Source organism: Candidatus Paracaedibacter symbiosus, from assembly GCF_000757605.1.
GTDB classification, from domain to species: domain Bacteria; phylum Pseudomonadota; class Alphaproteobacteria; order Paracaedibacterales; family Paracaedibacteraceae; genus Paracaedibacter_A; species Paracaedibacter_A symbiosus.
Genome location: NZ_JQAK01000002.1, coordinates 58,702 through 112,136, shown reverse-complemented (window position 1 = coordinate 112,136; position 53,435 = coordinate 58,702). Strand labels below are relative to the sequence as shown.

46 protein-coding genes and 5 pseudogenes are annotated in these 53,435 nt (G+C 40.0%); 22 read left to right on the top strand and 29 right to left on the bottom strand.

What is annotated here, in order from left to right; translation table 11 throughout:
* Positions 1 to 45: 45 nt before the first annotated feature.
* From IG80_RS0108090 to IG80_RS0108065, 6 genes and pseudogenes are all read right to left on the bottom strand, one after another.
* On the bottom strand, positions 46 to 291 hold the full coding sequence (locus IG80_RS0108090) for a hypothetical protein (protein WP_032113558.1): 246 nt from the start codon (positions 289 to 291) through the stop codon (positions 46 to 48).
* Positions 272 to 1,477: a group II intron reverse transcriptase/maturase gene (ltrA, locus tag IG80_RS0108085; RefSeq protein WP_156962095.1), complete on the bottom strand. Its 1,206-nt coding sequence runs from the start codon at positions 1,475 to 1,477 to the stop codon at positions 272 to 274. The genes IG80_RS0108090 and ltrA overlap by 20 nt, the downstream gene beginning before the upstream one ends.
* A gap of 283 nt (positions 1,478 to 1,760) precedes the next feature.
* Positions 1,761 to 2,009 (bottom strand): hypothetical protein, encoded by a 249-nt coding sequence (locus IG80_RS0108080; protein ID WP_032113179.1) that lies wholly within the window; start codon positions 2,007 to 2,009, stop codon positions 1,761 to 1,763.
* Positions 2,010 to 2,071: 62 nt separating this feature from the next.
* Positions 2,072 to 2,761, bottom strand: a pseudogene (locus tag IG80_RS0108075) (group II intron reverse transcriptase/maturase); the annotation flags it as partial.
* Positions 2,762 to 3,559: 798 nt separating this feature from the next.
* Positions 3,560 to 4,018, bottom strand: a pseudogene (locus tag IG80_RS0108070) (tyrosine-type recombinase/integrase); the annotation flags it as partial.
* Between the two features lie 6 nt (positions 4,019 to 4,024).
* Positions 4,025 to 4,621 carry a recombinase family protein gene (locus tag IG80_RS0108065; RefSeq protein ID WP_052046266.1) on the bottom strand — a complete coding sequence of 199 codons (597 nt, stop codon included), beginning with the start codon at positions 4,619 to 4,621 and terminating at the stop codon, positions 4,025 to 4,027.
* 652 nt (positions 4,622 to 5,273) lie between these two features.
* Here IG80_RS0108065 and IG80_RS0108055 point away from each other — a divergent pair.
* Positions 5,274 to 6,152, top strand: coding sequence for a nucleotidyl transferase AbiEii/AbiGii toxin family protein (locus IG80_RS0108055; RefSeq protein WP_032113556.1), 879 nt, complete (start codon positions 5,274 to 5,276; stop codon positions 6,150 to 6,152).
* 44 nt (positions 6,153 to 6,196) lie between these two features.
* Here IG80_RS0108055 and IG80_RS0108050 read toward each other — a convergent pair whose 3' ends face one another.
* The gene (locus IG80_RS0108050; protein ID WP_032113555.1) at positions 6,197 to 7,303 is read right to left on the bottom strand and encodes a hypothetical protein; all 1,107 of its coding nucleotides are present in this window, start codon (positions 7,301 to 7,303) and stop codon (positions 6,197 to 6,199) included.
* A gap of 104 nt (positions 7,304 to 7,407) precedes the next feature.
* Here IG80_RS0108050 and IG80_RS0108045 point away from each other — a divergent pair, with 104 nt between their 5' ends.
* The 6 genes from IG80_RS0108045 to IG80_RS0108020 all read left to right on the top strand — a co-directional run bounded on the left by IG80_RS0108045 (position 7,408) and on the right by IG80_RS0108020 (position 12,521).
* On the top strand, positions 7,408 to 8,832 hold the full coding sequence (locus IG80_RS0108045) for a peptide MFS transporter (RefSeq protein ID WP_032113554.1): 1,425 nt from the start codon (positions 7,408 to 7,410) through the stop codon (positions 8,830 to 8,832).
* Positions 8,833 to 8,845: 13 nt separating this feature from the next.
* The gene (locus IG80_RS0108040; protein WP_032113553.1) at positions 8,846 to 9,745 is read left to right on the top strand and encodes a LysR family transcriptional regulator; all 900 of its coding nucleotides are present in this window, start codon (positions 8,846 to 8,848) and stop codon (positions 9,743 to 9,745) included.
* A 568-nt stretch (positions 9,746 to 10,313) separates the two neighbouring features.
* Positions 10,314 to 10,859 (top strand): hypothetical protein, encoded by a 546-nt coding sequence (locus tag IG80_RS0108035; RefSeq protein WP_032113552.1) that lies wholly within the window; start codon positions 10,314 to 10,316, stop codon positions 10,857 to 10,859.
* A gap of 10 nt (positions 10,860 to 10,869) precedes the next feature.
* A complete protein-coding gene (locus IG80_RS0108030; RefSeq protein WP_032113551.1) occupies positions 10,870 to 11,535 on the top strand; it encodes a hypothetical protein in 666 nt (221 codons plus the stop codon).
* A gap of 2 nt (positions 11,536 to 11,537) precedes the next feature.
* A complete protein-coding gene (locus IG80_RS0108025; protein ID WP_052046265.1) occupies positions 11,538 to 11,933 on the top strand; it encodes a helix-turn-helix domain-containing protein in 396 nt (131 codons plus the stop codon).
* 318 nt (positions 11,934 to 12,251) lie between these two features.
* The gene (locus tag IG80_RS0108020; protein WP_032113550.1) at positions 12,252 to 12,521 is read left to right on the top strand and encodes a hypothetical protein; all 270 of its coding nucleotides are present in this window, start codon (positions 12,252 to 12,254) and stop codon (positions 12,519 to 12,521) included.
* A 320-nt stretch (positions 12,522 to 12,841) separates the two neighbouring features.
* On the opposite strand, the gene IG80_RS15125 is transcribed toward IG80_RS0108020, so the two are convergent.
* The 3 genes from IG80_RS15125 to IG80_RS0108010 form a co-directional block, all read right to left on the bottom strand.
* Positions 12,842 to 12,988, bottom strand: a complete 147-nt coding sequence (locus IG80_RS15125; RefSeq protein WP_156962129.1) for a hypothetical protein — start codon at positions 12,986 to 12,988, stop codon at positions 12,842 to 12,844.
* Between the two features lie 62 nt (positions 12,989 to 13,050).
* A complete protein-coding gene (locus IG80_RS0108015) occupies positions 13,051 to 13,323 on the bottom strand; it encodes a hypothetical protein (RefSeq protein WP_032113549.1) in 273 nt (90 codons plus the stop codon).
* Between the two features lie 2 nt (positions 13,324 to 13,325).
* Positions 13,326 to 21,818, bottom strand: coding sequence for a DUF637 domain-containing protein (locus IG80_RS0108010; RefSeq protein WP_032113548.1), 8,493 nt, complete (start codon positions 21,816 to 21,818; stop codon positions 13,326 to 13,328).
* A gap of 742 nt (positions 21,819 to 22,560) precedes the next feature.
* Here IG80_RS0108010 and IG80_RS12565 point away from each other — a divergent pair.
* The 5 genes from IG80_RS12565 to IG80_RS13375 all read left to right on the top strand — a co-directional run bounded on the left by IG80_RS12565 (position 22,561) and on the right by IG80_RS13375 (position 25,507).
* Positions 22,561 to 23,175, top strand: coding sequence for an IS6 family transposase (locus IG80_RS12565; RefSeq protein ID WP_156962128.1), 615 nt, complete (start codon positions 22,561 to 22,563; stop codon positions 23,173 to 23,175).
* Positions 23,172 to 23,654 carry a hypothetical protein gene (locus IG80_RS0108000; protein WP_232224374.1) on the top strand — a complete coding sequence of 161 codons (483 nt, stop codon included), beginning with the start codon at positions 23,172 to 23,174 and terminating at the stop codon, positions 23,652 to 23,654. The genes IG80_RS12565 and IG80_RS0108000 overlap by 4 nt, the downstream gene beginning before the upstream one ends.
* Before the next feature lie 167 nt (positions 23,655 to 23,821).
* On the top strand, positions 23,822 to 24,403 hold the full coding sequence (locus IG80_RS0107995; RefSeq protein ID WP_156962127.1) for a hypothetical protein: 582 nt from the start codon (positions 23,822 to 23,824) through the stop codon (positions 24,401 to 24,403).
* A gap of 50 nt (positions 24,404 to 24,453) precedes the next feature.
* Positions 24,454 to 25,224 carry a ComEC/Rec2 family competence protein gene (locus tag IG80_RS0107990; protein WP_156962126.1) on the top strand — a complete coding sequence of 257 codons (771 nt, stop codon included), beginning with the start codon at positions 24,454 to 24,456 and terminating at the stop codon, positions 25,222 to 25,224.
* Positions 25,169 to 25,507, top strand: coding sequence for a helix-turn-helix domain-containing protein (locus tag IG80_RS13375; protein WP_156962125.1), 339 nt, complete (start codon positions 25,169 to 25,171; stop codon positions 25,505 to 25,507). The genes IG80_RS0107990 and IG80_RS13375 overlap by 56 nt, the downstream gene beginning before the upstream one ends.
* 699 nt (positions 25,508 to 26,206) lie before the next feature.
* On the opposite strand, the gene IG80_RS0107980 is transcribed toward IG80_RS13375, so the two are convergent.
* From IG80_RS0107980 to IG80_RS0107970, 4 genes are all read right to left on the bottom strand, one after another.
* Positions 26,207 to 26,461, bottom strand: a complete 255-nt coding sequence (locus IG80_RS0107980; RefSeq protein ID WP_032113545.1) for a Txe/YoeB family addiction module toxin — start codon at positions 26,459 to 26,461, stop codon at positions 26,207 to 26,209.
* Complete coding sequence (locus IG80_RS0107975) at positions 26,462 to 26,716, bottom strand: type II toxin-antitoxin system Phd/YefM family antitoxin (RefSeq protein WP_032113544.1); 255 nt, start codon at positions 26,714 to 26,716, stop codon at positions 26,462 to 26,464.
* A 173-nt stretch (positions 26,717 to 26,889) separates the two neighbouring features.
* Complete coding sequence (locus IG80_RS15120; RefSeq protein WP_156962124.1) at positions 26,890 to 27,027, bottom strand: hypothetical protein; 138 nt, start codon at positions 27,025 to 27,027, stop codon at positions 26,890 to 26,892.
* A gap of 21 nt (positions 27,028 to 27,048) precedes the next feature.
* Complete coding sequence (locus tag IG80_RS0107970) at positions 27,049 to 27,618, bottom strand: recombinase family protein (RefSeq protein WP_032113608.1); 570 nt, start codon at positions 27,616 to 27,618, stop codon at positions 27,049 to 27,051.
* A gap of 245 nt (positions 27,619 to 27,863) precedes the next feature.
* Here IG80_RS0107970 and IG80_RS0107960 point away from each other — a divergent pair, with 245 nt between their 5' ends.
* The 3 genes from IG80_RS0107960 to IG80_RS0107950 all read left to right on the top strand — a co-directional run bounded on the left by IG80_RS0107960 (position 27,864) and on the right by IG80_RS0107950 (position 29,104).
* Positions 27,864 to 28,115 (top strand): hypothetical protein, encoded by a 252-nt coding sequence (locus tag IG80_RS0107960; RefSeq protein ID WP_052046263.1) that lies wholly within the window; start codon positions 27,864 to 27,866, stop codon positions 28,113 to 28,115.
* Between the two features lie 315 nt (positions 28,116 to 28,430).
* Complete coding sequence (locus IG80_RS0107955; protein WP_198027309.1) at positions 28,431 to 28,682, top strand: type II toxin-antitoxin system Phd/YefM family antitoxin; 252 nt, start codon at positions 28,431 to 28,433, stop codon at positions 28,680 to 28,682.
* A complete protein-coding gene (locus tag IG80_RS0107950; RefSeq protein WP_032113542.1) occupies positions 28,682 to 29,104 on the top strand; it encodes a type II toxin-antitoxin system VapC family toxin in 423 nt (140 codons plus the stop codon). The genes IG80_RS0107955 and IG80_RS0107950 overlap by 1 nt, the downstream gene beginning before the upstream one ends.
* 243 nt (positions 29,105 to 29,347) lie before the next feature.
* On the opposite strand, the gene IG80_RS15755 is transcribed toward IG80_RS0107950, so the two are convergent.
* From IG80_RS15755 to IG80_RS13360, 3 genes are all read right to left on the bottom strand, one after another.
* A complete protein-coding gene (locus tag IG80_RS15755) occupies positions 29,348 to 29,575 on the bottom strand; it encodes a hypothetical protein (protein WP_232224373.1) in 228 nt (75 codons plus the stop codon).
* Between the two features lie 206 nt (positions 29,576 to 29,781).
* Positions 29,782 to 29,988: an IS5 family transposase gene (locus tag IG80_RS16830; RefSeq protein WP_052046271.1), complete on the bottom strand. Its 207-nt coding sequence runs from the start codon at positions 29,986 to 29,988 to the stop codon at positions 29,782 to 29,784.
* Between the two features lie 379 nt (positions 29,989 to 30,367).
* Positions 30,368 to 31,483, bottom strand: coding sequence for a leucine-rich repeat domain-containing protein (locus tag IG80_RS13360; RefSeq protein ID WP_232224372.1), 1,116 nt, complete (start codon positions 31,481 to 31,483; stop codon positions 30,368 to 30,370).
* Between the two features lie 617 nt (positions 31,484 to 32,100).
* On the opposite strand from IG80_RS13360, the gene IG80_RS16250 reads away from it, so the two are divergent.
* Entirely contained in the window at positions 32,101 to 32,241 is a 141-nt protein-coding gene (locus IG80_RS16250) for a hypothetical protein (protein ID WP_232224371.1), read from the top strand.
* 63 nt (positions 32,242 to 32,304) lie between these two features.
* On the opposite strand, the gene IG80_RS16575 is transcribed toward IG80_RS16250, so the two are convergent.
* The 5 genes from IG80_RS16575 to IG80_RS0107920 all read right to left on the bottom strand — a co-directional run bounded on the left by IG80_RS16575 (position 32,305) and on the right by IG80_RS0107920 (position 38,204).
* Entirely contained in the window at positions 32,305 to 32,484 is a 180-nt protein-coding gene (locus IG80_RS16575; RefSeq protein WP_052046260.1) for an SEL1-like repeat protein, read from the bottom strand.
* A 13-nt stretch (positions 32,485 to 32,497) separates the two neighbouring features.
* Entirely contained in the window at positions 32,498 to 36,562 is a 4,065-nt protein-coding gene (locus IG80_RS15110; RefSeq protein ID WP_052046259.1) for an SEL1-like repeat protein, read from the bottom strand.
* Between the two features lie 21 nt (positions 36,563 to 36,583).
* Complete coding sequence (locus IG80_RS16570) at positions 36,584 to 36,706, bottom strand: hypothetical protein (protein ID WP_269517182.1); 123 nt, start codon at positions 36,704 to 36,706, stop codon at positions 36,584 to 36,586.
* 417 nt (positions 36,707 to 37,123) lie between these two features.
* Positions 37,124 to 37,519 carry a hypothetical protein gene (locus tag IG80_RS0107925; protein WP_052046258.1) on the bottom strand — a complete coding sequence of 132 codons (396 nt, stop codon included), beginning with the start codon at positions 37,517 to 37,519 and terminating at the stop codon, positions 37,124 to 37,126.
* A gap of 445 nt (positions 37,520 to 37,964) precedes the next feature.
* Positions 37,965 to 38,204, bottom strand: a complete 240-nt coding sequence (locus IG80_RS0107920) for an ISAs1 family transposase (protein ID WP_032113541.1) — start codon at positions 38,202 to 38,204, stop codon at positions 37,965 to 37,967.
* Positions 38,205 to 38,392: 188 nt separating this feature from the next.
* On the opposite strand from IG80_RS0107920, the gene IG80_RS0107910 reads away from it, so the two are divergent.
* The 3 genes from IG80_RS0107910 (at position 38,393) to IG80_RS0107900 (ending at position 40,157) form a co-directional block, all read left to right on the top strand.
* Entirely contained in the window at positions 38,393 to 38,845 is a 453-nt protein-coding gene (locus IG80_RS0107910; protein ID WP_032113539.1) for a MarR family winged helix-turn-helix transcriptional regulator, read from the top strand.
* A gap of 334 nt (positions 38,846 to 39,179) precedes the next feature.
* On the top strand, positions 39,180 to 39,698 hold the full coding sequence (locus tag IG80_RS0107905) for an SRPBCC family protein (protein WP_052046257.1): 519 nt from the start codon (positions 39,180 to 39,182) through the stop codon (positions 39,696 to 39,698).
* A 267-nt stretch (positions 39,699 to 39,965) separates the two neighbouring features.
* Entirely contained in the window at positions 39,966 to 40,157 is a 192-nt protein-coding gene (locus IG80_RS0107900) for a transposase (protein WP_032113538.1), read from the top strand.
* Positions 40,158 to 40,268: 111 nt separating this feature from the next.
* On the opposite strand, the gene IG80_RS14035 is transcribed toward IG80_RS0107900, so the two are convergent.
* From IG80_RS14035 to IG80_RS15100, 3 genes and pseudogenes are all read right to left on the bottom strand, one after another.
* A complete protein-coding gene (locus IG80_RS14035) occupies positions 40,269 to 40,865 on the bottom strand; it encodes an IS6 family transposase (protein WP_232224370.1) in 597 nt (198 codons plus the stop codon).
* A gap of 249 nt (positions 40,866 to 41,114) precedes the next feature.
* A complete protein-coding gene (locus IG80_RS0107885; RefSeq protein ID WP_032113537.1) occupies positions 41,115 to 41,666 on the bottom strand; it encodes an F-box/LRR-repeat protein in 552 nt (183 codons plus the stop codon).
* A gap of 251 nt (positions 41,667 to 41,917) precedes the next feature.
* A pseudogene (locus IG80_RS15100) lies at positions 41,918 to 43,054 on the bottom strand (IS3 family transposase).
* A gap of 93 nt (positions 43,055 to 43,147) precedes the next feature.
* Between IG80_RS15100 and IG80_RS0107870 the strand changes: the two are divergent.
* Positions 43,148 to 43,497, top strand: a pseudogene (locus tag IG80_RS0107870) (transposase); the annotation flags it as partial.
* A 6-nt stretch (positions 43,498 to 43,503) separates the two neighbouring features.
* On the top strand, positions 43,504 to 43,659 hold the full coding sequence (locus tag IG80_RS0107865) for a hypothetical protein (protein ID WP_232224369.1): 156 nt from the start codon (positions 43,504 to 43,506) through the stop codon (positions 43,657 to 43,659).
* 135 nt (positions 43,660 to 43,794) lie between these two features.
* On the opposite strand, the gene IG80_RS13345 is transcribed toward IG80_RS0107865, so the two are convergent.
* Positions 43,795 to 46,167 carry an SEL1-like repeat protein gene (locus IG80_RS13345; protein WP_052046256.1) on the bottom strand — a complete coding sequence of 791 codons (2,373 nt, stop codon included), beginning with the start codon at positions 46,165 to 46,167 and terminating at the stop codon, positions 43,795 to 43,797.
* Positions 46,168 to 46,506: 339 nt separating this feature from the next.
* On the opposite strand from IG80_RS13345, the pseudogene IG80_RS16235 reads away from it, so the two are divergent.
* Positions 46,507 to 47,121, top strand: a pseudogene (locus IG80_RS16235) (IS256 family transposase); the annotation flags it as partial.
* Positions 47,122 to 47,152: 31 nt separating this feature from the next.
* Here IG80_RS16235 and IG80_RS13330 read toward each other — a convergent pair.
* The 3 genes from IG80_RS13330 to IG80_RS0107840 all read right to left on the bottom strand — a co-directional run bounded on the left by IG80_RS13330 (position 47,153) and on the right by IG80_RS0107840 (position 53,316).
* A complete protein-coding gene (locus tag IG80_RS13330) occupies positions 47,153 to 51,181 on the bottom strand; it encodes an NB-ARC domain-containing protein (protein ID WP_052046253.1) in 4,029 nt (1,342 codons plus the stop codon).
* Between the two features lie 2 nt (positions 51,182 to 51,183).
* Complete coding sequence (locus IG80_RS0107845; protein ID WP_198027307.1) at positions 51,184 to 52,401, bottom strand: patatin-like phospholipase family protein; 1,218 nt, start codon at positions 52,399 to 52,401, stop codon at positions 51,184 to 51,186.
* 384 nt (positions 52,402 to 52,785) lie between these two features.
* Positions 52,786 to 53,316, bottom strand: coding sequence for a hypothetical protein (locus IG80_RS0107840; protein ID WP_032113533.1), 531 nt, complete (start codon positions 53,314 to 53,316; stop codon positions 52,786 to 52,788).
* Positions 53,317 to 53,435 lie beyond the last annotated feature (119 nt).

Sequence of the window (53,435 nt, the reverse complement as noted above, 5' to 3'; positions counted from 1 at the left end):
TAGTAAGTTATTAGCAAATGCCGTAATAACTTCGTATAGCATACATTATACGAAGTTATACGAAAACCCCTTTTCAATCGGTGTAATCTTTGTCTTCTCTGTCGATAACTCAAGTCCAACTGTTTTAAGGAATTCAACCAGCTTTGGCATCACTTCGTTTTGGAGAAGCTCTGCTGAAGCCGCTGTGACTATAAGGTGAGTCAGCATCGGGAACTTCCCCCAATGCTGCTCGCAGAACGGTGCATGAACCTCTCGACTCACACCGCTCCCATTATCTAACCGGTGATCCAAGACCTAATCTCCAGTGAACAAATAATCCAGACTCGCGTTTTCTTACACGACCCAGCCAATTCCTTGCTCTGTGTCTATGCCTTTGGAATCTTTTGTATTTCCTCATAACCCATCGGATCAGATAACGCTCTATGTTACGCAAAAATGGATACATGGCCGATTTGTAGTATCGTCCATAGTAATTTACCCATCCTTGTACATAGGCATTGAACATCCTTGCTAGGTCATCAATGTTCTTGTCACTTCGCAGATGAATCTTCCAACTTCGGATTTCTTTTCTAATCCGATTTGCAGCTTCTTTGCTAATCGCGGGCGTAAAGTTTACAAAGCCCTTCCCCATCTTGTTCTTTGACAGACGAGGACGAAATGTGTACCCAAGAAAATCAAAACTTTCGTGCTCGTAAGAGCCCTTGCGATCCGAATCCTTACAATACACAATCTTTGTCTTCTCTGGATGTAACTCAAGACCACATTCTTTCAATCTGTTCCTGATTCCCTCCAGCACCTTTTCCGCTTGCTTTAGCGAACTACAGTGCGCCAAAATATCATCTGCAAAACGCTCATACTTTACATTAGGAAAGTATCTCCTCATCCACTCATCAAACGCATGATGCATGAATATATTGGCTAGCAAAGGGCTAGCAACTCCCCCTTGGGGAGTGCCTTTCTCCCTTTTGATCAGTTCTCCATCTTCTGTTTGTAAAGGGGCTTTTAGCCATCTCTCAATGTAAAGATGAATCCACTTCTCCTTTGTATGGAATTTTATTGCTTTCATCATCAATGAATGATCTAAGTTATCAAAGAAGCCTTTGATATCCAGATCAATACACCAATCCTGCCGCCAACAACGCTTCCTGGCTACTCCTACCGCATCCAATGCTGATCTCCCAGGACGATATCCATAAGAATCTTCATGGAACTTCGGTTCGACTATATTTTCCAAGTAGCTCTTAACAACTGCTTGTGCAATTCGATCCGAAACGGTCGGAATTCCTAATAAACGCTTACTGCCGTCAGATTTCGGTATTTCCACTGCCCTCACTGGTGGAGGAAAGTAGGTACCCGATGACATTCGATTCCATAACTTATAAAGGTTATCCTTTAAGTTTAATTCGAAATCTTCAATAGATTCTTCATCAACCCCAAAGGCCCCTTTGTTCGCCTTAACTCTTTCCCAAGCGGCCATTACGCTTTGCTTGGAAATACAAAATGGTTTCGTCTTACTCACTTCGTTCCTTCCATCTTCATGGTTGACTCAATAGTAAAACCAGATAACTCGACCCCTTCGCTCCATTAGCTTTCACTAACTTCCTCACTAATACGAGTCAATCCGCCCCTGTGCTCTGCTTTGGTACTCTAATCCTTGTGGGGCTTCCACTTGGATGTCTCCCTTTGCATCAGAGCACAAGTTCCCACGTTCCATATAAGAGCCTGAGTCAAGTTCATGCCACCTCTATGCCGGAGACCACTTAGCCAGTAAACAGGTTTCCGCTAAGCTTATCCCGAGTTAACGACTCCCCCTCGGTTTTGATCTCATCGATACGCTTTCGACACTTCAGCAGTGGTTTAATCGCTTCATCTCCTTGATTCTTACCTGATATCTTGCAAGATACCTTTTCTCTAACGCTCACCACCCTGGCTTTTGACCAGCGCAGCTTAGAGTGGTTTGAAGCCTCTTCCTGCAAAGCGGCTTCGGAGGGCCTACCTCCATCTCTCATACAGTTGCACACAAATTCAAATCATACTTCTGGCTTCATACAATCCTTCTTTGTGCTCGTGGCACACCGTCATCAGCATAACGGCAAAAGGCAAGATTCGGTAGCTCTCTTCTTATCCATGCATCAAAGGCATAGTGTAAAAATAGATTAGCAAGTAGGGGACTTATCACCCCTCCTTGAGGAGTCCCTTTTTCACGCACCATAATGGTTCCATCTTCATGCTGCAGGGGAGCTTTAAGCCACCGTCCTACATACAGAAGAATCCAGGGGCAATCACAATGAAAACGTAAAGCTCTCATCAGTCGGTCGTGATCCAGATTATCAAACAGACCTTTAATGTCAAACTCGACAACCCAATCATATTTCCAACATCGTTGCCTGGTGAGGGCAATAGCATCATGAGCTGATTTTCCGGGACGATATCCAAATGAATTCTCATCAAATATGGGTTCCACTATAGGTTCTAGTGCCATCTTCACAACCATCTGAGCAATACGATCTGAGACCGTAGGCACTCCTAAAAGGCGGATTCCTCCATCCTTCTTAGGAATTAGGACGCCCTTAACTGCTGGTGGAAAGTATGACCCTGAAGATAGACGGTTCCATATTTGGTAAAGATTTCTTTTTAGGTTTCTATCAAAGTCATTTATTGATTCTCCATCAATTCCTGAAACACCTCCTTTAGCTTTAACATGCTTATAGGCTTGCCATATAAGCTTCTTAGAAATTTCAAACGGTTTTGCTGGTTTCAACGGTTCATCCTTACGTTTTAAGTTGGCCTATTGTTACAGCTCAGTGGCCAAACCCCTTCACTCCATTGCCATTACAGCAACTTCATCACTACTACAAGCTTGTCCGCCCCTGCGCTTTGCATCAGTACTCTCATTCTTGTTAGGTTAACAACTTGAATTTCTCCCTTATCATCAAAGCAACAGGTTCCTGCAGTTCAACATAAGAGCCTAGATCAAGCTCACGCCACCTCTATGCCGGGTGCCGCCTGGCCAATAAACAGGTAGTCGCCAGGCTTATCCTGGAGCAACGAGAACTCTCCAGTTTCGATACCATTTCTAATCTTTCGACACTTGAACGGTGATTCACGTTTGTTCGTCTTCTTGATCTATACCTGATACATTGCTGTACCTTTTCCATAACGCTCACGACCTTGCCTCTTAAACAAAGCCGCTTATGGTGGTTTGTAGCCTGCTCCTGTAAACCGACTACGGGAGGTCTACTCCCATCTCTCATGCTGCTTGCTGCAGCACACTCTCATCAACTTTCCATCTAAATCCGAGCGGCTTGGCATACCAGCGTAATCTTTTCTCGAACTCTGGAGCATATCTTGGGGTTCCAGTCACAACAATGTCATTCGGTTAGTTAGGCAGTACTGGTTTTAGTCCCTTTTTTTCCCATCTTCTTTCCGGTTTTAATGATCGTCTTGGAAAAGACCTGCCCGGTCGAATTTTTTGCCGTACACGAAGAATCATGTGAATCACTTTAAAGGCCCGGTGTGAGGAATCGAGCGATTTGGGGCCACTTGCAAAAATACGCTCTTAAATTGGAAACTTTTTAATAACGCTTTCGTACTCAGATTGGGCGTCGGTGATGGAAAGTTTTGAATATATTTCAAGGGATTGGCGGCTTTCATGGCCAGAATAAGGTTGAATGAGAGCATCATCGATGCCTTGTTTTTTGAGCCAGGTAAATAAGAAATGCCGTAATTTATGTGGGGATATGGGTTGGGAAAGTCCTGCCTCTTTCGTGTAATTTTCCAGTATTTTTCTAATACCTCGATCAGTATAAGGTTTCTTTCGTATCGACTCAAAAAGATAAATTGCCCCTTTTTTGGCCATAGAATCGGCGTGAATTGCCAAGACTTCCTTAAAAATAGATGGATACGGAACTACTCGGTCTTTTCCCCCTTTGCCCTGATGGATACGGATTTGGCAAGATTCGAAATCTACATCGCTGAGTTTGATCTTAACAAACTCACTAACCCGAACACCTGTGAATCGGGGTTAGGGGAGCAATGGAACAGCCAACCGACTTAAGGAATCGCATATCCTCCTTTCCTCAAGTAATCGATATATTGTTGCATTATGGACATTGAAAGTTTTGGCTATTTCTTTAATTGATTTACCTTCCTGTAAAAGCCGCTGAGCCAACGCCTTTTGTTCATCGTTCATTTTTTTTGGTCTTCCAAAACGTACCCCACGCTTTAAAGCTTCCTTTCGACCACATGACGTGCGTTCACGAATTAGGTCACGCTCAAATTCTGCAATACCAGCAAACACAGTCATAATCATTTTACCAGAATGAGAAGTTGTATCTGCCCAAGGCTCTGAGAGGGAACAAAAAGACGCCTCCGCTGCTTTAATCAATTCTACTAACTCAAGTAAATTCTGGGTTGAACGGGCGAGTCTGTCCAATTTCCAAACGACTACAATATCGTTAGGGCGAAGCTGATCGATCAATCTTTGTAATTCAGGACGTTCTCTTTTTGATCCAGAAATCTTTTCTTGATAGATACGTCCACAGCCCGCTTGATTCAGAGCGGTTAATTGCAATTCCAAATTTTGATCAGTCGTTGAAACGCGTGCATAGCCAATTTTCATGATCTATCTCTATAATTTATTTGCAAAACATACAGCAAAAAGATAAAGTTTTGCAGCTAACTTTTGAGATAACTTTAAACTAGTAAATACTTAACCTGACCTATGATTGCAAAAATCCTGACTTTTGCAACGAAGATCAAAAGCTTGGAAAGCATTATCCTTTGTTCGTCGCAAAAATCATGCGCAAAAGTAAAATATTTTGCCATAGGTTTTGCAAAGAAAATTTCTCGTAAGAGGGCTTTATGAAAATTGGATATACAAAAGTTTTTTCTTAGACCAAACACCTTTGATATTGAGTTGGTTATTTTGAATAAATTGCCATATCACTCCTCTTCAAAAAAAGCCAAGGATCAGCTAGACGAGATGTGGATTAATGAGACGAATGAAGAAGCTGAAAAATTCTTTGATCTGCTTATCAATACCTATGAGGTAAATTTTCAAACGTCACTGATTAGGCATTTGGGTGTTGCTCAAATAATAATTTTATGTAACAAAATTTCCATCCTCTTGAGTTACGTTTACTCCTGTTTTTTAGCTGAAAAGATTCATATATGACAGCACATTTAATCAATACTCTCTAAAATTAAAAAAAATTGATAATTGCTCTGGTATAGTAATAAATAAGAAATATATTTAGTAAGATTATTAATCGATGTTAATTAGTAAATTAATTGAAGAGCAACAAGAAAAAACATCTATTGACAGATCTTTAATAGAACAAGATTATGCCATCTCTTGGCTATTGTATGGCTTTTCAAAAACCCAAGAACTTCGCCCTCATTTGGTACTTAAAGGAGGCACTTGCCTTCGAAAATGCTATTTTGATGACTATAACAGATTCTCACAAGACATAGATTTCTCTGTCATAGGTGATTACCCTAATGACGACGAATTAAATGATTTAATTCGTACTGCTTGCCAATTTACGGAAGAATCCCTACAAAGAAGAGGGCATGATGTTAGTGTTGTAGCTATCCCAATTATTATTAACAATCTGAAAAATTTTTTAGTGTCATTTAGGTATCCTTGGGAAAAAGAATACATTCCAAAAATTACAATTGAGCTTAGTTTTCCTAAAGGTACTTATTTTTCCATTTGCGAGAGAGAAATCACCCCGCCTTATAATGAGCCGCTCCATGCTTTAATAAAAACCTATTCTCTTGAAGAAATAGTGTGTGATAAAATATCAGAACTTTTAGATTTTAGTAGAAAAATAGATGAGGGAAAATGGGTTCGACACCGCGGTAGAGACTATTATGATTTGGCGATGAATTACTATGATCTGTGGCATATTCTGCACAAGGAGCCTTTTAAGCTTGATAAAAAGGCAATTCCTGACGCTACTAAAGTAAAATGCTTGGAAAAATCTATTCTTTTTGAGTCCATAGATGATTTGTTTAATGAAACTCTTATGAAAGATGTGGATACTTTTTGGAAAATATGGATAAAACAGTTTGTCCCCGACTCTCCCCCTCCTAAAAAGCAAATTTTACAAGAGGTGAGGGAAAGTCTAAAAGAAGTATTCCGTTAATGTTCTCAAGGATTCAATTAAACCGATCAGGAAATATAAATTTCTTAACCAAGTTCTATTAAAGCTTCTGCTCTCATCGCTAATACTCGGTCAGAAGAGCTAGCAAGGTAGCAAACTAGCTCTAATGCCCGTACTGTAAAAAGAACACTTTCATAAGTTTGCAAAGGAAGTTTTTGTGCCAGAGTATAAACCATATTATTGTGATTTTCTTGTCTGTTGATCTCAAAGTGACGTTGATAGCCTAATGCAGCTTCCGGCAAAGAGGATTTTTTTAAAATGTCGGCTATAGGATCTGACTCACCGTACTCCCCTCCTTCAAAAAATCCAACCATAGCGACAAAAGCCATAGGGCAAATTTCTATAGCTTTTTTAAAGATATCCATGGTGAGAGTCGTTTCTAAAGAAGGATCAATTTCTGTTGGGTTTTCGCACCCTAAAACCTTAAGAGAATGTTCCATGAGCTTGTCGTGGCCTTTTTCCTCTTTTAAAAATTGAGTGATCTCATCAGCTGCTTCAGGAAAATTACCCAGGCTTGTAGGTGCATATTCCTGGAATTTTTGCGTAATATAATGGGTTTGCCTGAGCATTCCTTTCATAAACTCAAAAAATTTCTTCTCATCATGCTGTCTTAGGAGGTCTAGACTATTGGGAAGGTTTACTCTGAATTGATCTGTTGTTGCATCAGCTTCCAACATCAACCCTCTTAAAAAGGTTATAACCGTTACAGGATCATAAAAGTCTGTTCCCTCAATTTGAGAGACTTGACAAATTTCTTCCAAACGCCATTGCCACTGAAGACTAAGCTGTAGATTGTGAAGGGAAGAATCGCTCCCTCTTAATACCCATCCGGCAAGCTCCCATGGAGTCTGTAGGGGAATGGCCTGTAAAACCTCATTAGGCATTATTCTTGCATTTTTAAGTTCCGTGCGAGGATTAATGTAGGCAACAGAATGATCACTTAGGATCCCCAGAAACTTTTGTACTTCCTCGTTATTGTTGTCTATATGTAAGAAGTCTATTGCTTTTTCTATCCAAGGAAAATCTTCTCTTGTGACGTCAATTTCTAAAGTTACCCAAGGAAGGGAAAGCGTAAAACCAGACTTGTCATTATACCAGCAGGTTTTCAAAGAAGGAAAAGGGATGTATGTCATTTTATTTTTATTAAGTTTATTTTGGTAAAAATAAAGTAAAGGTTACTTTATTTTGCTTAACTATATATCTTGTTACTTATGGAGACAAGTCAGGAGTTCTCAACATGCGCCCTCCCTTAAATATAACCAATAATCCTGCTTCCCTTTACCAATTAAGTTTTATCCAACTGCTCCAAAGCTTTACTTTTTACGGTATACGTTCTCTTCTTGTTCTTTATTTTACGCAAGGCATGTTTTTCTCAGATTCCCAGGCTCTCACCCTTTATGGCAACACAATGGCCTTCTTATATTTAGCTCCCCTTATTGGAGGGTTGCTTATAGATAAGTATTGGTCTAGTACCTTTAATTTAAGAATTGGTGTTACTATAACATGCCTTGGCACCCTTTTAATATCTCTGCCCTATGGGCAAACTTTTCTTTATGGCTTAGTGGTTTTAATCGTTGGTCAAGGTCTCTTTAAGCCTACCATCCCTTATTTAATAGATCAGCTGTATGTTGGGAAAGACCAAAATCGTAGTTCTGGTTATACATTCTATTATGTCATGATTAATGTTGGATCAGCGCTCGCCCCTTTTCTATGCGGAATTCTCAAGCAAATCTATGGCTGGCAAATTAGCTTTACTGCCTGTCTCTTTAGTGCTTTGATAGGGTTATTCTTTGCGTTTAGATATACCTCAGATACCTTTTCTCTCAGCCTTAACTGGCTGAAAATTATATTATTTAGTGCGGGAGGATTGGCAAGTAGCGTTTTTATATATTACTTCCTCAATTTTCCTCAGTGGATGGATTATCTTATTCTTTACCTCACCCCTCTGGTTGGCATTTACTTAGGTTATTTATATATCTCCTCTGAGAACAAGAAGAACACTCTCCTCATGTTTCTTGTCATCTTCTTGTTTTGCCTTTTTGCGGCTCTGTTTGAGCAAGCGGGCGGCTCTGTAACTCTTTTTATCGAAAAGCATATTAACCGAAGCATCGGCGGGTTCGAAAATCTACCCTCGTCTCTGTTTCTAGGTCTCAATCCTTTATTTACCATCACCATTGGATTTCTCCTTAGTCGACTGCTTAACCTTTCAGTTAACTTATCCCCTTTAAAGCAATTAGCCATAGGGTTTGCTGTTATTGCCATTGGCTTTAGTGTTCTATGGTTGAGCACTTTCTTTGTGACAGAATCCACAAGCCCAGGTGTTTGGTGGATTGTAGGTGCTTTTCTTTTTCATGCATTAGGTGAATTGTGCATTGTACCAATCACCCTTTCTTTAGCAACGAAATTTGCCCCTCAACAGAAGAAAGGGATTGTTATCGGCTTATGGTACCTTGCCGCTGCTTATGGTCATTATCTTGCCGTTTGGTTGAGTAAATCTATTTTCTTGAAAGCGTCTTCAAGCTCTAGCGCCCCTGTTTCGTCGGTAGAAAATTTCACACAAGTATTTGCCATCACCACTGAAATTGCTTTTGCCTGTGCTATGGTCTTACTAATTTTAAGCTTTTGGCATGGTAAAACTTTTTCTTATATGTCCTCAAAGTAAAGGAGTGTGTGGTATGGAATGGGATAAAATCAAAGTTTTCTATACAGTTGCCCAAGAAGGAAGCTTCAACAAAGCCTCCAAGCGGCTCAATGTTACCCAATCCGCCATAGGACGTTCTATTTCTATTCTGGAACACTCTTTAAAAACAAAGCTTTTTATCCGTAATGCTCGAGGAGTGATTTTGACAGAGGATGGAGAAACTCTCTTCCACCATGCACGGAACATGATTATTGAAGCAGAGAATGCCATCACAGCAATACAACAAAAAAAGAATGAAGTAAGCGGACAACTTAAATTAACTACAGGATTTGGAATGGCAAGTACTAGTCTATTCGAACATATAGCTGATTTTGCCAACCTTTATCCAGAAGTAGAAATTAACTTAATATGTAATGATGAGAGCCTTGACCTTAAAACTAGAGAAGCAGATATCAGTATAAGAAACTTTGATTCTCTTGGAGGAGATACTCTTATTCAGACCTTTTTAACTACCCGCACTCAGCACCTTTACGCAAGCCCAGAATATCTTAGGGAAAGAGGAATTCCAAAAGCTCTTGAGGATTTAGAAAATCATCGTTTTATATCCTTTAATAACCCTTATCGCCCTCTACCTTATGGTAAAACAGAATGGATTCTTAAGATTGGTCGTGAGGAGAATCAATCTCCTCGTAAACCTTATATGGTTGTTAACTCAGTAGAGTGCCTTTATAAAGCAGCAACTAAAAATTTAGGAATTATTGCTTTATCTTTTGACTCAGAACTTTTAAAAGCAAATAAATTAATCCAAATACTTCCTCTGGTGCACTCTCCGCCAGAAAAAATGTATATTGTTTATCCTGTTTCACTTAAATTAGTTAAAGTTGTTAAAACACTTGAAAAGTTTCTTATTAGTCGCTACAAAACTCAGGGATAAGTCCAAGGTCTCTGAGAAATAACTTTTATTTTTTTTATAATCATTTTTCTTTCTCTTTTTTCAAAAATTTAATTACCTAGTAATAAAGTTTATGGATAACTCCAAGATCTGTGAGAGATGGCTTTTACCTTACTTATTTTCATTCTATAACTCTTACCCTCAAGCTTACCCTCAAGCTTACCCTCAAGCTTACCCGCCCTCACTTTAAGACTTCTCTTAAAAATATTTCAAGGATAAATTAACCTTAAATTTAAAATTTATGCGTTAGAATTTAACTTTTGGTTGAGTAATAAACTTTAAAAAAGAAACATTTTTTGGAACCTTTAAGATAAATTACTTCTAAAAAATAAAAGAAAAAATTTTATTCCAGCTATCTTATAAATAAAAATTTTACAACTATTAATCTCCTTTTACCTTATTTTTTCATTTTTTGGCTCAAAACCTAGTTTTTTTAAAAAATAGTTGTCTATTTTACTCACAGCTGAAAATAGTCTTTTTAATTACCTATTTTTTTCAACAATCCCTATTAAAGCTGGAGTAGCACTTAAACAACGAGAAAAACGAGCACATGGACATTTTAGATAACAAGGAAAGTAGGAAAGCTTCTTCTTTTCAGATTCGTCCAAAACCACGCTCTGATAAAGAGTTTTATTTTACAGGCGAAGATAACTTCTTTGGCTTTGAGGGAGAGGCCGATCTTGTCATAAAAAGCGCGCCTCTTTTCCTCTCAGATATTTTAGTTGTCGGAGAAGAAATCCTTGTCTGTCAAAACGTTAAATTCAACAAAGATCAGTGCTATTCAAGATTATTTGAAAGGCATTTCCTCAAGTTGATCAGCAAAGCTCTCGAAGAACTTTATAGGTTTAGCATGTTCCATCAGCTCCCCGGCGCGCTTATTCTTCTTTCCCAAGAAGAAATAACCCCACTAACAGAGTTGCAGAAGCATTGGCTGAAGGACTTCGTTGATTTATTCAGTTTTGTGGAACTATCGCCCAAAAGCGTCCATCAGCTGTATTTGCCAACAAACCTTATAAGTTTTCAGAATTATTGTGAGCTACATGCCCTTTTAGAGCAAAGTATATCCTCAACCTCATCACCCTTATCTAAGATTTAGGAAAAACCAAATGAATACCCCATTGAAAAATAGTCAAGATAAAAGACCAATTACAACACCAAAAGCATCCTTTATTTCAGGCCAAAGCACAGTATTTTCCTATACAGTAAAAAAGGGACTTTCCACGGTTGTTTTATCTCAACAGGAAACGGGGTTCTCCCTTTCAATGAAAATGGAACAACTCGAGGGCACGCTTCGCGTAACAAAATTTACACTAGCACGTAATGCGCAGTTAAAATATTTAAGCCAAAACCTCAATAATGCCGCCCTTCTTGAAATTGTGGTACAAGCTCTGGTGATTTTGTTTGCGTGTGCTGAACAATGCTATGCTTGCGAAATACTCTTTATGCTGTCTCAAGCTGATGCAACCCATCTTACCGATTTTGAAAGTTTTTTTGATGCTACTGCGTCTTTGGATACACGAGAAGGAAGCAAAAGTTCTTTTACTGTTTACAATACGCCAGAGACTCGGGAATTCTTAGAAGAAAAGGTAGAGACTATTAAAACCAGACTAAAACAGGAGCTGTGGCAAGCGCAAAGAGAGGATCGTTACATCAAAGATTTCTTACAAAATCATCCACGAGGAATGCTGCTGCCCTGCGTCACTTTAAAAACCGAAGATGTCAACCCTAGCATGGGAAATGTAATTCCTTTCCCTCAAAGCAGAAGGAAATAACAATGGCTAATGACCCTTCAGCTAAAAACAAAAGAAGCAGCAGCGCCAAAGATCTTTATATAGCTAAAAAATTACGCGAACGGCGGATTGAAATAGGATTAAATCAGTCAGACTTGGCTAATATGTTGGGGGTAACGTATCAACAGGTGCACAAGTACGAAAAGGGTATTGATCGCATTCCCGCAGGCCGGCTTTTTGAATTCTCCAAAATTTTATCCGTACCGCTTTCCTTTTTTGATGAAGAAGGTGAAGGAGAAATTTCTCCGTTGGCAGCGAAAAACCTGGTTGTTACATGCGCAAACATGCAAAAAAGAAAAGTCAGACTCAAATTTCTTAAATTAAGGGCAACTCTAACTGATATTAAAACACAAGAAGAATATGACGTGGAGATTTCTTGAGATGCAGTTGTTCGTAACATTGTCTGTTAAGGAGAGCACCCCTTTTTAAAAAGGGTGTTTGTGACGGTGATTGACAAACCTCCGTTACAGACAATGAACGACGCGCCCATAAAGCTAATCCTTTACCTTGTTAAGTATATGTTTTCTTAATTTTGAATAAACTTATTTCTTTGAATTTAATATAAAAATTTTTTCTCTGAAAACTCAGAAGACTTTTTTTAAAAAAGGCGAAAAAGTAGGTTTTTTGGTATTTAATTTTTTAAAATAGGCTCCATGTATGGCAAGTAAAAAGAAAAACATACACCTAAGGAGAATAAAATGAACAAAGACAGCTTGTTGAATAATGGAAAGGTTTCCCCCGTAACAAAAGCCCTCCGTCGATTTAACATTTTTCTACAGGATGAAACAAAAGACATACATCGAGACTTTAAGCTTCTTAAGTTTCCTCAACAAAACAGCCAAAACATCAACAAAGAAGTATTGGATAGATCGGATATTAAATCATCAGGTGGTGACATGCTGGATGATAAAAACGGCATCAACATGACTTCAACTAACAGTAATGTAATTATATTCCGCCGATTATAGGACAATTTCTTTTAATCTGTATTACTTAGGGTTGGAACTGCACAATTATAAGAAGCTTTTGTCCAGTTTTTGAGGGGAAGATCAAAACCATTCGTTCAGTTGCTCCATAACTTTTTTTGCTGAGCTTAGGTCTGATACATATGCATAGTCTCTTTTGAGAGTTTTAACAAAGTGTCACCACCGTTAAGGGCACAGGCCTTTCAGAATCCGTCACAATCCGCTTCAATGCACTGGCGGTTGAGACAATAAATAGCTGCTCAAATTAAAAGGAAGCATCCAGCGAATGCTTCCCCACTCCTGCTCCCACTAACAGAATTCTCTTACCTCGGCGCGATATCATAGCGTTTTGAGAAATCTACTTTAGACCAGTAATCATACCATTTCTCCTCTGCTTCTTTTTCTTGCCCCACAGGGCAATTAAGAAACTCTCGAATAAAAGGGACATCGTCAGCGAGAAGAGGACTCATACCAGCACTCCAAAGCAGAGACCACACTGTCCAATCAAGTGCATTCCTGTACTTTGTTAAATCTAGATCTTTAGGTTGAAAATTTGTAATTTCAATATTTTTTTATTAATAATACCTAAAATAGTCTGACATTCATCTTCTATTTCATCCCAAATCTCATCCATTGTATCACCAATTTCGTAGTTGCCTATTTCACCTTTTTCAAGGAGAGAAAGCAACTCAAGCATCCTTTCACGATCAGGTGAAATATGAGACTTAATAACATCTACAAAAGTTATGCCAGTCTCTGTGTCAAACTCATATACAAGTAAATCTTTATCAATAGATAGAGCCACCTTTATTCCCCTTTTGGTAAATGGACTGTGATTTTTTCTTCAATGTTACGGTAGATATCTTTTATGTCAACTTTTGGTTGACCTGATTTTCCTTCAGAACGTATACCGACCCGTGAACCACTATCAAATTTTGTTTCTAATGCAGATTTGTTATTCTCCGTTATAAACCGGCGTGTAACTGATTGTCCATGAATCCCTTCCTGTTCGAATTGGCGAACTTGTTGGCGATAAAGCGAGGACGCTGATTGAGTTGAATCTGTATGCAACTCTATTTTACCTGTATTTTTATTAATGTCTTTGACTCTAGGATTATTTCCTTTAAATCCAAGGAGTTCGGTATTTTCTTCTTTTTTCAAAGGTGTTTTATCACCACTTATAATCCTGTTCCTGAGTTCTTCTTCCCTCCGCAACTCAGTTTTATATCTTTCATAGTTAGCGACGTTTTTAGCACTGGATTTGCCTTCCACAGACGAAGAAGAACTACTTCTAGATGCATGTAGTCTGTCCTTTCCCTTCTGTTCCAGTTGCCCAGTTTCGAGATTACGCCCGAGCTGCGTCGTTCTTCCACCTACTGCCTCTTTAACCCCACCTCCTGTAAGATACTTAATACCTTTAGTCGCGACATGGCCCCCAAGTTGTAGAGCCCCCTCAACCACGGAATCAGCGGCATCTATGACCTTGCCAACGCCTTGGATGGCCTTATTATTTGATACCGCTTGATAGACGTCGGTGCTGGTCGCGACCGTCATCCCTTTGTCTATCAGAGCTGCACCTTTCTGATACAACCCACTGTTTTTGACCCCATCGACACCCTGATAGATAGTTTGAGTTATCTTCCACAGAGTCGGGTATTGCTTACAGGCTAAATCCCAAGCTCGCACGGCATTTTGACAGGCTATGCCACCTATTTCGTAAGTAATCTTGCCGCCCACACCAATTGCCACGGTGATCAGACCAATCTCGCCGAGTTTGTAGAGCGCTGCCTCAGGACCCTCCGTCCTATAAGCATCGATAATCTCATAGCCGCTAAGAGTCAATCCGGCAATCCTTAAGGCTTTTAGGCCATGCTTAACAAAGTTTTCTGTTAAAGCCGTGTTTGCAGCATCGTACACAGCGGAAGGGTTTTGTTTAGCGAGGACAGCGGCTCCTATAGCAGCGTAACGGCCAATGTTCGCGCAGTCTTCCTTCAGGCGATCGTAGGCTTTGTCAAAGTCTTGACGCCACAAGACTTCCTGAGCCGCACTCAATCGCCCGTCAGGTGAAACTTGGCGCCACTCATCGGCTTTTTTCTCAAAGCGTCTTTCCAATTCGGGAAGTTTAGTATCCTGTACTATTTCAGCCACCGTTTCGGCCACCATGGCTCCAAGAGCGCCAGCAGCTGGTTTCTCACCCATCGCTGTGCTCGCCAACGCGCCGACAGCCCCATGAAACAACTTGTGGGACAGGCGGTCAATATCGCCGTCCTCGAGAAGGTTGCCTATCTCGTTGCTGAGATATCCACCCATTGCCGACACAGCCGCCTGAAGCCCTGCGCTTTTGGCCAGCTTTTCATAGCTACCGCCATTAAGGGCGATATCCAGATGCAGCTGCACGCTGTTACGCACCATGTGATACATGAAACGCTGCTGCAGCCCACCCTTGGCGTTTAAGGCAGGGAACTTAGCCTGCAGCCCCTTCATGATCCCGGCTGTGGCCGCAGACAGGGCCACATTCTTCAGCATACCTGCACTGAATAGATCCTTGGTGACTTTTCCAAGATCCCCTTGATGTGTCACAATACTGGCGGCCGTTGAGGAGCATACAGTAACAAAGGAAGCCGTCGCCATTGCTTGCAACACTGCATTTTGGATGAAGGCCTCGGCCAATGCAGTGCCAACGCCCCAGGTAGTTACCGCCACCAACAACGACACAACAGTTCCCACGATAGGTGCATTGCCTGTGGTTTCCTCATGGTACCAGTTTCTGAGCTGATAGGTGTCTTTGCGAACATCCTTGTCAATCTGGGATTTGTGCAGATTCAGAATCGTTGAGGTCAAGTGGAGGATGTTGTCGGCATCCTTTTCATGGCGTGTGGAGATAAACTCACCCTCAATGCGTGGCTGAATCATCTGCTCCTGCCCTTGGTCGACCTTGACTCCACTCGTGACGCCTAACCAGTCGCTGTTTGTCTCAAAGGTGGAGAGAGCCGTAGCAATCGCCGGCTTCAACGTCATCAACTTTGTCCGATCGTAGGTGATCCCTTGGAAGACCGCTCCTTCGCCCTCATAGGTATCGACATCCAAAATCGTGATGTTTCGATAGGTAGGCTGACTTGCACTTGTGGGCGTCTGGGTGTGGCTGGTTGTTTGTGTCGTCTTACACCAGCTGCTTTTTATCTCTTTGGTCGTTGTGTTCGTATAATCAACCACCGATTTTGCTTTAGCTTTTTTGCCCACAAACTGGTTAACTGAGGCTTGATATAAAGTTCCTTCATGAATATGTTCAGGCGCTATTTCTGTGCAAGTGCCAGGCGATTTGATCGTAGTGAGCAGGTGATGGTCTTCGACCGTATGAGTTGTTGTGTTGCCTTCAAACCCATTGTTTTTATTTTTCATCTTCAAAGCGGTTGTTTCGGTCGCAACTCCTGCCTTATTCTTGATGTCGCTAAATCCTTCAACCGTTGTTCCGGTTAAGCGAGAGGTATGCCCCGCATCCAAGGTTAATTTAGCCAGTGGATCTCCGATTGCCGTCATGGGTGCATGGGGTGTGTAGGTGACAACGTTATTTTGTGTAGACGGTTTGGCCGTTGATTCCAGCGTCAAATTTTTGCCTGTGAGAGATGCTTCTTGCCCCACAACAAGGCGTTGATCTCGTAGCGTATTATCGTTGGCCGCATTGAGTTTAGCATTCTCAATAACAAGATCTCCTGGTTGGGAATGGCGATTTTGCGCATTGACGGGAATGTGCAGGTAAACTTTTCCGTCTTCAGAGTCAGGATCGTTATCGTTGGCAGCATAGAGGGCGAGCTGATTGTCTGCGGCCATTTCTTCATAGGCAAGAGCCTTGGGAGAACTGGAGGCGTACTGAAGCTGTCGAAGCCGTCTGGAATGATTCATGATATGCATCAATAAATCTTCACCACTCATTCCTCTATAATGAACACGTTTTGCATGGTCTGCCATAGCCGCCATGACGACAAGATCAATGGGCACATGCAGGTTGATACGGGACAATCTGATGCCTATAGGTTGGCCCATTTTGTCCTTGGGAGACAGCGCCATAAAGGTCACGGCGGGCAAATCAGAGATGGACAGATGATGACCAACGAGCCCATGCCCAAGAGAATTTTGAACAAAATCCAGGAAGACTGCCTGGGGCGTGTTGCCAAGATCAATATCTAGGGCTTTCAGTACCTCATCAATTTGTCGCGTACTGCTATTGTAAAGGTCGATTGTGGAGGCATTGACAGACACATCTGTCCCATCCATTGTCATTTGTCCTTGGAAATTGGCGATGTTTATTTCCGCTTCATCAAATACAAACTTCGGGGTTATAGCTGGTCCTGACCAATATCTGAAAACATCCCCTGTTTGATGGCAACGCCGAATCTCGTTTGCCATCCATATGGAAGACTCATAGCGCCCAAGAGCATCAATCTCGGCTACAGTGGCGTTGGGAACATCAAATTCGCCGTAGAAGCCTGGGATCCTTTTTTTTAATTTTTTTCCAAACCCAAAAAAGCCTCCATAGGGGTTTGTGAGCATAATTAATGTGAAAACATAGGCTATTCCACCTCCAACTCCTGGAGGGAAATCTTTAATTTGTGGTAGAGGGGGCATAGGAGCCAAGTCACGTGCGACTGATGCGAATGTAATAGTTCTCTGAGCATTTTTCTCCGATCTATTTAAATACCCGCCGCTAACTTTATGATATTTAAGCGTCGTATAATAATGATCCCGATCCTTTTCCCCCAAAAGAATGGGAATCAGGCGAACAGCAGAGAAAGGGGGTATAGTTTTTTCATCATAAGTTTGACCATTGATATGAATTTTTTTGAAGGTGAAGGGGGTGCCCACAAAATCTATCTGTTGGCCATTGAGGTAAACATCTCCTTGGTGAAGAAGCTTAGTGGGCTCAGAGACAAGATAATCATAGGCAATATTTTTTTGCTTCGTGACCGTTACGAAGTTAAACCATCCTTTTCTCTCCAGAGCTTGATAATCCGTGGTCCTTTGCGCCTTCTTGGTGCCGGCAAAATTAAACTTGATCTGAGGTGCTTGGATGCGTAAATCCCCATGCCCATTTAAAATAATAGACAGTAAATTAAGAGGCATAGAGCTGGTTATTTTCGTTTCTAGTTGGCTGAACAAGATGCAATAAGACACATCTAGTCTTTGCCCCTCCAGATTAAGACGGCGACCTGCATTCAAGATAGATCCATTGCTAGCCCGATAGGTGTTTTCTCCCGTTGGTTGGAAGTGATCATTCATCGTCACACCGCCACCCCATGGTCCCAGCTTTTTCGCCTCATCCGGAGTTTTTTCCACAAAATCTCCGAGTTTCATGCTGCCTGCGGGGGTTTTGATATCCAGATCAGCGGCTGAATCAAGCTTCACAACTGGAGCAATGATGCTGGGTGCGGAGAGTATAAGATTCCCCTCCGTCGTTTGAATATGGGCAAATTGGTGCCCCTCTCCCAACTTTATAGGCGCTGTTGATGCAAGAGTTAAAGCTGGGACTTTGAGTTCACTAACTATAGTGAGAGGCTGATTACATCTGAGGTTTAGGTGATGGATTGTGCTTATATGGGCATTCCCTACCAGCCTACCGCCTGCAATGTTGGCCGTAACAGTTCCATTGCAGCTCAATCCTAAAAGTTCTTCTAAGGAAATAGTGCGATTCAAATACTCCAGATCCCCTTTAACATCGGCTTTCCCAAAAGGAGATTGGAGATGGTACGTGAGATTAAGAGGGGTATGGAGGGTTCCATTGTTGATAAAAGAAGAACTGTTACCAGCGTTTGTTGCCATCATTCCTGAGGTAACGGGTGTAAAGCTAACACTTTGATCGGCGTTGGAGGTAATGCTCCACTCCCGATAGGAATTTTCTGTATCCGCCTCTAAATGCAGGTCTTTGTGGTTTATCAAACTTTGAAACCGCTGCGCTTTGGCGCCAGATAAAGTCAATTTTTTATTGTTGACTACCTGCAATGGCCCTTTTGCCTGGAGTCCTCCGTTACGGAAGAAAGCCTCGCCATTGTTAATGATTTTTAAGGGCTGTTGTGAAGTCTGTCCTTCGGTTTCTCCAGCTGCAATTTGCCAAACTGTAATTCCATTTAGTTGAAGCTCATGACTCAAAGGATCAACAAAACCTGTATGGCTCCATGTCCCCTGGTTTTGCCTAAATGTCTGCTCAAGATTACCACTTAGAAGTCCACCGGTATTAACCAATCCTTCATTGATGATGCTTGAATGAGGATCAATATTTACACCGTTTCTTGCTAAGATATGGGCTTGTGGCGCATTGTTAAAGTGGGTATTAGATACGCTGAGTAAGCCAGAGGATTCTATCTTCCCTTCGTTATCTCCTTCCTTAACAGACTCTAAAGCCAAGCCCATATTACCGCGGATAAGCCCAGTAGGCGTGTTGGCCAATTTTGTTAAATTTTTAAAGCTAATCTTGGAATTAGCATGAATTTTTGCCTGATTTTCTAGATTTCCAACAGCAGTAAAGTCAATATTATTACCATCTATCTCATTTGTATTGACGACTTTGGCAAGTCCTTCAAAGGAAAGTTGATTGCTGGATAGAACTGTCTTATCATTCCTGAATTCACCGGCCCCCTTCACGGTCAGAGCTGTAGTGGCTTTTAACGCGCCCGTATTTGTTAGTAGCTGATGTATAAGAATTGTCAGGATGTTGGCACTCAAATCATCACTATTGCTGCCCGTTGTGAGCGTTAAATTAAGCTCATCGGTAAAGTTGATAATTTTTGTATTCGTTAAATCGCCGACTGTCCATGTGCCTGTCTTACCTTTGATGTCTGCCTGGTTAATTAATTTTCCTAAACTTTCCAGGTTAAGAATATCTTCTGATTCCAGGTTGCTTGTATTCGTCAGCTCTCCAGGACCTTTTATGGTCAGTTGCCTTTTTGCTCGCAGAAGCTTGTTATTTATAAACCATTCTTCAAGCGTAAAGTTGAAGTCCTTGGCCGTCAATTCTCCACTATTGATACCCGTTTTTGTGGCTAGGGTTAGAAGTTCACCAATAATGATATTCTTGGAATTGTTTAGGTAGTTAATCGTCCATGTGCCTGTTTGCGCATGGATGGTTCCGCTATTGAGAAGTTTTCGCAGTTCTGTAAGTTCAAGGCTCTGGTGTGATTTTACTGTTGATTGGTTATCTACTGTCCCAACTGTAACAAAGCTAACATCTTTTCCGACAATCATACCTGCAGCATTGGTTACTTTGGCAAGGTCTTCAAAAGTGAGTTGATTGGTTGATTCAACCTTATTTTTATTTGTAAACTGCCCGTCGCCCTTCATGGTGAAAGCTGTTGTGGCTTTTAACTCGCCTGTATTCGTTAGCAGCTGGTGGATAAGGATTGTCAAGGTGTTGGCAGTTAAATCCCCACTATTACTGCCCTTTGTGAGCGTTAAATTGAGCGTATTGGTAAAGTCAATGATCTTTGTATTGGTTAAATCACCAATCGTCCATGTGCCTGTCTTACCTTTGATTGTTCCATTATTGCTAACCTCTCCCATACTTAGAATAGAAAACACATCTGCTATAATAGTGGCATGATTGGCAAATGTGCCAGTTCCCTCAATAATGAATTTCTTGCCAGAAGTGAGGGTGATATTTTTATGGTTTGTAAAGGTGCCATAGGTTGTAAGAGAGATATCCGTCCCTGCTTCCAGTTTTCCATCATTAACCGATTTCCCTGCCAGAGTCATCTTAAGTTCATTTTGAGAGACAATGGCATTGTGGTTTTCAAATTGCTCGTGAGTGCTAATGACGATATTGCTGCCTGAAAGGGTGGTCTTATTAATAAGCCTTCCTGCCTTTATTCGCAGTAAGTTCTCCGCTTTTATTAAGTTCCTAGCCAGAAGCTCATTCTCCAAGTCCATGAAGGCAATTCTTGCATGGATCAAGCCATCTGTTGTTAAGGAACGCGCCTTAAAGTTAAGAACCGCACTGCTACAGTCAATCGTTCCCTGATTGTTAACGGCTCCCAGATTCAATAAATTAGCTATTTTATCTCCCTTAATGACGCCAAAATTGTCGACTTTGCTAAAATCTGAAAGCTGAAGTTTTTGCTGTCCTGTTATACGCCCTTTATTGCTATTGCTCAATGAACCGCCTGACAAATCCAGGAAAGATCTTCCCTCGATCTGATGGTTATTCCGTAATAAGCCAAGAGCCTCTAAGGTTAGCCATTCAGCCTGTAACTTCCCGTCATTAGTAATGCTACCTTCCGACCCTATCACCCAAGTGCTGTTAGGCTTTTCCTCACCTATAAATCCTTTATTATGTAAGTTTTTGCGCGTTTGAATATAGCCAGAATTTGTTGCCAGAATTTGGCTTGCCAAATTGTTTTCTAAAGTATCGGCCTTAATGTCAGCGGTTTCCGAGGAAATAACTCCAGTCTTGTAAATATATTTTCTCGGCACTGAAGAAGATGTGGTTTTTGCCACCTCTTTTCCTCCATTTATTAAAGACGTCGCACTCACATGAAGGGTATTTGCTTTAATGGTTCCCAGGTTTTTTAATTCTCCAGCATTAACAAGGGCAAGCCCTGCACTAGACACAATTCCATTAGGTTGGTGTTGGCAATCATTATTTGTCAAATTGTTGCCATGCAGATCGATAACGAGATTACCTTGGCTGCGAATACCCCCCTGATTGTTGAAGTCCCCCTTAATGACATCTATTTTTCTTTGCGCGGTAATAATGCCATGGGCCCAATTGATAATAGGATCGTCTTTCCTTTTGGTGGTATCAGTTGCTTCCAGGCAAAGCGCGTCGACATTAAGGTGGGATTCGTTTCGGATTTGGCTTCCCTTCAGGTCCAGAACCTCAGCAGAAAGGGTTTTCTTGAGATTAATTTGACCAAACGTTAAAAAACTAAAATTCCCTCTTCCTTTCATATAATCTATCAGGACTCCTCCTTGACTATCGATAAGGAATTTGAGCTCATTGCCTTCTGAAGAGTAACTAACTCGTAAAGATTCCCCCTGATACGTCGTCTTTATCGGAAAAGATTTATTTTCTTTCTCATGTGTTTTTTTGAGGTAGTTGTCCCACTCAAGCTTCGTTCTCAAGGTATCGGATTGGGATCCTTCCTCTTTCACGTGCAGTCTATATATCCGCTTATTGTTGCTACGAAGATTCGCCGTTGAATCATCCTTTAGCTCAAACACAACTCGTCCCCCGGTTGTCTGAGCAAAACTTAAACTACTATACTGAATGATTAAGAACCAGGTGAACAACCGTTTAAGAAAGAAGAAAATCATCACAAATGCCTAAAAAAATTTTACACTAAGTTGCATCTAGGCAGGCTGACAACTAAATACAAGGGTAAATATTAACGAAATCTTACCAAACTGCAAAACTTCTTCTGAACCAAACTAAGTAATATTTTTTTCTTAATATTTCAAAAAGCATTTAAAATATATTTCTAAATTATTTTAGACTTATTGGCTGAATGATAGGGAGGAAAGATACCCTGATTTTGTAGAAAGCAATGATTAAAAGGGAGTGAAAAGACTGAGATTTTCTATGCAATGCTTGATAAAGGGCAGGCTGCCTCCTTTAGTGAGAGCCACCCTTTTTAGATCCGCAAGTTAAAGAGACTCTATTGAACTAAAATTGCAGTGGGCTTACCCCCATTTCTGGGGGAGCAAATTTTTTAAGCTCCTTTATTATGTTGCTATAAGAGATTTCAAGTTGTTTATAGATGCTTGCAGTCCTTGTTTAGCTGCTAACTCAAATCACTTAATCGCCTCTGCTCTCATATTTTTCTTATATTATATCATTCCTACATTATGTAGTAATGTAATTCCTTTCCCTCGGCATAACGTAATTCCATTTAATCGAGGCTAAGATAATTACTTTTAATACAAGATTGAGGTGTACACATAGGAAGAAACAACTCTACTTACTTAAAAGGGTTCCGTTGCAAATTTGAGAAGAGTTGCTAATTTAAGGGAAACTTAGTCCCTGAAAGAAACGCATCTTGAAACCCAAAGAATTTAGATATCGCTATTTTTCCCCGAAATTATTTTACAATGCTTGCGTTGGTATTTGAGATACCCTATTAGTTACCGCCAATTGACCGAAATGATTAGCGAACGAGGGGTAGAGGTTGATCACACAACCATTTACCGTTGGATTCAGCATTATGCTCCTGAATTTGAGAAGGGGATACGCTGGTATGCCAGGCCTTCAGTTTGGTTTTTAAGAGTTGATGAAACTTACATTAAAGTCAGAGGGAAATGGAAATATTTATACCTAACTGTTGACAAATATGGACGTACTGTCGATTTCATGCTAGCCCATAGTCGTGACTTGGCAGCTGCTAAGCGATTCTTTAAGAAAGTATTGAAGCAGTGCAAATATATGCCTTCCTCAATTACAACAGATAAGCATGCTCCTTATACTAAGGCCATTGAAGAACTAAGGAATGAAGGCATTTTAAGCCAAAGCATTAATCATAGGCAGATAAAATATCTTAACAACATCCTTGAACAAGACCATCGACGCATCAAACGACGTATCCGCTCTATGTTAGGATTTCAATCATTTAAGACGGCTAATCGAACCCTCAAAGACCTTGGCGAAAAATGCATTTATCAATGGATCCCGAGATGAATATGCATGTCGTTGAAATAACGGATTACGAAGCCTGTGACATTAAGATGATGGATGCTCTTATTCCTGCTGAGGCAACCAAGCCGATAGAAAAGGTGATCGCTGACGACGGCGCTTATTACAGCAAAGAAGGCGTTGAGAAGCTTCATAACAGCGCAATTATACCAGCCATCCCACCGCCTTCAAATGCTACTGTGTATGGTCAAGAAATCACAAAGGGGCATGATAAAGTTGTGCAATACATTAAAGACAAAGGGTCAGTTTATGCTTTTCATAAAAAGTATGGTTATGGCCTATGGGCTTTAGTTGAAGCTCAGATTTCACGAATTAAAAGATGCATCGGGTATAGACTGAAAACTCACACGCAGGCATCATTATTGCTAACATCCTCAATAAGTGGAACTCATTCGGCAAGTGCGTTTGTGTTAAAGGAGGATAATTGTGCCTTTTCAACGGGGTACTTGTGTCCTCCCGAATAAACCCCGTTTATGGTACCCCTTTTGTTTCTTTTTGAAGAGTTGCTAAAGCTTATTAAAAATTAGTTATATTTAACGTATTTTCTAAAGTTTCTCAGCTTTACAGTTACAAATTAATATATGTTTATTTTTGCGGATATCATAAGCCCAGTGTCAAACAGGAGAAAAATGTGATGCATACCTTTCTGGATAAAATCCTAATTATTTTGTGCCTCTTTTGTCAAAGTAATATAAATGCTTGCGAAATCAGGGTATTTGAATGTGGCCAAGGAAACACTGTTATAGCAAGATATAAAAATGAAGCAATGGTGTTTGATGCTGGGAGCAGTGAGCGAAAACAAAGCACAGGGGTAACAGATGCAGAATGGTATAATGCTAGGGGAGAAAAAACATTCCAAATTAATTACGATAAGAATCAGGGTACCATTAATGATGCTATTTGGTTAGAACCAATTACCATCGAAATCTCAACCGATGAGTATTTACAACAAGCTGATAAAGCACGCAAAAAAGAAATTCAGAAGTATATTAAAGGGCATACGGTTAAAACAGTATGGATATCACATCCTGATGAAGATCATTATAATTTAATCGAACCGTACAATATACAATCGGCTCTCTATGTGCTGGGAGGAAAATTGGAGTCATACAACAACAGTTTTCAAGTTTTTGTGCAAAACAAAATAGTAATTAATAGTAAATCAATAAACAAATCACCAGCCTATTATTTGAGCAACTATAAAAAAAATTAAAGAACCAGGACAGCCAATTTACCAAACAACAGGACATCCCGCATCCTATTGTGAAAATTTTAGGTGTGAATGCAGGGGGTAATAGAGCAAAAAATCAAGATAGTATGATACTAAAATTGGTATATAAAGGTAAGTCAATGTTATTGCCAGGAGATGCAGATAAAAAAGCTTGGGGTTCAGTTGAAGAAAACGCATTACCCTCGGATGTCTTATTACTTAGCCACCACGGTGCTCATGCCCATGACTGTACAACCTTCTCAAGATTGAAATTAATTAAGCCTAAAATTGTTGTGATTAGTGCAGGCATTCACTTGGGGCATAAACATCCTCGATATGACGTAATTAAAGACCTTTTATTATATTATTCCGAGAAAAAAATGAAGACAACGCAACATATCGTGTCTTTTTTTAATAACGGAACGCTAACACCAATGGTTACTGACGCTCCCATATTTACTACCAGGGATAGCGGAAGCATAACAATAGACTTAGAGTCTCTCAAAATTACTGCTGCAAGAGATTATATACCTGTCACAAATGATATTCTGTGCGATTCTCATGCAGGAGAAGTGAACCCAATACCCGGCAAACGAATACTTAACAGAAACCAACTGTTATCATTGTATCCAGAGAAAAAGTTGGTAAATTCACCATTTGACAATGTTTACTATTTTAATGACGTACCAGACTTACTATATTACAACAATGGTGATGCTTACATACAAGTGAAACAAACAGTTACAGATCTTGAAAAAAGTGTTGAGGATGACTTTAGTAGTAGTTATTCAAGTGAATCAGACGAAACTGATTTATCAGAATAAGAGGAAAGAAACAATTGACTTTGATAAAGGTTATAAAAGTAAAAGGCAGATTTCTAAACATAAAACCATTAAAGCTATCAGTATTCCAGAGGATGTTAATCCACGTGCAATTCACCAAGCGCTAAATATGACACAGGAAAAATTATCAGTACGCTATGGTTTTAACTTATATACCCTACGCAATTGGAAACTCAACAGACGTCACCTAGATACAGCAGTATTAGCATATTTATATGCCCTCTCAAAAAATCCCCAACAAATTGAGGATTCATTGAGATCATAGTAAATTTTTACGCCTAGTATATTCTAAATGGTCCCGTTGCAAATTCGGAGTGGCTGTGGTGCACAAATAAAATTGTAGAGACATTTCTACTGTTTTGCGAAAAATACCTATGCAGCCCGAGTCGCTCTGAGCATACCAACATTTGCCATTCAATTTAAAATCTGAATGAAAATTTTAGTTTCTGTAATCTGACTTTCAAGGGTTTTGGATCTGAGTTTGTTTCCTATAATTGATTGGTAACGGTGTATGGTGTTTTCGACTCTTGTCCTCCTGCCATAGTCCGCAAAGCTGCGGCATAAAATATTTAAGTATTTAGGCTTTAGGCCTCATTAGAGTTTGACAAAGGATCTTTCAATTCCTATAAAAAGTTCAACTCTATAATTTCTACTCTGGAGTAATATATAAGATACTTGGCTGTTTCGAATGAGATAGAGTAAGGAAGGTAGGGAAATTCTTCTAAGCATAAGTCGGATCATAGCCAAGTAAATAAATGATCTGTAAGACACTTTTCTCTCTACTAATTCTGCAAATTTATAACTTAAGATACATGCTGATTTCGTCCGGATTTAATGTCTATTAAATCGTAAAAATAATAATTAGCAGACATTAATTCTATTAATCGATTTAGGAGATGTTTTAGAACTATGCACTTCTCTTAAGGTATGGAAGCCCTAAAAAGTCCTTTAGAAAATTTGTACATTAATAATGATAGCGACATTGAATGATAATAAGGTTATCATCTTCTACTTTATAAACTAATCTATGCTCTTGATTGATTCTTCTTGACCAAGTGCCAGTTAAATCAAACTTAAGAGGCTCTGGTTTTCCTATCCCACTATAGGGAGCTCGCGTGCAATCTTTAATAAGAAGGTTGATTCTTTTCAATGTTACCTTGTCTGTTTGCAGCCAATATTGGTAATCCTCCCAAGCCTCTTCCAAAAATAAAAGATTCACCTAGACCTCAACCAACTCATGCTTTTGCATCTTTTTTTCTTTTAAACTTTGAAGAGCTTTTGCAAGTCGCGCTGCATTTTTTGGTGATTTTACCAAGTATAATGTTTCTTCAATAGCATTATAATCTTCTAAAGACATCATGACGACTGGCCGCTCATTTTGCCGCGTAATAATTACAGGAGCATGATCGTCACATACCCGATCCATTACTGCTGCAAAATTTTTACGCACCTGAGTATAAGTTGTTGCATCCATTTTTTTAATCCTTCAAAAGCCACATAACACACTATATAAGTACTTATTTGGTAATGTCAATCTTTGAATGAATATAGCTTACTTAAGACTTTACGACCTTGGGATCCTAAATTACTTGGCATTTAAGACGTAGCATCAGCAGCCTTTTCACGCAGGCTCTAAGATTGACTCCATTAAATATCTTTATCCTCTTCTCTACGTGATTCTTCCTGTGGCTCAATTAGCGCCTCACTAGAACCAGAGGAACCTAGCAAGAAAGAAATGGCCATAAAAACAACAATCATTATCTCTTTTTTAAATACTGCAAACATTCTTACCTCCTTAAGCAAAATTCAGTCAAAGTTAGTTGCTATTCCCCTTAAAATCCTACATATAGTAGAACGGTGAACATTAAACAAACGTGCCGCTTCAGCAGCACTTGTTTGGCCAGAAGCTACCATAGTTTGAATAGCTTGAATTTGAGAAGTTTCTAATTTAGGTTTTCTTCCCCCTACCCTCCCCTGTTCACGTGCCAAAGCAAGGCCTGCTTTTGTCCTCTCTCGAATCATTGCTCGTTCAAATTCTGCAAAGCTTCCCAACATTTGAGTTAGCATAATCCCTGCAGGAGTTGTGGTATCAATGTGCTCTGTTAAACTTATAAAGCCTACAGATAAATCTGATAACTTTTCAATAAAAGTTAACAAATCTCTCAAAGACCGAGAAAGCCGATCCAACTTCCATACGACGACAACATCCCCTTCCCGAAGATGTTCTAACATTCTTTGAAGCTGTGGCCGATCCCACCGCCCACCTGAGGCTTTTTCTTCATATATCTTTTTACAACCAGCTTCCTTTAAAGTACGGGCTTGGGCAGTTGTATCTTGATCACCTTCTTTAGAGACGCGGGCATAACCTATAAACATAATTTTTGTTGCAAATAAGTGTTGCCAATTAATTTGATTATACAACAGGTTTTTGCAACACGCAAGCCTTTGAATATGGGAGTGTTTCAATTTGTTGCATAAACGACCGTTTTTGAAAAACACCTTTGGATGCAATAAAGTGGGAAATAGTAAAAGTAGTATTTATCTCACATTCCCACTTTTTAATTAAACCTATTAAGTATATTTCACTATATTGTATATAATCATTTTGTGTTTTATGATTTATGAAAATAAAAGGCATTAAAGGAGTAAGGAAAATAACGAAAAAATCAATTTTACGCTATGATTCAAAAGGAGAGATAAATTTATGGGAAATTGCCAAAGGTGTTAATAGCTATCGCGTAAGAAAAGAAGAAAGTGGACAAATTATCCTAACGCCTTTTGTGGAAATACCCTTCTTAGAAAATTGGATCTTTGAGAATCAGGATATTTTGGAGAAGATTAAATCTCAATTTAACCAAGATAGTGCTGAGTAAGATTTTTATAAGAACCTGTTTCCCTTTATCCTCATTTTAGAAAGTTCTCTTTTATGCTGATTGGCAATATGCGTGTCTTAAAGGCTGATAGGAAGCAAGCTTTGGATTTATAAACCAGCCGGTTTCGTGACTGATCTAGGAAGCTCCTTAAACGATCTCCATAAAGTCACTTAATAAGTAATTTATTGTAAATAATCTAAAGGATTAAAAAGTGACTTTAAAAAGTTAGAAATTGATGATGTTCACTTGACTTTTTATTTTTTAGCTCTATACTTTAACTAGTACTAAACCAGTTAAAATTGATAGGAGGATTTCATGGATTTATCTTACATGACACACGTAAGTGCTTTTGAAGCGAAAACTCATTTATCTCAACTACTGACTCAAGTCCAACAAGGACATCGCATTACCATTACAAAGCACAATACTCCTGTTGCCATCTTGATCCCTGCAGACGTTCCTAAACAAGCAACTCAAGAGATTATTGATAGCCTTTTAGAGACTCGTAAGAAGCACACTTTATCTGGATTGCCTGTTACAGAACTCAAAGAGGAAGGAAGGCGCTAGTGAGCACCTCTGTATTCATCTTGGATTGTTCCGTGACTATGGCCTGGTGTTTTGAAAATGAGGCTACGCCGTATGCTGATTTAGTTCTGACTTCTTTGAAACAAAATAAAGCCCTCGTTCCGCCCTTGTGGAAGCTTGAGGTTAGTAATGTGTTGTTGATGGCAGAACGTAGAAAAAGAATTCAAGAAGCTGATATACTTCATTTTATCCGCCTCCTCAACCAATTACCTATAAAAATAGAAGCTGATACCACTTCGACATCTATGAGCGACCTTGTATTACTAGGAAGAATCCATCAACTGACTTCATATGACACCTGCTATCTTCATCTAGCACTTTCCCTTGGACTGCCAATCGCTACTTTGGATAAAAAATTACAAGAAGCTGCTCAGCAAGCAGGAGCTGGCCTTTATCAGCCATAAAGAACTCGGCTCCAGAGGGACCGAGTTTTAAAACAGCCTTAATTTTATATTCTTTGCTTCTACAATATTCATTTCTTGAAGTTGGTTTTTGACTTAGTCCCTTAGAACTTGTCTGGAAAAAGTTTAACCAAGTTTAGCCAGCATAATTTTTAGCATAGAAATACGCACCATATTCTCAGGATTACCAGGAATAACTTCATAATCCCTGACCAACCTACGAGCTTTTGTTATCCATCCAAAAGCTCAGTCAACTACCCAACTCATAGACAAGGGAACATACTTTCCTGCGAGCCCCAAAGCAACGTGAAACGCTCTATTCAGTTGGGCAAGCGCATAATCAACTGCAGTTCCACGATATCCGCCATCTCCTGAAAATGCTTGGATAGATGGATATTTATCAATTAGCCTATCCATAACAAGAGAGGCTTTTTTAGTATCGGATAAATTTGCTGCATGACAGTGAATGCTCAAGAGACATCCCAAAACATCAACTCCTATATGACGTTTACGACCATGTGTCTTTTTTCCCCATCAAAACCACACTCTTCTCCGTAAAAATGTGTCTTGGCAGTTTGTGGGTCTAAAATTGAATAGCTTGGCATCGATGCTCTTCCTTATTGAAGACGGTACTTTTTATTGAGGCAATCAAGTATTGATTCCCATAAACCTGCATGATTTCAAGTTCTAAAATAATCATATACGGTTTTCCAGGGTGGATAATCTTTTGGCAGCATTCTCCACTGGATTCCTCCTTTGTTTAAGTAAAAAATAGTGTTAACAATTAACCTCTTATTGTATTTAGGCTTACAACCCCGAGGGTCTTTGGGCTTAAAATAATCCTTTATTAAATCCCATTCTTTATCAGTTAAATCACTGGGGTACATGTCAACACTCATTCAGCTAATTTTTGCTCTGGATTTAACATGTTTCCTTTTTCCCAGACAAGTTCTGAGTCTGTTTAAGGGTTGAGTGATAAAGATCCAGATACTGTTTTGATATATCAATTCCAATAGTTGCAGTAAAGGGACGGGGCATGTCATAATCCTACTTGTCTACGAGCATAAAAGCTCAACCAACTGTTCGATAAATAGACGAAGAGAAGGCAATTCAATCTATGTTACGGTTATGAGCAACCGAGTTGATAACGAATATGCCCCCTCGATCAGAAAAGGACGGCCGTCCTTTTCTGATCATCAAGTCATCTTGATAAGTCTTACCTTATATCATTTCAAATAGACAAGTTGATGACGGAACCTTTCTTTACTATAATTTTAAGCAAAGCCGCTTTCCCTTTACTAGTTCTGTTAAAGCCGCTGCATTAATGTTATTATCTGCTAAACCAAGATATCTTAAAGCCTTAAGATTGCCACTTACTAAATCCTTAGCACCCTCGGTATCAATTTTATTACTATTTAATTTTAAAGAAGTTAAAGATGTCAGGTTACCGCATGCTAGTGCTTGTACGCCCCTTTTTTCAATGGCATTGTAAGATACGTCTAAAGAAGTTAGCCCTGTGAAAGTTCCTCGCGCTAAAATTTCTATTCCTTTACTATCAATTTCACTGATACACATTCTTAAAGATAGTAATTTTATAAAGTCACCTGTGGCGATATATTTCAAATCCTCATGGCTGACTTTAATGCAGGATAAATCTAAGAAAGTTAAGTCTCGAAGTTTTCCTTTTAAAATTGTTGTAGCATCATGAGAAGAGGATTCCATATTTAGGGAGGTTAAACCTGTAAAGTTACCGCTCGCTATATGCCAAGCACCTTCCCCTTCTATACCCGGGTTATCTTTTAGATTTAAAACTTTTAAACCGGTAAGATTACCATTTGCTAAGGCCTTTGCTCCTTGATAGCTAATATAGTTATGGGGCAAACTTAAAGAAGTTAAAGCCCTTAAATTGCCCTTTGCTAAGGCTGCTACTCCCCTATCTCTAAGATAATTATCCCATAAGTTTAAAGACGTTAAATTCGTAAGATTGCCAGTTGCTAATGTTTCTCCTAGCTCCTCTCCGCAACGACATGCCTCCAAGTTAAGGGACCTTAAGGAAACAAGATTACCATTTGCTAGAAATTTAACCCCTTCTTTATGGATATCGGTCCGAGATAAATTTAAATAAGTCAGACCACTCAGATGACCACTTGCTATTGTTCTTGCGTCTTCTGTCTTTAAAATATTACAAGATAAATCAAGAGAAGTTAAGTTTATAAGGGATCCATTTACTAGATACTTTACTTCAGGTCCTATTCCATTGTCCCTCAAATTTAGAGAGGTTAGTCCTGTAAACATTGCTACTGATTTTATAATATTGTCTTTTTCTATATCATAATATTCTGTAATTTTTTTGGCTTTTAGTTCTGTAAGGAAAGGATTCAAGTGTAATGTACTGAGCACGAAAAGAGTTTCATTGCCTTTGAGCTGGCTTATATTAATAGAAGGTAATAAGCCAAGGAGCGTTGTATTCTTGTGGAGAACCCTATATTCCCTTGGAAAAACTGCCCCACGAATATTATCATCATGATAGGTTGAAAGAAGATATTTGGTAGCTTGAGCAGCTTGCTTGTGGCTTGCCTTACTAGGACTAAGAGCGTTCTGAATTATGATTTTTTCAAAAATAACTTTTCCAGAAAGTTTTCTTAAAGAGGGAATATCCTCTTGGTCAATATCACAAGCATACACAGTTAAATGAGTAGATATAGAAAAAATTCCTGCAATAAATATAAGATTTTTCATTCGATAAGAAATTGTTTGTAAGATATGATTGTTAAACATTAATTTTTATTCCTTGATAAGGGTATCATTGATGTTACTGATATTAGGCCTTCCAGCCACAAACCCTCATTTTTTCTGAGTTACATAAGTTACTGCGACCTAATTCCAGGAAAATAGCCATTCTCCCTTTAAAAAAGAGATAAAAAATCTTGGTGATAGAAAAATAAATATCTCCCGACAAAGAAAAGCACAGCAACGATTTCAAGCAGTCCTCAGAAAAAATGAGGGTTTGTGGCTGGAAGGCCAATACCTTTTCAGTGGAAGTTGGTCGGTACAAGAATAAAGCACCAGATCAACGACTTTCTTTCTCTGCCGCCAAGGCCATTTGGCTGGAGGCGGCTCTACAGCTTCTTTCTGTCTAAATTTGACAGTTCCCATACTCAATCTACCCTCTATTAGTTAAGTTGACGGTGCCCCATCTCAGGTTATTGAGCCCAAGCATGCCCCTCAGCGGCTTTGCAGTACCACTTTACGGCTTCCGTATAATCTTTCGTCACGCCTTCGCCATTGTTATAACAATATCCCAGGCTAAATTGAGCCTCAGCATGTCCCTGGTCAGCGGCTTTGCGGTACCACTTTACGGCCTCCGTATCGTCTTTCGTCACGCCTTGGTCATTTTTATAAACATCTCAGGCTATTTTGAGCATCAACATTTCCCTGGTCGGCGGCTTTGCGGTACCACTTCACCGCTTCCGTATCGTCTTTCGTCACGCCTTGGCCATTTTGATAACAAGCTCCCAGGTTATATTGACCCAAAGCACTTCCCTGGTCAGCGGCTTTGCGGTACCACTTTACGGCCTCCGTATCGTCTTTCGTCACGCCTTCGCCATTTTTATAACAATATCCCAGGGTAAATTGAGCCTCAGCAAGTCCCTGGTCAGCGGCTTTGCGGTACCACTTTACGGCTTCCGTATCGTCTTTCGTCACGCCTTCACCATTTTGATAACAAACTCCCAGGTTATATTGAGCCGCAGCATTTCCCTGGTCAGCGGCTTTGCAGTACCACTTTACGGCTTCCGTCTCATCCTTCGTAACGCCTTGCCCAATTTGATAACAAACTCCCAGGTTACTTTGAGCATTAGCATGTCCCTGGTCAACGGCTTTGCGGTACCACTTCACGGCTTCCGTCTCATCCTTCGTAACGCCTTGGCCATGGTAATAACAAGTTCCCAGCTTATTTTGAGCATTAGCATATCCCTGGTCAGCGGCTTTGCGGTACCACTTTACGGCTTCCGTATCGTCCTTCGTAACGCCACGGCCATTGTCATAACAAACTCCCAGGTTATATTGAGCATTAGCATATCCCTGGTCAGCGGCCAGGCGATACCACTTCACGGCTTCCGCATCGTCTTTTGTAACACCCCGGCCATTCGCATACATCCGTCCAAGCTCGAATTGCGCAGTTGCATCTCCTTGTTCAGCAACTTTGATTAAATCTCTCAATGCATCTTGGTTGCCTTTTTGTGCTAAATCATTCCAAAGCTTAATTTTATCTGGGAGATTATCTTCAATCTGCTCCTCTTCTAAATACCCTGTACTATACAATAAAGCTTTAGCCCCTTGAGGAGTAAAGGTAGTGATCTCCTCATCATAAAACTCTGCAAGGCTGATGCTCGATTTTCGCTCTTCAAAAGCATGCGCAAGGTGCGTATATGATAACCGCGTGCCCCGATTAATGGTCTCAGCTAAAAAGTTAGCAATACTATCAACCGTATAATGGGCTTGTACATGTTTCAGGATGTCTTCAGGAGACAAGCTTTTATAGACAGTTTTGACAATAATTTCATGTATGTCTTGAAACGCTTCAGCATCACCTACCAAGGCAAGCAGAGGCCCTGCTTTCTTCTCCAAGTACGCCACCTGATGCAAGCGCTCGACTTCGTCCATAGGAACAAGTCGGCTTATAAGTTGCTTACGTAGATCTGCCAAGGTTAGGGCAATGCGCATCTCCAGGCTTAACTCTTCCTTGTCAAGGTTTTGGCCTTCACTCATATAACGGACATAAAAATCGTACGTTTCCTTCTCTGCACGCGTGCTGCAATGAAGACCTGCAAGTGCCCACGAAGACAATTGAGCAAACCGTGTTCCTTCATCAAGTTGCAAGATTAACGGCTCGATCTGAATCAACCGGTTGGCAAAGCGAGCAGAAGGACGCCCAACCTTACCACCACGCAATAAATCTTCTAAAGCCTTACGGGTTCCATGCTCATCAAACTCTTCATCATACAGCATCTCTGCAGTGATCTTCCCTGCTGTGACGCCTTGATCAAAGTAACCTAACAGACGATGGATAGACTGCTCAAAAGCCGGCCAATGACTGGTGGCTTGATCTTGTTTAAACAAACAATTGAAAACCTCCACACGCACATCCCTTATCCCATCGGATGCAACACGCAAGCGAGGGGGGAGTTGATCAGGAGCTATTAATGATGAGGGTTCCTTAATGAGATGAATACCGCGGCAGATACGTCCTAAGGCCGTAAGCCTGAAATTATCTTCCTGCTCATCTAAAGCATCTGCATTGAATTCTTCTGAGTTAATTAAATGGATGAGCATGTCTAGGACTGCACGGCTTTGATGACTGTGTCGGGGAAAGTGGCCTAAATCATAAAGAGCTTGGAAAAGGGCTTCTTGTGGTCCTTCCTGGAACCCCAAGCGCATGATCTCAGCCAAATACGCCACCTTATAAAGTACATCAGGGCTTAAAGAGGCAGGCAAGACGGTTTGAAGCTTCTTTAATAAGAGATTGCGTCTCAGCTCGGGCGTTTTAATATCCTTCAGGGAATCTCTTGTTTGCGCTACTCGCCATAAAGCAAAAGTAGCTTGAGGATGACTTAAATGCTGAGCTTGATCATAGTAGGTATAAGCCTTCTGATAAAGTGCAAGAATCTCCTCTGCTTTGTTAAAGTTCTGATCGCGTCCGTCCTCAGTCAGAGCCCCTAATGCATACAAAGAAGGAGCATGGTTTTGTAAGGTTGCACCTTCATACCATTGGCGCGCTTGCAGAAGATCTTGGGCAACTCCTTGCCCTTTCTCAAACGCTTGGCCTAAAGCATAACAAGCTTCTATAGAACCATTCTGGGCAAGGGCCTTCAAGCCAATAAGGGCTTTTTCTTCACCTTGCTGTAGGGCTTTATCATACCACTCACAGGCTTGTGTGGAATCCTGCGACACATGTTCACCTTTTTCGTAAAGACGGGCTAAAAAGAGCTGAGCAGGCGCATGATGATTTTCTGCTGCACGTTTAAACCAGGTAATGCCTTCATCAATATTTAAAGGCAAGCCATTTCCATAGTAGTACGCTTGAGCGAGCTCATATTGTGCCTGACGGTCGCCTTCTTGGGCAGCTTTTTCCAATTCTACACTTTGAAGGGCGGTAAGGCGCTTTTGAGCAAGAAAATGGTGTTGTTGGGCAGCTTTACTATACCAAGTGACAGCTTGTTTGAGGTCTTCTTCAGTGCTCTGCCCCTTTTCATAGGCTTGTCCCAATAGGTATTGGGCTTCCTTTTCCCCTTTCTCAGCTTCCTGTTGAATAAAGGTGAAAGCCCGGCTTTCGCCTTGTGCCAAAGCTTTAGCAAAATATTCTAAGGCCACTGCAGGGCGAGGAGATGGCACAAGCTCTAACTGATAAGATAGCCCTAAAGCCATTTGGATAAGGGGATTTTCCTGGCCGGCAGCTTCCTGCAAAAGCTCAAAGACATGTTGATAGGAAGTGGCAAGAATGCTTTGCCGTTCGAGAAGGTCATCATAAGCTTGCATAGTAGAAGAGTGAGCTTGCATCACAGAGGAGAGAGTTTCCTCAACCTGTACTTTTTCCTTTTCTAATTGCTGGATTTTTGCCTGAGAAGGGTCTAAACGACGCGGGGGGGTTACGAAGTTTGGAGGTTGAGAAGCACTTATGGTTTCTTGTCGGTGTCTCTGTTCGGCTCTGACTCTTGGGTCTTTTCTAATAAGTGAGGGGTCTTTTCTAATAAGTGAGGCAATAAACTCCGATATCTGTTTGTCCTTATCTACTTTGGTTTCAGAAGGTTTGTCTGGTAATGCTGGAGAAATGACAGCCGGAACGGATGTTTCTTTTATAGACTGAGAGGTAGGAGCGGTCATAGAGAGGGAAAGCTCTTGTTCGCGCTGGGACACAAGAAATGCAAAGGGAGAAATTTGCCGTATGCTGTTTTCTAGCATTGCTTTATTGCAATCTAAAAGACGTTTAACCTCAGCTTTATTAGTGCTGCTTGGCCAGTTTAAAGATAATTTTCTTAAATTCGTTTGAGCTCTTAAAGAGGTAAGGAGAGCTCTTGCTCCTGTATCTCTAACATTATTATTTTCTAGATTTAGGGAAGTGAGGGTAGTGTTCTTAGCAAAGGACTGTGCACCCGCATCTCCAACCTTGTTATTACTTAAATCCAGGGAGGTAAGCGTAGTATTTCTAGCCAAGAACTTTGCGCCCACATCTCCAACCTCGTTGTCACTTAAATCCAGGGAGATAAGTGTGGTATTTCTAGCTAATACCTGCACCTCAGCATCTCCAATCTTCCTTCCTTTAAGGCTTAAAGATGTGCTGGTAATATTTGCTAAATCAATACTTGATGGATTTTCCATTGCCTGTGAGGCGACGCAACATACCCTGGTACCAAGAAGTAAACTTAAAGCAAGAGTAAGAAGACTATTGTGCCGTTGTTTCATGAGTTGTATCCTATAAAGTAGTTAATAAGTAGTTTTGGATGAACAGTCATTGTTAATTTCTTGATAGCCTTTTGCAAAGCATAGCTCTTGTTCTTCTAAGGCTGTCTTGTTAAGGGCAGCAGCTGCCAGGAGAATAGCCTTCATTATTATTTCCTATAAGTTTTTTAGTATTAGAAGGAAGGTGTAAGGTATAAGGCGTCTTCCTTTATTAGGAAGCATCTGATTAAGAAATTTTGGAATGTTGCTTTGGTAGTAAGCTAGAAAAAAAGGAATAAAATAAAGTGCTAGCACAGATATTGGATATGTCGTGCCCAACGCAATATACTCCTTTTTGCTTGCAAGGGAGTTTACTAAAAAGTAAACAAAAAACCATTATTATTCTTGTATAAAAAATTTCCCATAAATGGAAAAAGATAAAGTAGATAATTCTAACCAATAAATTCCTGTTGACTTCATGCGAAATTAGTAATTGATAGCATCTGGTGGTTGTGCAAAAAAGCTCAAGCGAACCTTAAAGCAGGCCCAATTGCCTGCAGGCAAGGGGTTGTGGTGCATGAATATTTATTTAGAGCCATTTCTTCTTTTTTGTAAAAAACCGATCAACAGGCGCTTGAACTTATCCTCCCAGGCAAAGACTCGCTCGACGTTTTCGGATCTTTTTTCAAAGATTTCTTCGCTGTAGAGCCTTTTGCGTCCGCGCTTGGTTTTCTTTTGGTTTCTGGTATTTTCTTTGATGTTGGGTTTACCAGTCTCATCCTTATCAATTGGCAGCTCCTTCCATTGGCCCCCAGTGTAAACCAGCTTGAGAATATAGTTAAAAATCTTGCTTCTGGGAACTTTACCTTCTGGGCCCCTTTTTAGTTTTGGAATGGCCTCACAGATAAATTCATCAAACTCTTTTTGCGTCAGCTGTACAGGAATCCTAGATTTTTTAGGGGAATGCCGGTCAATCTTCATATTAGCACTTTGAAATTACAAAAAATTACGGGGCTTTTAATGTATTGGTTTCTCTCGCATTTTCAACAATTTTCTCCTTCCCCCAAACTAGCAACCAGTAGAAAGTTAGCCCCCCTATTTTGGAGGCGGTTAAATGAGTAAATCCACCCATGTGAGTAGCAGGGCAATTGCATGAAACCAATTGATGTTTGCCCAGTTCTATGGTTAGGATGAAAAATAGGGTAGGTTATCATTAAAAACGTTAAAATGGCTCCCAGCTATTAAAATTGAGGGCTTATAATTTGTATTTAAAGCGTTATTAATGTGAGTTAAACATACGGGTAACCTTAAGAAATTTCCCCGCATCATCGTTCAATAGAAAGCTTTGTTTCTAGACCAATAGGCTTAACAAATAGTCAGTATCCCAGTCAGCTTTTTTAAATTTACCTCGCAAACTGCCCTTTGTTTAGCCATCCTTGGAACGAATAATGTTCAAGCTCATGCGTTTAAGAATGGCAAATGCTTTGGCACTTTGGCGCTCTGCTTTGCGATCATCGTCTTCTTTTAAATGGACATCCAAGACCCAATGAAGCTTGTTTTCAACGCCCCAATGGTTGTGGATATAATCTGGCAATTGTTGGTGGTTAGCAGGATGGCTTGAGAGATAATAACGCCATTGGGCAGTAACATTAGCGCATTGCCTCATGAGAAAAATGCTATTTTTAACAGAGAACTCTACATCTCTTCCTTACTCAACTCAACAAGTTGACGGAACCACTGCTTGTTATATAAGATCACAGAAATTATTATGGATTAATTTCATGGAACAAAGCATTACTGATAAAATACTTGATAAAATTGATGGCCTTGTAAATTTTGCGGAGGATAATAGGCATGTTTGATCCACCATTTGGTTTCGATAGGCCAGAAGATAGTCCTGGGTTTTCGCTATGGCAAGCAACCATTATTTGGCAGCGGCTCATTAAGAAAGCGTTAGATCCGTATAATATTTCTCATTCCCAATTTGTAATAATGGCACTTCTCCTGTGGTTTAAAGCGCATAACTATGATACGACACAAACCCTCATTATAAATTGGTCCAAGCTCGATAAAATGACAGTGTCTAAATCTCTTAAGAAGCTGGTTGCTCAAGGGTTGGTACACCGATTTGAACTTAAAACAGACACCCGTGCCAAAAGTGTATTTCTCACAGATAAAGGAAAAGATTTGGTATATCAACTAGTTCCCATCGTAGAAAAAATTGATGCTGAATTCTTTGGAAAAGTATTAGAACGCGATAAACAGTTATTGATCCAGATTTTGAAAAAATTAGTTGCAGATAGTTGATGATTGATGGAAATGGCAAATAAATAGAAAATAAGTGCGCGCTGACAGCACACCATGAAGTGCTTATCAGCTAATAGCTGAAAAACACCATAGAATAAACGGAGATCCACCCGATACTTATCAAATATAGGTAGAAATGTTGCAGGTGTAGAAAGCTGATTTTCAAATTTTATCAATAAATTGGTGGAGTCTATGCAAATATGGATAGAAATGTTATTGACTATTTAGTAAACTTGTATATAGTATATTTGTATACATAAATAGGGTATACTCCCTTAATGTATCCAAAAATGGTTAAATTAATTGATTAATATAAATTTTATGGAGAATGAAAATGACAGCTATTTTCAAAATTTTTAGTTTTTTATCCTTACTAATTTCTTTCACTACAGTTACAAAAGCTACAGAGGAGACGATGTGGACAAGATCATTTAGCAAACTTTATTCAGATGTAAACAAAGAAGACATATGGCATTTATGGAAAGACGTTAACACCTGGCCACAATGGAACAAAGGAATCGATTATTCCAAAATGGAAGGCCCATTCGAGGTTGGGAACTTTTTTATGTTAAAACCAAAAGGTGGCAATCCAGTTAAGATAGTACTTACTGAGGTTAAAGAAGGTCGGAAATTTACAGACTGCACAACCTTCCCTGGTGCCGAGATGTACGATACTCATGTTATAGAAGAAACACCTGAGGGGCTGCTGCTTTCTAATACATTAGTTGTTACAGGGCCAGAGAAATTGTTATGGATCGATCGTATAGTACAAAATATTGCTGATAAAGTACCTTATAAGATGGACGCTCTTGTGAATCTTGCCAGAGAAAGTAGAAGTAAATCAGTAGATTAGAAAGGTTAAAGAAGCTATTGAGTTGCCTGGCGTTGTTGCATAAATGTAGAGTAAGGATAGAACTCTCCCTTTTCCCCAAACTTGCTACATTTTAGCAGATTTAGGCATACCAAGTTTGGTAAAAGTATTCAGGATGAAGTATCCAAGATGCAATTCAGCATCTTGGTTATTCCATCATCTTGCATTAGAGCCTGTCCAAAAAATAGATTTCAGACTAAACTATGATAGATTCCTATCACTTAGATTATACAAAGTGAGAGGATTATAATGAATCAAGATCAAGATTATTCAAGTGATTTAACAGCATCTCAATGGGCCTTAATTAAAGATCAATTAGAACAAAAAGTTGGTAAAGGCCGCCCGCGATCTGTTGAGACCAGAGCTGTTATGAATGGAATTCTGGGAAGCGTCAAGTTAACTATCGAAGATGCAAAAGATATTCTCAAATGGACTCATTAGACGCGAAGGAGGCCTTGAGCCGCCTCAGGCCAGATGGTGCAAGCGGCTCTAAAAGCATCTCTTCTCTCAGATGCTTTTTTCAAATATCGCCCCACCCCTATGGCAAAAAGATTACGAACTTTTCCCATAATGGCTAATGTTCTCTGCACACCCTGAGGGGATTTTAAACTTAATCAAACGTTTTTCTTTACGGCGTGTAGGTAAATGAGCATTTTCAGCTCGATTGTTTAATCCTTTATGGGATCGGTGTTGAGTTCCTCGACACATAGCTTGTATTGGTTTTTTGTAGCTTTTCAATTTATCTGTGACAATGACTCTAGGGGTAGGATAACTGTCTAATAACCGGCTTAAAAACCGAATTGCCGCTTTCTTATTCCGACGTTTCTGAAGAAAGACATCCAGTTCATATCCCTCACAATCCACGGCACGCCACAAGATAAATATCTCTCCATTGACCTTCACTGTCATTTCGTCAAGGTGCCACTTATCCGAAGGTTTTCTCTCTCGCTTTTTAATAACGTTTCTGAAATGGCTTGAAAATTTAATACTCCAAGAACGAATCGTTTCATAAGAGACTTGAAACCCACGGTAAGCCATCTGTTCCTCAATATCTCGATAGATGTTGTTAAACCGATGATAAATCCATACAGCTTGGCTAATAATGGAAATAGGAAATCGATGACAACGAGGAACGGCTGTTAATGTCATGCTTCAACCCTTAAACCTTTTTCCCATTTCTATCACTATAGAGATTTCTTGCCTACGTTAACTTGACGCTTCCTTGCATTGGAACAAACAACAAGCTGTTTCTCTTTAAACTACCAATTAAATGGTTACAAGATCACAGCTATCAGAAAGGTTTTTAGTGCCTTATCGATTGATTTTAAGATTTGGACGCATCTTAGCCACCTTAATGATGGCTGCATCCGTGATCTGGCCACGCAACGACAGACTCAGTCAGGTGAGGTTTGGGCAACTCTCAGCCACCTTGATAAGAGCTGCATCCGTGATTTGTCTACACCCTGCCAGATCCAATGAGGTGAGGTTTAGGTACTTTGCTGCAATTTCTATGAGCTTCTCATTTGTGATCAAAGTATTGACCTTTAACTGTCTTCTTGTTAATTTTTCCAAATCATTAAAGGCATGACAAGTCAATGCAGCTTGCTTGGCTGAATGTGAATCTAGAAACTGAAAAATTTGATAATATATTTCAGTTGGAACCCATTCAAAAGGGTTATTTCCGGTAGTATAGACAGCACTTTCAGTAAAGTTAGAGCTTGGGGAATTATTAAGGGGCTCTATGGCAAGCAATGGTTGCATTCCTTGATCAACCACCAAAGCCTCTACAGCTAGATTCTCAGATGATGTATCTTCCCCTATGCGTTGTTTGATTAGAAGCAATTGCCTTTGCAGGTGGCAATCCTCATGATCGGCTACTATTTTACCCATAGGATTGGGATTATCCATTGCCAAAGTTGGGACTTGCCAACAAAGATTTATTGTACTCATCAATAATATAGCCTTAATTTTCTTATAGTTATTTCCTATAACGTTTCCTTTTCTGTAATTGTAATTCTTCATTTCAACAATATAAAAAAGTGTTTTTTTTACTATTGCCCGTGCCCCCGTAGAGACAATTAATAATGTTTTATATACCCAACCATATAGCCCGAATATCCCGAATGATGACGAGTAGATAGGCCTCGGCTTTCCATCAAGAATGACGCCCCTGATGTGTCAATAGTTTACCGGACAAGTTGTTAAGCAGATTTTTGCCTAATTTCATAACCTACTGGGGACAAATAATTATTTGCCGAATGGATTCTGATTCGGTTATAAAATAGCTCAATATACTCAAATATCATCTGCTTGGCTTCCTCTCTGTTTTTAAATTTGCAATGATGGGTTAGCTCTGTTTTCACAGTATGGAAGAAACTTTCTGCAACAGCATTGTCCCAGCAGTTTCCTTTACCGCTCATGCTCTGCAATATGCCATGGTCACACAGAATGTTGCGGTGGCTATCTGAGGCATATTGACTTCCCCGATCAGTATTCCAGATGAGACCTTTAGCTGGTTTTCGCTTCCAAATAGCCAGGAGCAAAGCATTGTTAACCAACTCAGCTTTCATACTATTACTCATAGACCAACCAACGATTTGCCGAGAATAAAGATCCATGACGACGGCTAGATAGAGCCAACCTTCTTCTGTTGGGATATACGTTATATCCCCTACCCAATAGCGGTTTCGCTGAGCAACATTAAACTGTCGTTCCAATAGGTTAGGCGAGATAAAATTGGTATGTTTTGAATCAGTCGTCGTCTTAAATTTCCGTTTTGCCACTTTGCGCCATTAATCGACCAATCTGACGCCGACTGACAATCTTATTCTGCTGAGCTAATTTCCTTTTAAGCCGCCACGTTCCATAGGTGCTGCGCCCTTCTTTAAAAAGGGAATCAATGATTTCAAGTAATGTCTCATCTTGTTTTTGCCTGTCAGATTCCGGTCTCGTTAGCCATTCATAGTAACCGCTGCGAGAGACTTTCATAAATTGACACATCACTGAAATAGGGAAACTGCCCTCATGACTTTTAATCCACGCGTACCTTAGAGGGATTCTTTGGCAAAGTACGCGGCAGCCTTTTTTAATAGATCGCGCTCCTGCGTCACCCGAGCTAACTCTTTCTTCAATTGCTTTATTTCATCAAAATGATGATTGCTCGTGTGCATCGCTTCCTCTTTGGGTTTAGAATATTTACTAATCCATGTATGCAAGGTATTGACATTAATGCCTAAATCTTTTGCTGTTTGAGCTATGGGATGGTCTGATTCAATGGCTAACTTAACAGCTGATTCTTTAAATTCTGATGGATAGAAATTGAGTTTCTTATCGGACATTTTTCCGGACTTTCTTTCTTTGAGATTATCTCATGTATACTGTCCGGTAAACTGTAGCCACATTATGATCAGCGGCGCCTTGACCTTAAACAAATGCTTGGTCAAGAAAAGAATCGTCTTCAGCTACCAGCGAGTAAAATCATCCTCAAAAGTTATCAAGCTCTTATCCTTTGCTTGGAAACACAAATCACTGAAATTGACGACATTTTGCAGAAATTTCTCCAGACTGATCCTGTTCTTAACCAACGCTATCAAACTCTTCAGAAGATTGCAGGGGTAGGTCCTATCGTAGCCACCACTCTTTTAGGATTACTTCCCGAATTAGGAACTCTTAATCGACGCCAAATAGCCAACCTTGCAGGATTAGCACCTCACCCTTATGAAGTGGGAAAACAGTGGGCTATAGAAGAACAAAAGGGGGCAGAACCGATGTTAAGCGCATCCTCTTTATGGCCGCTATGACAGCTAGAAGAACCGATAGTCCTCTTAAGGCTTTCTATGAAAATCTTATCAAAAGAGGTAAAAAGAAAATGGTCGCTTTGACGGCTCTTATGCGTAAAATCGTTATCATTGCTAATGCTAAACTTAAATCTCTGCAAACATAGTTGATGACGATGCCTGCAGATTAGCCACCAAGTAGTTTTTTAATGTAGCAATTTCCTCTTCGTTACTATTTTTTGTTTGCTTCTTTTCTATAAGCTAGCAAGGAGTTGTACCGGAAAGCTAATCTATATAATAGTTCATCCATTCCATATTCTTGTGATAAAGAGGTGATTACGATAAGTTTCAGATTCCTTAATTATACCAAGAATCATCGAATTAATTTCTTTACAAAGCTCCCTCTGATCTTGCAAAGTATTACGGTGCTCCTTTAGTTTTTTTATGATTTCTTGTAAAGCGAGCCTTTTTTCTGATTCCTCATTAGCGGCATAGTATGGCTCTAAAAATGCTTTCAAAAAATTATGTTGGCTTTCTTTTGCATATTTTAGGCCTAACAAAATATCCTCCATTTTTTTATCAATATCACGTTGAGGTGTTGTAGAAGTCAAAATCTCCTGCAAAATGGTGATTGAACTTTCATAAACCCCATATAATTCTTCTAATTTCTTATGAAGTTTTGCTGATTTTAGAAGGTTAACCATATCAGGTGAAGTTAAGCAAAGATAGGGTGGCAAGTCCTCTCTCAGTTTAAAATATAAGTCAGCGATGCTTTTTTTGTTGGCAACCATTTCCAGAGAAGGAGTTGGTGCCGTAGGGTTCATCTTAAGGCAGCTAATCAAAAATCCAGGCTCATTAATTTGGGTCACTAACTTTATATAAACATCACTCAGATTGCCAATTTGGTGGCTCAAAGCTCTAAGAGAAGAATTCTCACCAAAACCATGGCCAAAACCACCGCCCGCAAAACCTTCTAGAAAGATATGGTGATCCTTTAAGCTTTCTAAACTTTCTTTTAGATTTTCTATATCTGTCTGTGATCCTTCTAGTGTTGGGGTGGGATTGTAGTTGGTTAAGTCACAAGTAAAAAAGGACTGAAGGGATTGTTTTGCTTGTGGGAGTTTTGGGTTTAGTTTTAGTGCTGAGGTATACATCTTCACGGCTTGTTGATAATTTTGAGTCACTCCTCTTCCGGTCTCATATATTAACCCAAGGTTTATTTGAGCAGGAGCATGACCTTGCTCAGCAGCCTTCGTGATCCACTTGACAGCTTGCTGATCGGCTTCTTCTCCTTTAGGTATTCCTGCACGGCCTTGCCCATACCTTAACCCAAGGAAATATTGAGCCATAGCATGACCTTGCTCAGCAGCCTTCGTGTACCACTTGACAGCTTGCTGATCGGCTTCTGGCCCTTGAGGTATTCCTGCACGGCCGTACTCATACATTGCCCCAAGGTTAAATTGAGCAGGAGCATGACCTTGCTCAGCAGCCTTCGTGTACCACTTGACAGCTTGCTGATCGGCTTCTGGCCCTTGAGGTATTCCTGCACGGCCTTGCACATACATTAACCCAAGCTTATTTTGAGCCATAGCATTATCTTGCTCAGCAGCTTTGGTGTACCATTTGACAGCTTGCTGATCGGCTTCTGGTCCTTGGGGTATTCTTGCATGGCCTTGCTCATACATTATCCCAAGGCTAAACTGAGCTTCAGAGTCGCCTTGTTCAGCAGCTTTGGTGTACCATTTGACAGCTTGCTGATCGGCTTCTTCTCCTTTAGGTATTCCTGCACGGCCTTCTCGATACATTCCCCCAAGGATACATTGAGCAAGAGCATGACCTTGCTCAGCAGCCTTCGTGTTCCACTTGACAGCTTGCTGATCGGCTTCTTCTCCTTTAGGTATTCCTGCATGGCCTTGCTCATACATTATCCCAAGCTTATTTTGAGCAAGAGCATGACCTTGCTCAGCAGCCTTCGTGTACCACTTAACAGCGTGATGATCGGCTTCTGGCCCTTTAGGTATTCCTCCACGGCCTTGCTCATACATTCCCCCAAGGATACTTTGAGCAGGAGCATTACCTTGCTCAGCAGCCTGAGTGAACCATTTGACAGCGTGATGATCGGCTTCTTCTCCTTGAGGTATTCCTGCACGGCCTTGATAATACATTATCCCAAGCTTATTTTGAGCAGGAGCATGACCTTGCTCAGCAGCCTTCGTGTGCCACTTAACAGCTTGCTGATTCGCTTCTTCTCCTTTAGGTATTCCTACAAGGCCGCACTCATACATTATCCCAAGCTTATTTTGAGCAGGAGCATGGCCTTGCTCAGCAGCCTTCGTGTACCACTTAACAGCTTGCTGATCGGCTTCTGGCCCTTTAGGTATTCCTGCACGGCCTTGCTCATACATTACACCAAGGTTAAATTGAGCTTCAGAGTCGCCTTGCTCAGCAGCCTGAGTGAACCATTTCACTCTTTCAAAGTTTTCAATCCCTTTGGGTGGTAACTGTTCAAAAGAAGTCGTCTCACTGTAAACTTTTTCTTTCTCGCTGGTGGGATTTAATCTCATTTTCTTACGGGGAGGAGGAAGGTCATCCTGGAGGTCATCCTCTTTTTCCATAGCGTTCAAGTTTAAAATAAGGAGGGAACAGATTAAAAGAAGACAAGAAAAAGATTTCATTATTATGCTCGCTTAACTTATTATTTTTATTACCCTTGAATAGGGCATGTTTTTCACATAAATAAGCTACTTATTACTTTAATGAAAGGATAAAATTCCCTCCTCTTTTTCCATGGGATTAGCTTTAGTGTATCGCCTTCCCGAAGGTGCTCAAGTGCCTGCTGCACTCCCAGGGCTTTTGTACGAAAAAATAATATATACGAAATCGCCAAATCTGATAGATCAGCACATCCTCAAAAACCGGGTTTAAATATTCCCTATTCTCTAAACAAGTTGGCGGGGCCTTATAACTCCTTAAAGCAAGAAAACTTAAATTCAAGCTACAACTTTATTTAGTTTTCAGAATCAGAAGGCGCCCATTTCTGGCTAGGCGTGTTGAACGAGCTTAAGCAACGTGGCGTAAGACATCTTGATTGCTTGTGTGGATGGACTTACGGGATTTCCTCAAGCGATTCAAGGGGCTTTTCCTCATACCCAGGTGCAGTTGCACGTGGTGCATCAAATTCGTCATTCTCTTAGATATGTAGCCAGTAAAAATCAAAAAGAATTTGTGGGCGATTTAAAACTTATCTATCAAGCACCAAACAAAGACATTGCTGAAAAACACGTGGACGAGCTTGAAAAAAAGTGGGGATCTAAATACTCTATGGTTATTAAGTTTTGGCAAGATAATTGGGAATAGTTGAGCCACTATTTCTGTTATTCAGAGCCCATACGCCGCCTGATTTATATGACGAATGCAATCGAAGGTTTTCATCGTGGATTGCGCAAATTTACGAAAACAAAAGGTGCTTTTACAAGTGAAAATGCTCTGTTCAAGCTGGTGTACTGTGTGCGTGCCAGAAGATTGCTAAAAAATGGTCCATACCCTTGTCAAATTGGGCCTTGGCCATTTCTCAGCTTTCCATTTACTTTGAAGGCAGGCTCAAATTAGAGCTTAATTTAAACCGCTGACACCGTTAGTCGAATACTCCCAGCCGCTCCTTTATTGCTCTTCATAAATAAGCTGAGGTAATTCGTCTGTTACACTGTAATTTAGTCTTTCCCATTCGTGTATAACTTGGCTAGCCTGTATATGCCCTTGGTAAGCTGCTTTGCAGAACCATTCTAATGCCCTTGTAAGGTCTTGCTGAACAACCCCTTCTTCACCTATGCAGTACATCAATCCAATAATATACTGAGCTTCTGGATGGCCTTGTTGAGCGGCTTCATAATACCATTTGAATGCCTCTTTCATATCTTTAGGAACAATTTCGCCTTTTTTATATATATCTCCAAGAAGAAATTGGGCATGTACATAGCCTTTTCTTGCTGCATTGTGAGCATGAATTAATCCGCTAATATAATCTTTATATACCCCAACACCATGAAGATACATAAGTGCACAATTGTAGAGGGCTTTTGGGTAACCCTTTTTAACTGCTTCATTGTACAGTTTGAAGGCAAGATTGAGATTAGGTTCGGTGCCGCTCCCCCAAAGAAGCATGTTGCCTAAAACTATTTGAAAACTAGGGTGTGCGTCTTGACTAGCTATTAACAACCAGTCTAAGCTTTCAGAGGTTGTATTTAATGAATAAAATAAAAATTTTTGGTCAATATGGTCTAATCTACCTTCATTATTATTCTTTTTAGGTAAATTATTTTCTACAAAAGACTTAAAAGCAATATATAGAGCCCTTTGTACCCACACTATGCGCTGACAATCAAAGTTATTTAGATCATTAATTTTCAAACGCTCCGAATGCGCTAGTAAGGACCTAAGATGTAATGCATATTTAAAAACTTCTTTCATGGCATCTAAATCGTCAAAATCAGAATTGAATAAGCTGGGGACCCTTTCTAGGAAAAGTGGGTAAATCTTCTGAAGAATCTCTTGGCTTTTATTTGCTTTTTTATATTCGTCTTGTTGGACTTTCTGAACTAACCGATGAAGTGAAACATGCCCAAGAGTGTTATATTCAATCATCGAATAATCAAAGAGGTCCATAAGAGCTTTATCTATTTCTATCTCTCTATCCCGGTAAATAGAGGAGTCTTTGAATAAAGAAACAGGGATATCATCAGCATTAAGATAAGAAAAATATGACATAAGGTCCTTGGAAAGCTGAGGCATATTATCTATGGTTATCTTCCAGGTAGTTGCAACGGTGTGTTCATAGCTACTTTGTGGGTCTCCCATATCTATATCTAGCATTCGGCTACCATTCTTTTCGAAGAGCTTAAGATACTCGCCAAAACCGTTTGGCGTCCTTTGAATAAAACTGGCAGCTTGGGCTAGGGCTAAGGGAAAGCATTGCAATTCCTTTGCTAGTTTTTCAGCCAAAGGGGTATTATTATCATTTTTTGTAATGCGCTCAATCCTATTAAATAAATATTCAACAGATTCTTCAATGCTAAATCCTTTAATTTCCAGGCTATCTCCCCAGTTTGTCGCTTCTTTCCTAAGGCGTGAAGTAATGATGATGTGGCCTCTTGAAGGAAGAAGATCTTGAAGGACCTTTTTGTTGGGGACATTATCATACACCCATAGTACTTTTTTTCCTTTTAAAGCATTTTTCAAATATCCTAAAAGCTTTTGCGCATCTCTTTCAGGCTGTATAGATTTATCTAATTCCTTTACTAGATCTATATATTTATCAATGACAGAATCCCTGTCTACTACCTTAATCCAACAAATGACTTCATAAAGTTGGCGATCTTGTGCTAGATAAGCATAAGCTAAGGCAAGAGAAGTTTTGCCACTCCCTCCTAGGCCAGTAAGAGCGACTTGGCTAGATTTATCACCCGTTAATGGGGTAAAATCTTTTTTAGCATGAAGTTTATTTCCAAGCTGTAAAAGATAACTCTCATCATTTCCCCAAGGCACGCTTTCAATAAAATAAGGACCATGACTAAATCCAGGCAGATCGAACGGTACTAATGAATCATTGAAACGCAATCCCCAGGAATCAAGTGTGCGGTTTAAAAGAGCTTCATCCGATAAGATTTTAAGAGTACTGCTTGGTGGTATGATGGAGATAATGCCTCCTGAAGTGTTAGTGAATGAGCCGTTAGGAGAAAATATCAATCCCGGAGGAGGTACTGGAGACACAGACTGTGTTATTGCAGGAGGAGTTTCAAATGTTTGCGGAGGAAACACGGGAGCGTCGGAATGAGACGGAATATGAGAAACTGCCAATATAGCAACCAGTATAACAACTGGCATAACGCATATCGCTTTCAATACATTTTTCCAGTTAACAGTAAAGTTTTCTAGACTAAAAAAGGATGCAGGTCGGGGAGCCTCTGGCGGTTCTTCTAAGGGTTGTTCTGATACACTAATATGTGCATCTTCCTTTATTTCTTCCTCGGCTTCGGTGTCTATTTTCTTTTCTTTCCCTTTGTTTTGTGTATGCGACTCATGTGGAGAATTGGCAGGGCTCTCCTCCTGCCTTGATGTAAGGGAAAGATTTTTTCCAAGAGCATGTGCTTGCTTCAAATACTCCTCTGCCTTATATGGAGCATGGTAATGACCTGGGGTGGAATGAAGAAGATATAATTCGTTAATTGCGTTTATATCATTTGCTTCGGCAGCCATTCGAAGGAAATGTTCTCCACTAGAAATATTTTTTGGAACTCCCAACCCCTTAAGATAAGACTCTCCAATTAAAAACATGACTGCAGGAGAGTTTCGAAGGCTTTCTGTTTGGATGTAAAGGTTAAATGCTTCCAGATAATTTTGTACGGTTCCTTTCTCTTCGCGGTAACATCTTGCTAATTCAAGCAATATATGGTCTGGTATATTGTCTCCAGCTTTCCTAGCAGCATAAAAAAAACATGTAAAAGCTTTATTATATTCTTGTTTATCAAAATAGCGTTTTCCTTTATTCCACCAATCATTTTCTTCTCTCTCTTCGCCCATATGCTTAAGAGCCACCAATGCTGGTTCTGGAATACTGTAACAAGCAGCCTTCGGTAAATGATGAGCTTTTATCCAGCCTACAATCCGATCAAATTTATCTTTTGTAAGGCGTACTCCTTTGTTTTTCCCACTAAGATTTCCATCAGTATGGATACCTATTGTAAAAAGGCTGAGTTTAGAACCAGAAAAAGAGCTTGGCCATAAGCGCCAAATGGCGCCTCCACTTTGCCCAAAAGAGGTGGGAATTTCATAATAGATTGTTTCACGAGTAAACCATCCCTCTTTGACCCGACTTGTTTTTTCCCACATTTGAGTCGAGTAATAATCTTTGCCCCCCTTCTCTCCCGGGTAACCCGTTACGGTGATTTCCCATTTCTCAAAGTAAATATCAGGGGCATAAAGAAGGCCTGACCATCCTGTTTTATTTCCTATGGCCCGATTCAGGATAACCATACCAAGATCATAATCATCTTTTTTACGGGATTGATCTATCCATTCTTTAGCGCAAAGAAGAATTTTTCCTTTAATGCGTCTAAATGGGAATTGATCCCCTTTTCTGCCGGGGCTAAACCATACTTCACTTGCCCATTTGCCTTTTTTATTATGGTTATGGAGATTGTGGGCTGCCGTTAATACATGGTTAGGCCCGACCAAAATACCCGAGCCGACAACTATGCTCTCTTCCTCCCCAAAACGCATCATTAAATGACCATGCACACAATGAGGCCACTGAGATGGATCTTTAACCTCAAGACGTGTATCAGATGTTGAAGAACCACTTTGTTTATAGAACTCTGGTTCCTCCGTCGTGACTTTTGCTACTAATCCCTCTTGAATTACATAAGGATAAGGAGTAGAAGGGAGCCTCTCTCGCTGTTCTTTATCTTCTTCAGTTAAAGAAATCCTTCCAGGTTGATAACAAAAACTATATTTAAGTTTTGAAGTCCCGATTACAAATGTCTCTGACTTAGTAATATAGTCAGGGCCTTGCCCTTGGTATAAATCATGCACTTCCGGATCCTTAGGAGGTTCCATGGCTTGTAGAGGAGAGACCCCTACAAGCCATAAACACCATAGACACCCAAATAGGTTAAGGCGTAAGAAGGAGATCATTTTTAGAGACGTGTTCTATGAATGTCTACAACCTTTTCAGCAAACTCACTGATTATCTTTTTGGCTGCTGATCCATGCTCTGCGCATTGCTGTAACCATTCCATGGTTTCTTTGTCTGTTGCCGCTAAGTCAATTTTTTTGTTCAGGAGGCAGTTAACACGATAATAGTTGTTTCCTAAGAAACTCTGCATGGTTTCGTGATTGCCTTGGCTGTTGCTTTGCATGATAACATTGATTATATCTTCAACATCAGAAAACCCAGCGTTTTTTGATAAAGTTGTGTGCAAACTCATATCACCCGTTCCTAAAGAAAGCATATATAGGTTGTTGGGAGAAAAAGTACCGCTATGAAACTCCTTAACCATTGTCGCCGCTACTAGAGGAGAAGGGTTATTGATCCACACGCCACCATCGATATAGTCTTCATCAGCCAAAGTGAAAGCAGGGAAATAAGTCGGCGCTGCAGAAGTGCATCGTGCTATTTTCCACAATGGATAATGGCTATCCTCTTCAGAAAAACTTTTAAATAATTTTGGTTTCCCTTTTGTTGTACATGCTGTCATAATCAGGCGTGTACTAACTTCCCCAAATGTTTTTTCCAATCCTAGTTTTTCTTGGAGGAGGCTTTCAAGTGGTGCAGGAGAATATTTGCAGCCTCTCACGCCACCTAAAGATTTTAATTTTACTTTGCTGAACCCGGTAGGAAATATACGCTTTCCATGTTTAAGGAAAAAACCAACCAGATCATCAGGGGATAGACCCATTCCCAATCCTCCACCTATAATTCCTCCAATTGACGCACCACCTATAAGATCAAAAACTTTATAAAGCGGAACATTAAATCCTAAATTCTCTAATTGTTGCTCGAGTGCTTTTAGCCTGAGTGCTGGGAGCAAACCACGCGTCCCTCCCCCATCAATAGCCAGCGCAATAACAGGCTCTAAACCTGTATCCGTATAAGATTGTTTTGTGGTATGATCAAGGATCAGATTTTCATCATGCAAAAATTGCTCTCTTTGATCCTCAAGCGGCATAAATAGCGTATCATCTTCTAGAATTTCTTCATCAGAAGAAGCAATGCTTAGTACAGGGGAATTCGCAGATATTAGCGGAGAAATAGAACCCTCTTCAAGCTCATTAGAAGATCCCATGGCATGAAGAGATAAGCTAGAACAAAGAGTCAACATCAGGGTAGCAAAATACTTTTTATAATTTTTCATTGGGGATTTGCCTTTATTAGAAGAGAAATACGCAGACATGTTCCTTTATAGACTTACGCATAGCTAGGAGATTTTTAAGTGCTAATTCACTTTCTGTAAGAAAGGATGTCTTCTTTTTTTAGAGAGCCTCTAAAAATTGGTACCTGATTGGCACACTTACAATGAGAAGAATTCTAAGCTTTTTAGGAAATTATATGTTGTTGGGTAAAGTGCATATTGCAGAGTATAATTAGGTTTTATTCTAAAATTTTGGTGACTATATTGGGATACACATATCTGTAATAAAGGAAGAAGACAAGAATGGTTAGATATCTTAGTCTAAAAGGTTACACCAAAAATTAATTCTTTCCTGACTACTTATCAGATCTGCTTAGGTACATTCCCCTAAGTTAAGCTTTCTATTATTTCTATAAAATTAGAAGGATTCTTTTTAAAGGTAGATACAATGATTTCTTCTAACCAGTCTTGGCGCTTGCCTGCCTCTCCAGTATTGTCCAAAAAGCTATAAATATTATGATACACTCTATTTGACTCTACATTGGCTAAAATTTTTGCAATGGTATTAATAACATTAGCATGGTCATACTTACTATACTTATCCAGGTGCTTTGAGCACCATTTTATTGCAGCTTCTCTTACCTTAAGGTTATCAATACAACACAAAGCTCCAAGAATCCGCACCTTATCATCAGCGTCCATCCCTGGCGTAAATAATCCTTTCGCGGCATTTATTACATCTCCATTTATTAAGTGGTGATAAATTTTAGCAAGTCTGCCAATAACGGCATCTACTTTTTCTTTACCTACGTTTTCTGCAAGTAAGTTTTTTGCATATGTTACTACGCAATCTCTTATTGTAGAGTCACTGATGCTGATAAGAATTCTGAGCAAATCAAATATATCGTTACCATTCATATTAGGTCTCAATAAGCTTGTTGCAGAATCGACTACACTTATTATTTTTTCAGGGTCACGAACATTCCCAAGAAATTTGATAATTTTAGCTCTTCATAACCTTTATGGAGGGAGTAAGT

Excerpts from the sequence above, each read along its gene's own strand:
- IG80_RS0108040 (WP_032113553.1), top strand. The coding sequence starts at position 8,846 with ATGGAATGGGATAAAATCAAAGTTTTCTATACAGTTGCCCAAGAAGGA.
- IG80_RS16830 (WP_052046271.1), bottom strand. The coding sequence starts at position 29,988 with ATGTACCCCAGTGATTTAACTGATAAAGAATGGGATTTAATAAAGGAT.
- IG80_RS0108055 (WP_032113556.1), top strand. The coding sequence starts at position 5,274 with ATGTTAATTAGTAAATTAATTGAAGAGCAACAAGAAAAAACATCTATT.
- IG80_RS0107925 (WP_052046258.1), bottom strand. The coding sequence starts at position 37,519 with ATGAAGATTGACCGGCATTCCCCTAAAAAATCTAGGATTCCTGTACAG.
- IG80_RS13345 (WP_052046256.1), bottom strand. The coding sequence starts at position 46,167 with ATGAAATCTTTTTCTTGTCTTCTTTTAATCTGTTCCCTCCTTATTTTA.
- IG80_RS0107865 (WP_232224369.1), top strand. The coding sequence starts at position 43,504 with ATGGCCGCTATGACAGCTAGAAGAACCGATAGTCCTCTTAAGGCTTTC.
- IG80_RS0108065 (WP_052046266.1), bottom strand. The coding sequence starts at position 4,621 with ATGAAAATTGGCTATGCACGCGTTTCAACGACTGATCAAAATTTGGAA.
- IG80_RS0107920 (WP_032113541.1), bottom strand. The coding sequence starts at position 38,204 with ATGAGGCAATGCGCTAATGTTACTGCCCAATGGCGTTATTATCTCTCA.
- IG80_RS16570 (WP_269517182.1), bottom strand. The coding sequence starts at position 36,706 with ATGAAGGCTATTCTCCTGGCAGCTGCTGCCCTTAACAAGACAGCCTTA.
- IG80_RS0108035 (WP_032113552.1), top strand. The coding sequence starts at position 10,314 with ATGGACATTTTAGATAACAAGGAAAGTAGGAAAGCTTCTTCTTTTCAG.
- IG80_RS0108050 (WP_032113555.1), bottom strand. The coding sequence starts at position 7,303 with ATGACATACATCCCTTTTCCTTCTTTGAAAACCTGCTGGTATAATGAC.
- IG80_RS0107900 (WP_032113538.1), top strand. The coding sequence starts at position 39,966 with ATGAATCAAGATCAAGATTATTCAAGTGATTTAACAGCATCTCAATGG.
- IG80_RS0107960 (WP_052046263.1), top strand. The coding sequence starts at position 27,864 with ATGAAAATAAAAGGCATTAAAGGAGTAAGGAAAATAACGAAAAAATCA.
- IG80_RS0107905 (WP_052046257.1), top strand. The coding sequence starts at position 39,180 with ATGACAGCTATTTTCAAAATTTTTAGTTTTTTATCCTTACTAATTTCT.
- IG80_RS13330 (WP_052046253.1), bottom strand. The coding sequence starts at position 51,181 with ATGATCTCCTTCTTACGCCTTAACCTATTTGGGTGTCTATGGTGTTTA.
- IG80_RS0108045 (WP_032113554.1), top strand. The coding sequence starts at position 7,408 with ATGCGCCCTCCCTTAAATATAACCAATAATCCTGCTTCCCTTTACCAA.
- IG80_RS15125 (WP_156962129.1), bottom strand. The coding sequence starts at position 12,988 with ATGAGTCCTCTTCTCGCTGACGATGTCCCTTTTATTCGAGAGTTTCTT.
- IG80_RS16250 (WP_232224371.1), top strand. The coding sequence starts at position 32,101 with ATGAGGGTTTGTGGCTGGAAGGCCAATACCTTTTCAGTGGAAGTTGGT.
- IG80_RS0108025 (WP_052046265.1), top strand. The coding sequence starts at position 11,538 with ATGGCTAATGACCCTTCAGCTAAAAACAAAAGAAGCAGCAGCGCCAAA.
- IG80_RS0107840 (WP_032113533.1), bottom strand. The coding sequence starts at position 53,316 with ATGAATGGTAACGATATATTTGATTTGCTCAGAATTCTTATCAGCATC.
- IG80_RS15110 (WP_052046259.1), bottom strand. The coding sequence starts at position 36,562 with ATGAAACAACGGCACAATAGTCTTCTTACTCTTGCTTTAAGTTTACTT.
- IG80_RS0108020 (WP_032113550.1), top strand. The coding sequence starts at position 12,252 with ATGAACAAAGACAGCTTGTTGAATAATGGAAAGGTTTCCCCCGTAACA.
- IG80_RS15120 (WP_156962124.1), bottom strand. The coding sequence starts at position 27,027 with ATGTTTGCAGTATTTAAAAAAGAGATAATGATTGTTGTTTTTATGGCC.
- IG80_RS0108000 (WP_232224374.1), top strand. The coding sequence starts at position 23,172 with ATGAATATGCATGTCGTTGAAATAACGGATTACGAAGCCTGTGACATT.
- IG80_RS13375 (WP_156962125.1), top strand. The coding sequence starts at position 25,169 with ATGACTTTAGTAGTAGTTATTCAAGTGAATCAGACGAAACTGATTTAT.
- IG80_RS0107910 (WP_032113539.1), top strand. The coding sequence starts at position 38,393 with ATGTTTGATCCACCATTTGGTTTCGATAGGCCAGAAGATAGTCCTGGG.
- IG80_RS0107955 (WP_198027309.1), top strand. The coding sequence starts at position 28,431 with ATGGATTTATCTTACATGACACACGTAAGTGCTTTTGAAGCGAAAACT.
- IG80_RS0107970 (WP_032113608.1), bottom strand. The coding sequence starts at position 27,618 with ATGTTTATAGGTTATGCCCGCGTCTCTAAAGAAGGTGATCAAGATACA.
- IG80_RS0107885 (WP_032113537.1), bottom strand. The coding sequence starts at position 41,666 with ATGAGTACAATAAATCTTTGTTGGCAAGTCCCAACTTTGGCAATGGAT.
- IG80_RS0108080 (WP_032113179.1), bottom strand. The coding sequence starts at position 2,009 with ATGAGAGATGGAGGTAGGCCCTCCGAAGCCGCTTTGCAGGAAGAGGCT.
- ltrA (WP_156962095.1), bottom strand. The coding sequence starts at position 1,477 with ATGGCCGCTTGGGAAAGAGTTAAGGCGAACAAAGGGGCCTTTGGGGTT.
- IG80_RS0108030 (WP_032113551.1), top strand. The coding sequence starts at position 10,870 with ATGAATACCCCATTGAAAAATAGTCAAGATAAAAGACCAATTACAACA.
- IG80_RS0107845 (WP_198027307.1), bottom strand. The coding sequence starts at position 52,401 with ATGAAAAATTATAAAAAGTATTTTGCTACCCTGATGTTGACTCTTTGT.
- IG80_RS0108010 (WP_032113548.1), bottom strand. The coding sequence starts at position 21,818 with ATGATTTTCTTCTTTCTTAAACGGTTGTTCACCTGGTTCTTAATCATT.
- IG80_RS0107975 (WP_032113544.1), bottom strand. The coding sequence starts at position 26,716 with ATGGATGCAACAACTTATACTCAGGTGCGTAAAAATTTTGCAGCAGTA.
- IG80_RS14035 (WP_232224370.1), bottom strand. The coding sequence starts at position 40,865 with ATGACATTAACAGCCGTTCCTCGTTGTCATCGATTTCCTATTTCCATT.